This window comes from Oceanisphaera submarina (genome assembly GCF_046521305.1).
Taxonomy (GTDB): Bacteria; Pseudomonadota; Gammaproteobacteria; order Enterobacterales; family Aeromonadaceae; genus Oceanimonas; species Oceanimonas submarina.
Window position 1 is genome coordinate 56,717 of record NZ_JBKGFN010000005.1, and the last position, 55,983, is coordinate 112,699.

Genomic DNA, 55,983 nt, shown 5'->3' on the forward strand with positions numbered 1-55,983 from the left:
ACCAGGTCGCGGAGTTGGTCACGCGACAGGGCTTTACCCTGAGTCGCCGTACCCGGTCTGTGTCTGCGGTTCCTACTCAAGTCTATCTGGGCGATACCATGGGCGAGCTGCCCGTCATGCTCGCCGCAGCCGACATCGCCTTTGTCGGTGGCAGCCTGATCGAACGCGGCGGCCACAACCTGCTGGAGCCGGCCGCCCTGGGCAAGCCGGTACTCACCGGGCCTTCATTTTTCAACTTCAGTGACATCACCCACCAGCTCGTCGACGCAGGCGGTGCCCGGGTGGTCACGAACGATGGCGAACTGACGCAACAACTCACTGCCTTGCTGAATTCACCCGAACAGGTCGCACAGATGGGGACGCAGGCTCTGAACGTCGTCAGAGCCAATCAGGGGTCATTGCTCCGCACGCTTTTCGCCGTCAAGGCTCAGCTGGCTTTGTAGCCACTCAACAGGGCTTTCCAGTCTGCTTCTTTCCATAGGAAGCCGGGGTGCAGGCCCAACTCCTTGCGGAAAGAGCGTAGCAGTCGGTCCATGTTTTCCCGGGTCCAGCTGCCGGGCTGACGGAGATGACACTTGTCGAAGTCAATCAGCCAGCTTTTACCGCCGTCGTCGAGCAGAATATTGTGGCTGTTCAGATCGGCATGATAGAGGCCGGCATCGTGAAACTGGCGAATGGTCTTGCCAATGTTCTGCCATTCAGCCTTGCTCAACGCCCTTTCTTGCAAAATGGCCACCAGATCCCGGGAGTTCTCGATACGTGTCAGGATGATATCGGCACGGTAGACCAAATTGGAACGCACCATACGCGCGGCACAGGGCCGAGGGACCGGCAAACCGCGACGATAGAGTTTGGTAAGCACGGTAAACTCGGCCATGGCCCGGCTTTTGGACTCGGCCACGTGCAGAAAGGTGTCCTCCATCACCCGACCTATCATGCCGCCCCGGTAGTAATGGCGCAGCACCTTGTGGCAAATATCGTCTTCCACGAACCAGGTGGTGTTGCGCCCCACCGCCTTGCCGCGAATGGCGTTTTGTTCACGCCAGTAATCAATTTCAAAGAAGTCCCGCTGAAATGCGCCGAAACATTCCGGGTCATACCAGATAATCTCCGAGCCATGCTCTATTCGTTCCATTACCGTCCCCCCAACGAAAACACAGATTTTACATGGCCCGCCAGCCTTTGCATAATGCCGGACTCAGATCCCGGAGACTTCATTTATGGCATTGCTCGGCTCGGCCCCCGCTACTCTCTGCTTACTGCGCTTGTCCGCCATCGGCGACTGCTGTCATGCCATCGCTCTGGTACAGGCCATACAGCGTCAATGGCCTCAGACCCGTATTACCTGGATTACCGGTAAAGTCGAGGCCAACTTGCTGCAATTGTTGCCCAATGTAGAGATCATCGTGTTCGACAAAGGCGCCGGTTGGCGTGGCTATACTTCACTCTGGAAACAACTGCGTGGTCGCAGGTTTGATGTGCTGCTGCATATGCAGGCCGCCCTGCGCGCCAGCCTGGCCAGCCTGGGAGTCCGCGCCACACACCGGCTGGGCTTCGAGAAAGAACGCGCCAAAGACGGCCAATGGCTGTTCACCAATCACAAGGTGGCCGCCACCGGCGAGCATGTGGTGGAAGGCTTTATGGGCTTTGGCCAGACGCTGGGGCTGACCGACCTCACTCCTCGCTGGAACCTGTCGGTGCCCGCCGAGGCAGAGCAGTGGGCTATACCCTATGCCGGGAGACAACCTCTGTTGTTGATCTGCCCCGCCGCCAGCAAGGCCTATAAAAACTGGACTGCCGAAGGCTATGCCGCCCTCGCCGATCATGCTTACAACAAGGGCATGCAGGTGATGCTGATCGGCAGTCCGGCGCAACAAGAGCGGGATTTGGCGGAGAAAATCTGTAATTTGACGGACAAGATCGCCGAAAACCTGGTGGGTCAGACCAGCCTGCCCCAGCTGCTGGCCCTGATCAAGGTCGCCCGTCTGGTGCTGGCGCCGGATACGGGTCCGACTCACATGGCCACCCTGATGAACACCCCGGTACTGGGCCTGTATGCCCATCATAATCCACAACGTACCGGCCCCTATCACTGCCTCGACTATGTGGTCAGCGTCTATGACGAGGCCCTGCTGGCCGAAACCGGCAAGCGCGCCGAGCAAGTATCCTGGCGTACTCGGGTCAAGGATCCCACCGCCATGCAGCGGATCAGCACGACCATGGTCGAGGCCCAACTCGACCGCATCATCCACGACTTTAATTTACTGCAGGATCCCTCATGAGCTCACGTCCCACCCTGGCCGCCGTGCTGATCGTCAAGAATGAAGCGGAAAACCTGGCCGATTGCCTGGCTACTCTGGACTGGGTAGACGAAGTCGTCGTGCTGGATTCGGGAAGTACCGATACCAGCCGCGAGGTGGCCGAAGCCGCCGGAGCCCGCTTCTTCGTCAACGCCAACTGGCCCGGCTTCGGCCGTCAACGCCAGCTGGCGCAGGCCCAGGTGCACTCCGACTGGGTGCTGTGGGTCGATGCCGATGAGCGAGTGACTCCCGAACTCAGAGCCAGCATAGAAGCGGTACTGGCCAACCCCGCTGGCGACACCGTCTACTCGATTCCGCGACTGTCCTGGGTGTTCGGTCGTTTTATTCGCCACTGCGGCTGGTACCCGGACCGGGTGCTGCGGCTCTATCCCAAGGCGCTTACCGGTTATAACGACGCCCTGGTACACGAAAAGGTCGAACTGGGCCCAGATATCAAAACGGCGAAGCTAACCGGAGATTTGCTGCATTATACCTATCGGGATCTGCAGCATTATCTGGTGAAGTCGGCGGGTTATGCCGCGGCCTGGGCCGAACAGCGGGAGCAACGGGGCAAGAAAGGCTCACTGGCCCAGGGGATACTGCATGGCGTCGGCTGTTTTCTGAAGATGTATCTGCTAAGAGCCGGTTTTCTCGATGGTAAACAGGGCCTGCTGCTCAGCCTGCTCTCTGCTCACTCCACCTTCGTCAAATATGCCGATCTGTGGATCAGGACAGATACTCACGGGCCCAGGGGGTAACGGCTGCGGCCACTTCGGTCACATTTACCTGGCTCATGTCTTCTACCTTCGCGTCGGCGGGAGGATGAAAGGCCAGATGGCGCCCCTCGCTGTTGAGTGGCCGCCAGCGCAGCGGCGTGGCCGAGCGACGCAGCGGAAAGAAGCCCACCGTCGGCACGTCCAGCGCGGCGGCGATATGCAGCGGGCCGGTGCTGCCCGCCACAAAGAGATTGCCACAGGCAATTAAACGGCAGAAGTCCGGCAACGGCAAATCCTGAACCAGCACGGCGCCTTCACCCACCTCGTCCACAACCTGTCGGGCCAGGGCCTGTTCTCCGGGCCCGGCGGTCAGTACCGGCTGCGAGCTCGGAAACGAGTGCCGTAACTGGCGCACCAGCGTCGCATACTGCTCGGGAGACAGGTTATTGGCCGAACCGCCGCTGCCGGCATGCACCAGCAGCCAGGGACAGGCGGCATCGATGCCCAGCTGGTTTGCCTGCTGCTGCCTGAAGCTTGCCAGTTCCGTTGCTTCAAAACGCAGATAGGGCGGAGCCGGTTCGATAGCGGGTATGCCGTTGTGCTGCAAGAAGGCCCGCACCAGATCCAGGTTGTATTCATATTCCGGTTTGGCCGACTGGGAGCGACGCTGGGTGACCCTGTGGTTATACAGCAGCTGGGCCAGCTTGGTAGCCGGGGCCCAGCGCTGAGGGACACCCGCCTGCCACATCAGCCTGGCGTTGCGAAAATTGGAGAACAGACAGATAGCGGCATCGAAGTGGTCGGCTTTAAGCTGTTGCAACAAGGCTTGCTGAGCGGCAGGCTCCGCCGATCTGCCCGGATCCTGAATTACCCGGTCGATACTGGGGCACAATTCGGCCAGCGGCTGGGTGTAGCCCGGCACCAGGGCTGTGATCTCACAATCGAGCGATGCCTTGAGCATGGCCAGCGCCGGCCAGGCCAGCATGAAGTCGCCGATTTTATCGTTGCGCACCACCAATACCCGTTTCATATCTCTCTCCCGCTCACCGTTATGCTGCGGTATTCTACCCTAAACCGTCTGACTTTCGTTTTGTTAATAAGGAACCTACATGAGTATCAGGGTCATTTATCCCGGCACCTTCGATCCCATTACCAACGGCCACCTGGATTTGATCGAGCGCGCGTCTCAACTGTTCAACGAAGTCATTGTCGGGGTGGCCTTCAGCCCCAGCAAGCGGCCGATGTTTGAGCTGGAAGAGCGGGTCACGCTGGTGCAGGAGGTTACGCGCAGCCTGGGCAACGTCAAGGTGGTGGGATTTTCCGGACTGCTGGTGGACTTTGCCAGGACGCACCAGGCCACCGTGCTGATCCGCGGCCTGCGCGCTGTGTCCGACTTCGAATATGAATTTCAGCTCGCCAACATGAACCGGCGACTGATGCCGGAGCTGGAAAGCGTCTTCCTCACCCCGGCGGAAGAGAATTCCTTTATCTCCTCCACCCTGGTGAAGGAGGTGGCCATTCACGGCGGCGATATCAGCCAGTTTGTACCGGCCGCCGTGGCCGAGGCCATTGCCCAGAAGCTGGCTTGATTTCAACCCGCTGAAGCGTGAGAAGGAAGAAAACACCTGGCGCCGTTCCTTTCTTACTCCTCACGCTTTACGCCTCACCCTCGTATCTCACGTATTTTCAGGCTGACACAGGGGGCAAAACACTGTGCTGCGCCCCCCCATCCGTATCTCCCTCAGCTCGGCGCCACAACTCGTGCAGGGCTGACCGGCCTTGCCATACACCTGCAGTTCCTGCACGAAGTAACCGGGCTTGCCGTCGCTGCCGGTAAAATCCTTGAGGGTAGTGCCGCCCTGACCGATAGCCCGGGCCAGCACGCTCTTGATCTCTGCCACCAGCAGCAGGTAACGTGCATGGTCAATCTCGCCGGCCGCACGTCGGGGATGAATGCCGGCGGTGAACAAAGACTCGTTGGCGTAGATATTGCCCACTCCCACCACGACGTGATTGTCCATGATGAACTGCTTGATGGCGGTTTTGCGCTTGCGACTGCGCCGGTACAGATAGTCACCGTCGAAGGCATCGGTCAGCGGCTCCGGCCCCAGCCTGGCCAGCAGTGGATGCTGCTCTGCCGCCTCCCGGGTCCAGAGCAGGCAGCCGAAACGGCGCGGATCGTTGAGCCGCAGCAGCTTGCCGTTGCCCAGCTCTATGTCCACATGATCGTGCTTGCCCGCCGGGGTGCCATGAGGCAGCACCCGCAAGTTACCGGACATGCCCAGATGCAGGATGGCGGTGCCCCAGTCGGTGTCCAGCAGCAGATACTTGGCCCGACGCCGAATACCGACGATAGTCAGCCCCACCAATTCCTGGATCTCGGCCGGAATCGGCCAGCGCAGGCTGGCATTACGTACCACCACCCGCATCACCGTTTCGCCCAGCATAAAGGGGGTGATCCCCTGGCGACTGACTTCCACTTCCGGTAATTCTGGCATCACACTCTCCTCATCGATTCGGCGGCAGTATATCCAAGATGCCGGGCATAAAAAAACCCGGCCGGAGCCGGGTTTTTTGAGAACACAAAATCTTACTTGATTTTGCCTTCTTTGTAGATCACATGCTGACGAACAACGGGATCAAACTTTTTGATTTCCATTTTCTCAGGCATGTTGCGCTTGTTCTTGGTAGTGGTGTAGAAGTGACCAGTACCAGCGCTGGAGTTCAGGCGGATCTTCTCGCGAATACCTTTAGCCATTGGTTATCTCCTTAAACCTTTTCGCCACGGGCGCGCAGGTCAGCTAAGACACTGTCGATACCCTTTTTGTCGATAATACGCATACCCTTGGTGGTGATACGCAGTTTTACAAAACGCTTCTCGCTTTCAACCCAAAAACGATGAGTCTGCAGGTTGGGCAGGAAGCGACGCTTGGTAGCGTTGTTGGCGTGAGAGCGGTTGTTACCAACAGCTGGCCGCTTACCAGTTACTTGGCATACTTTAGACATGTCAGTCTTCTCCAAAACTTACTTTTGCTCGAGCAATTAATCACCCCGTTGGCCGTCTATCGGGGCAAAATAAGGCGGCAATTTATACAGCATACCGAGCTCAAGATCAACAAAAAGCCAAACGCGCGACAGTCAAAGCCAGCCACGCTCGGCAAAAGAAACGGTTTCGCCATCACCTACCACCAGATGATCCAACACACGGATATCCAGCAAGCCCAAAGCGGACTGAATACGTTCGGTGATCATGCGATCGGCCCGGCTGGGCTCGGCGACGCCGGATGGATGATTATGCACCAAAATCACCGCGGCGGCACTCCGTTTCAGCACCACCGCGACGATATCCCGCGGATAGACGGCGGCGGCGTCCAGGGTGCCGAAGAACAGCTCGTGATATTCGATGACCCTATGCTGGTTATCGAGTAACAACAGGGCAAACACTTCCCGGGTCTGATCCCTCAGTCGGGCCTGCAGAAACTGCCGGGTCAGCTCGGTGCTGGTCAAGGCGTGTTCCCGTACCAGTTTTTCATCCAGAAACCGCCGCATCAGCTCCAGGCTGGCCTGCAACTGCACAAACTTGGCCAGCCCCAGGCCGGGACCTTCGCAAAAACTCTGTTGATCCGCCAGCAGTAACTGACGTAAGGAGCCAAACTGGCGGATCAGGGTCTGGGCCAGGGTGACCGCATCCATGCCCTTGGCGCCGGTTCGCAAAAAAATCGCCAGCAACTCCGCATCCGACAGGCTGTCGGCTCCCCGGCTCAGCAGTTTTTCCCGCGGGCGCTCTCCCGCCGGCCAGTCCTTGATGCTCATTCCCCCTCCTTGTCGCCATGACCGGAATCAGTTTCTCAAGCCTAGTCCAATCCCCTGCGCGCACCGCACAAGGTGGCCATTTGTGATAATCTTGCCGCTCTGTCAGCCTGTGGAATAGAGTGATGCCATTAACAGGAAAACGCATTTTAATCGGCCTCAGCGGCGGCATTGCCGCCTACAAGAGTGCCGAGCTGGTTCGTCGGCTCAAGGAGCGCCATGCCGAGGTGCGGGTGGTGATGACCGACTCGGCCAAGTCCTTCATTACCCCGCTTACCCTGCAGGCGGTGTCGGGCGAGCCGGTATCCGATGCACTGCTGGATCCGGCGGCCGAAGCCGGCATGGGCCATATCGAGCTGGCCAAGTGGGCAGACCTGATCCTGATTGCCCCGGCCAGCGCCAACACCCTGGCCCGACTGGCCGCCGGTCTGGCCGACGATCTACTGACAACCCTTTGTCTGGCCACACCGGCCCCAGTGGCGGTGGCGCCAGCCATGAATCAGCAGATGTACCGCCACCCGGCCACTCAGGACAATCTGACCACCCTGACCCGGCGCCACACCCTGGTGTGGGGTCCGGCCCAGGGCGCCCAGGCCTGTGGCGATGTCGGACCGGGGCGCATGCTGGAGCCGATGGAACTGGTGGCGTTGATCGAGCGGTATTTTACGCCGAAAGCGCAGTCATTGGCGGGAGTCAGGCTGATGCTGACCGCCGGCCCTACCCGTGAGGCGCTGGATCCGGTACGTTTCATTTCCAATCACAGCTCCGGCAAGATGGGCTTCGCCCTGGCCGCCGCCGCCGCCGAGCTCGGCGCCGAGGTAACGCTGGTCAGCGGCCCTGTCTCATTGGCGACTCCGGCAGGAGTACGGCGGCTTGATGTGGAAAGTGCGGCCCAGATGCACGGCGTGGTGATGGATCATATCGACACCCAACAGATTTTTATCGCCTGCGCCGCCGTGGCCGACTACGCTCCCAAGACGGTGGCCAGCCACAAAATAAAGAAAACCAGCGCCGATACCATGGTCATAGAACTGACCAAGAATCCGGATATAGTCGCCAACGTGGCGGCGCTGCCAAACAAGCCCTTTACCGTCGGGTTTGCGGCCGAAACCCGGGATGTGGAAAAATACGCCCGGGACAAGCTCAGCCGTAAAAAGCTGGATATGATTGTAGCCAACAACGTGGCCAAGGCCGGCCAGGGCTTCAATGCAGACGACAACGCCCTGAGCGTATTCTGGCCCGAAGGACAGACCGATTTACCGCTGGCCGGTAAAACAGAACTGGCCAGACACCTTCTCACCTTAATTGCAGAAAAATATCATGACACCCATTGAGCTGAAAATTCTCGACCCCCGCGTGGGCACCGACTTCCCCCTGCCCGCCTATGCCACCCCGGGCTCTGCCGGCCTGGATCTGCGGGCCTGCCTGGACGCACCGCTGGAGCTGGCGCCGGGAGAAACCCAACTGCTGCCCACCGGCATCGCCATTCATATTGCGGATCCCGGACTGTGCGCCACCATACTGCCCCGCTCCGGCCTTGGCCATAAACACGGTATAGTACTGGGCAATCTGGTGGGCCTGATTGACTCTGACTACCAAGGGCAGTTAATGGTATCCTGCTGGAACCGTGGTGCGGAGCACTTTACCATTCAGCCGGGTGAACGTATCGCTCAACTGGTGATCCTGCCCGTGGTGCAAGCCCAATTTACGCTCGTTAACGAGTTTGACCAAAGCGAACGGGGAGAAGGCGGTTTTGGCTCTTCCGGTCGCCAATAACCGAGTTGATCGCGTCTATGGCCAATACCCAGAACAAAAAAAATCGTCGTGAACAAATTTTGCAGGCGCTGGCCCACATGCTGGAAACCAGCCCGGGACAACGCATTACCACCGCCAAGCTGGCGGCCGAGGTGGGCGTATCGGAAGCGGCGCTATACCGCCATTTTCCGAGCAAAGCCCGGATGTTCGAGGGGTTAATCGATTTTATCGAAGACACCCTCTTCTCCCGCATCAACCTGATACTGCAGGATGAAAAGGACAGCGCCCTGCGCCTGCGTTACATCATGCAGCTGGTGCTGGGCTTTTGCGAGCGCAACCCGGGCATTACCCGGCTGCTGAACGGTGACGCCCTGCAAGGCGAACACGAACGGCTGCTGGCGCGCATCAATCAGCTGTTCGATCGGCTGGATACCCAACTCAAGCAGGTGATGCGCGAGCGTCGTCTGTATGAAGGAGAAGGGTTCGCCGAAGACGAAAAGGTGCTGGCCAACCTGCTACTGGCCTATGTGGAAGGGCGTATCAATCAGTACGTACGCAGTCAGTTTCGCATCAAGCCCACCCATCACTTCGACAGCCACTGGCAACTGCTGCTGCCGCAGTTGGCGGCGCTGGCCATCTGAACCACATACATGGCGCCTGACCATCCGGCGCCTCCCTACGACACCAAGAGGTAAGCCGATGGAAACAGAAATTCTCAACACCGATATACTGAACCAGGCCCAAAGCTGGATTCTGAACAACCAGGAACTGCTGATCAAATATGCGGTGAATATTACCGCCGCCATGCTGACCCTGATCATCGGCTTCATGGCGGTAGGCATGCTTACCGGCGGCATGAACCGGGTGATGAAGGCGCGCAAGATAGACAACACCATCTCCGACTTCGTAACCAGCATGCTCAAATACGGCCTGCTGGCGTTCGTCATCATCGCCGCCCTCAGCCGGGTCGGGGTACAAACCGCTTCCTTCGTGGCCATTGTGGGTGCCGCCGGTCTGGCCGTGGGCCTGGCGCTGCAAGGTTCCCTGTCCAACTTTGCCGCCGGTGTACTGCTGATCGGTTTCCGTTTCTTCAAGGCCGGTGACTATGTCGAGGCCGGCGGTACCGCCGGTACCGTGCAGTCGGTACAGATCTTCACCACCATACTGATGACGCCGGACAACCGCATGATAGTCGTGCCCAACTCCAAGATCCTGAACGACAACATCATCAACTATTCCAAAGAGAAAACCCGCCGGCTCGATCTGGTGATCGGCGTATCCTACAGCGCCGATCTGAAGCTGACCAAGGAGGTGCTGACCCGCATTGTCGGCGAAGACCCCCGGGTACTGAAAGATCCCGAGTGCCGCATCGCGGTCAGCAACCTGGGTGCCTCTTCCGTGGACTTTATCGTCCGCCCCTGGGTCAAGGCCGACGACTACTGGAACCTGAAGTTCGATCTGCTGGAGCAGATAAAGAACGAACTGGACGCCAACGACATCGGCATTCCCTTCCCGCAGATGGACGTGCATCTGTTCAAGCAAGACACCGCCTGAGCCTGCCGTATCACCAATAAAAAAGCCGCTCTCAGCGGCTTTTTTATTGCACAAATTTGTCTGTCGCTTTTGCAGGAGTCGGGCAAAGAGGCAACAGAGAACGGCTCCCTCGACCGTGAAATGCCATGGACGGCATTTCCGAGTCCTCATGGGGCAGCTTGCTGCCTGCATCAAGTTTGATGATGGACCAAACATCCAGTGAATGTTTGCAGCTATCGGCAAACGCAGATGGCCTTAACCCATGGCGTGTCGTGGGAGTCGGCTGTGTTGCCTTTGGCACGCCGATCCAATATCTGATTAGATTCCGTACTGTTCCCGGTAGGCGCGCACCCGCTCCAGATGCTCGCTCATGCCCGGCTGCTCACTCAGGTACTCAATCAGATCGGCCAGGGTGATAATGGCGGTCACCTCGGCGTTATAATCCCGCTCCACTTCCTGGATAGCCGACAGCTCGCCCTTGCCCTTTTCCTGACGATCGAGGGCAATCAGCACCCCGGCCAGTTCGGCACCCTTGGCCTGAATGATATCCATCGACTCGCGAATGGCGGTGCCGGCGGTGATCACGTCGTCCACCAGCATGATGCGACCGGCAAGCTCGCTGCCCACCAGGTTGCCGCCTTCGCCGTGCGTCTTGGCTTCCTTGCGGTTGAAGCAGTAGGGCACATCCTGATCATGTACTTCCGCCAGCTGTACCGCGGTGGCACTGGCGATGGGAATGCCCTTGTAGGCCGGACCAAACAGCACGTCGTACTGAGTGTTCGCATCGACCAGAGCAGCGGCATAGAAACGCCCCAGACGAGCCAGATCACGACCGCTGTTGAACAGGCCGGCATTGAAGAAATAAGGGCTCTTGCGCCCGGATTTCAGGGTGAACTCGCCAAATTTAAGCACCTCTTTGGCCATGGCAAATTCGATAAAATCACGCTGATAGGCTTTCATTGGTTGTACTTCTCCAAATTATATTTGGTTTGGAAAATATCGGTTACCACCATGCAAGGCAGCATTAACCGAGAGGACTGGAAACGTCCTTAATCGTGGCAAGACGGTAAAAGGGCTCACTCTGCTGGCTCGCCATCAACCCATCCATGGGGGCTCAGCTGCGCCACTGACCGCCAAGGATGGCGGAAATGTCGAAAATGCAGGAGCATTTTTCGACCCTGGCACAGATGGCCAGCCGAGCGAATCCCTTACCACCCGCCAATCCACAGGCACTTTTAGCCTGCAATCGCCCGACGCTGGTGCTCCACCAGCTCGTCGATGGACTTGCGGGCCAGGGCCAGCATGGCCAGCAACTGCTCGTGGTTAAAGGGTTCGCCTTCGGCGGTGCCCTGCACTTCTATCATGTTGCCTTCGGCGGTCATCACCACATTCATATCGGTTTCGGCGGTGGAGTCTTCGGTGTATTCCAGATCCGAGACCGCCAGGCCGTCGACCATGCCCACGGAAATGGCGGCTACCAGGGTCTTGAGCGGGTTGGTCACTATCATGCCCTGTTCCTGCATCCAGGTCAGCGCATGAGCCATTGCCACACAGGCACCGGTAATGGCCGCGGTGCGGGTGCCACCATCGGCCTGGATCACGTCGCAATCCACGGTAATGGTGTATTCCCCCAGCTTGTTCAGATCCATGGCGGCGCGCAATGAACGACCGATAAGACGCTGAATTTCCATGGTACGGCCACCCTGCTTGCCCTTGGCCGCTTCGCGATGCATCCGGCTGTGAGTCGAACGTGGCAGCATGCCGTATTCCGCCGTCACCCAGCCCTGTCCCTTGCCCCGCAAGAAACGCGGCACACCTTTTTCTACCGACGCGGTACACAGCACCTTGGTATGACCAAATTCCACCAGCACAGAGCCTTCGGCATGACGGGTATAGTTGGAAGTGATGGTAACGGGTCGCATTTCATCGACCGCGCGTCCGCAGGCTCGTGTAGACATGGCATTCTCCAGTAGGAATAAAATCGCGCCGCCCGGCGGGCGAAACGTCGCCATTATAGAGAAACTGGTCGACCATTGCATGCGGCCAGCCATTGGCGGAAGCGGCGGCCTGTGTCAGACTTGACCGATTAACGTGCAACACTAAATGAGAATCACATGATCCACAGCATGACCGCCTACGCCCGGCAGGAATTCAAGCAAGACTGGGGCACCGCCGTATGGGAAATCCGTTCGGTCAACCAGCGTTATCTGGAAACCTATACCCGGCTGCCCGAGCAGTTCCGCAGCCTGGAGCCGCTGGTGCGCGAAAAACTGCGCGCCCGCCTGCAACGAGGCAAGGTGGAATGTGGCCTGCGCTTCGAGTCCAATCTGGCCAACCAGGGCCAACTGCAGATGAACAAGCCGCTGGCCGAACAGCTGATCGAAGGCGCTACCTGGGTGATGGAAAAAGCCGGTCAGGGCAGCCTGAACCCGGTCGATATTCTCCGCTGGCCGGGCGTGATGGAAGCCCAGGCTCAGGACATGGATGCACTCAGTAATCAGCTGATGGCCTGCCTGGACAAGGTCGTCGACGACTTCCTCGCCGCCCGCGCCAGCGAAGGTGACAAGCTGAAAGAACTGATCGAACAGCGCCTCACCGGCATAGAGCAGGAAGTGACCAAGGTCAAGACCGAGATGCCCGCCATCATGGCCTGGCAGCGCCAGCGCCTGCAGGACAGATTCGAGGAAGCCAAGATCGAACTGGAGCCCCAGCGCCTGGAACAGGAAATGGTGTTGCTGGCCCAGAAGGTGGACGTGGCCGAAGAGCTGGACCGCCTGGTCACCCACATCGGCGAGACCCGCAAGATCCTGAAAAAAGGAGGCGCCTGTGGTCGCCGGCTGGACTTCATGATGCAGGAGTTCAACCGCGAGTCCAACACCCTGGGCTCCAAGTCCATTAGCACCGATATCACCAACTCGGCGGTCGAGCTGAAAGTGCTGATCGAGCAGATGAGAGAACAGATCCAGAATATCGAGTGATGTTCAGCGTCTCCCCGCACTTTCTAAAAGCCCTGATATTCAGGGCTTTTTTATTCTTATCCCATGCTCACAGGAGTCTCCCTGCCACAGGTGATCTAATCAAAGGCGTCCCAGTAGGGTGACTCACCGAAGTAACCGCCGATGAAATCGATAAAGCACCTGACCTTGCTGGGTAGCAGCTTGCGGTGGGCATAGACGGCATACAGACCCATAGGTGCCGGTTCATGCTCCGGCATGATCACCGCAAGCTTGCCCGCCGCTATGGCCTCACCCACGATAAAGGTCGGCTGCAGCACTATGCCGGCACCGGCAATGGCGGCCTGAGCCAGCACCTCGCCGTTGTTGCAGACAATATCGCCGTGTCGCTCCCGGGTGGAGAAACCGGTCTCGCTTTCCATATAGCTGTAGCGCAGGTAGCGATGCCCGATCAGCGCCTCCGGTCGCGCCGGAACACCATGCCGGGCCAGATAATCCGGAGAAGCGCACCATACCAATCGGACGGGGGCCAGGCGCCGTGCTATCAGGGCGGAGCTCTTCAGATGACCGATGCGCAGGGCGATATCGACGCCTTCTTCCACTATGTCGACCTTGCGATCATTCAGTTGCAGGTCGATACCAATCGCCGGGTGAGCACGCTGAAAGGCGCACAGCAACGGGGCCAGATGTCCGGTGGAAAAGGACACGGGAGCGCTGATCCGCAACCATCCCCGGGCGCCCTCCTGCCAGTCGCCCAACCGGCTCTCCATGTCGTCGATATCGTTCAGTATCTGCTGGGCATGTTCACAATAGCGGGTGCCGGCCTCGGTCAGATGTACCCGGCGGGTGGTGCGATTAAGCAGACGCACCCCCAGCCGTTGTTCCAGACGGGATACATATTTGCTGACCAGTTGGGGAGACAGATCCAGCCTCTCGGCGGCGCGGGAAAAGGAGCCTTCAGACACAACGGCGACGAAGGCCCGCATGGCATCGATACGATCCATCGGCAGCTCCTGTGAAAGCTGAAAGGCCCATTATCAACAAATCATTACCAATCAAGCAACGTGTATCGACTTAATGCCTCTCGAAGATGGGAGTAAAGTGTATTCATGCCTGAAACGCGGCTAGCCGCCCACACAACGACACCAAAACACGAGGATACCACCATGAAAACTCCCTTTACCCATACCCTGTTTGGCTCCACCGGCGGTTATGCCGCCCTCGCCCTGCGCGTACCGGTTGGCCTGATACTGGCGGCCCACGGCGCCCAGAAGTTGTTCGGCTGGTTCGGCGGCTACGGCCTGGAAGGTACCGGACAGTGGATGGCCAGCATAGGCCTGGCACCCGGTTACCTGATGGCGCTGCTGGCCGGCAGCGCCGAATTCTTTGGCGGCCTGGCTCTGTTGCTGGGGCTGTTGACGCGCCCGGCGGCCCTGGTCTCGGCCGCGACCATGCTGGTGGCCATTTTCGCTGTCCATATCGACAATGGCCTATTCATGTCCAACAACGGCTACGAATACGCCCTGACCCTGTTTGCCGCCACCCTGGCCCTGGCGATTCAGGGAGCGGGCAGGTTCGCCCTGGATAATCTGCTACTGGCGCGTCTGAGCAAACCTCAGTCTGCCCCTCTCCAGACAATCGACTGAGCCACCCCGGTCCCGGCCACCCTACCCCGCTTTAACCCTGTGAGCATTGTCATGAAGCAGACTCCCGATATCTTCTTTCTTTCCCACGGCGGCGGCCCGCTGCCGCTGCTGGGTGATCCGGGCCACCAGGAAATGGTGACCCGCCTGCAGGCCATGGCCGGCAGACTGAGCCGCCCCTCCGCCATTCTGGTCATCAGCGCCCACTGGGAAGAAACCGTACCCACCATCACCGCCGGCGCCCATCCCGCGCTAATCTACGATTACTACGGTTTTCCGCCCGAATCCTACGAAATCCAGTACCCCTGCCCGGGCGAACCCGTCCTGGCCCGGCAGGTACAGCAGTCATTGACGAACGCCGGCATCAGGGCCCGCCTGGATGAACAACGCGGTTTCGATCACGGTGTCTTTGTGCCCCTCAAGCTGATGTACCCGGAAGCGAATATCCCCTGCGTGCAGCTGTCGCTGGTCAAGGATCTCGACGCCGCCAATCATCTGGCCATCGGTCAGGCCCTCCGGGCACTGAACCATGACACACTGCTGGTGATCGGCTCCGGGTTCTCGTTTCACAACATGAAGGCCTTCTTTACTCCCGGTACACCGGAGATCCAGGCCAAGAACCAGGCCTTCGAAGACTGGCTGGAAGAAACCTGCGCCAGCCCGGACCTCAACGAGACCGAACGCAGCCGCCGCCTGCGCGAGTGGGAAACCGCGCCCCATGCCCGCTTCTGCCACCCGCGGGAAGAGCATCTGCTACCGCTGCATGTATGTTACGGCATGGCCGGGCACGCCTGCGACGAGCACATTGCGGCGACCATATTGGGCAGACGGTCCGGCATGTTCTACTGGTCCGGCAAAGACGCCGGTTGAGTCCGGGTGGGTGCATCAGCAAGGCACCGGACAACGGCATCTCGTTCAGGGATAAGGGTGTCGTCATCGCCTGGCATACTGAATAATAACTCGGTTTTTACGATGTTTTTATCAGGTAAAAACTGATAGAGCCGAAGCTTCCGGCTGATCATAATGCAATTTGCGTGGAGGGCACTTCCGCAGCAAGCTATAGTTACCTTTGACTGGTCGTTGTATTTACAGCGGCCATTTTTTTATCTGCCGTCTTCTGGTAAGCTTTGCCGCCCTTGGTTCCAGCCCCATGCTCGGCGCTGGCAGATACCCCCGAACGGGCACGACATTATGGCGCACATCGGTACCTTATTTATTATTTCTTCCCCCAGCGGCGCAGGCAAATCCAGTCTGATCCAGGCGCTGTTGGAACGTCCCAGCGCCGACGGCAAGCTGCAGGTTTCCGTTTCGCACACCACCAGAGCCATGCGCCCGGGTGAAGTTGACGGCGTTCATTATCACTTTGTGGACCAGCCTCAGTTCAAGACGCTGATCGACCGCGGTGCCTTCTACGAGTGGGCCGAGGTGTTCGGCAACTACTACGGCACCTCTCGCGAGTGGATTGATGAGCAGTTGGCGAAAGGTATCGATATTCTGCTGGATATCGACTGGCAGGGCGCCCGCCAGATCCGCGCTCAGTCACCCAGCGCCAAATCCATCTTTATTCTGCCGCCGAGCCGGACAGAGCTGGAACGCCGGCTGAACGCCCGTCAGCAGGACAGCGCCGAGGTCATCAAGAGCCGTATGGACAAGGCGATATCGGAAATGTCCCACTACGACGAATACGACTATCTGCTGGTCAACGACCATTTCGACCATGCGTTGAACCAGCTCAGCTCCATTATCGAAGCCGAGCGTGCCAACAGTGGCAAGCAGGCGATACGTTTCCAGGACTTGCTTTCCGGACTACTGGCGGAATAAGCTAAGATCCATTAGAATTTTGCACCTTTTTTAATCATTGGAGTCCATTATGGCACGCGTTACTGTTGAAGATGCTGTTGAGCAGGTAGGCAACCGTTTTGATCTGGTTCTGGTTGCTTCCCGTCGCGCCCGCCAACTGGCCACCCAGGGCAAGGATCCGCTGGTCCCGGTAGAAAACGACAAGCCAACCGTGGTGGCCCTGCGAGAAATCGAACAAGGCCTGGTTAACCATGCGGTGATGGATGTACAGGATCGCCAGGAACAGCAGGAAATGGAAGCCGCCGAACTGGCTGCCGTTGCCGCCATCGCCGAAGGCCGCATCTAAACCCGGTGTGTGCTCCGGCTTGTGCCGGCCGGCCCGTTCCTGTCTGAGCGGGCCTTACCTCTGAATTGCGTATAAACGGCATCGACTGTCGGGGTATCACTTGTATCTATTTGAATCTCTCAAGGAGCTTGCCACCAGTTATCTGCCGGCTGAGCAGGTAGAGCAACTCAAGGTCGCCTATGTAGTGGCTCGGGACGCCCATCAGGGGCAGACCCGCTCCAGCGGCGAACCCTATATCACCCATCCGGTGGCGGTGGCTCGTATTCTGGGAGAGATGCACCTCGATCACGAAACCCTGATGGCCGCCTTGCTGCACGACGTCATCGAAGATACCCCTGTCACCAAAACCATGCTCGAACAGCAGTTCGGCACGGCGGTAGCCGAACTGGTGGAAGGCGTATCCAAGCTCGACAAGCTCAAGTTTCGAGATCGCAAGGAAGCCCAGACCGAAAATTTCCGCAAGATGGTCCTGGCCATGACCCAGGATATCCGGGTCATACTGATCAAACTGGCCGACCGCACCCACAATATGCGTACCCTGGGCGCCCTGCGCCCGGACAAACGTCGCCGCATCGCCCGGGAAACCCTCGAAATTCATGCCCCCATCGCCAACCGCCTGGGTATTCACAGCATCAAGAACGAGCTGGAAGAGCTGGGGCTGGAGGCCCTTTACCCCATGCGCACCCGGGTGCTGCGCGAATCGGTGCGCCGGGCCAGAGGCAACCGGCGCGAGATCATCCAGTCGATTTTGGAAGAGGTCAGCGGCCGGCTCGACGACTCCCGCATCGAAGCCCAGGTCAAGGGGCGGGAAAAGAACCTGTTCTCCATCTACAACAAGATGGTGAAGAAAGAGCTGCAGTTCCATGAAGTGATGGATATCTACGCCTTTCGGGTGATAGTGAAAGACATCGATACCTGCTATCGGGTGCTGGGCCAGATGCACACCCTGTACAAGCCGCGTCCGGGCCGCTTCAAGGACTATATCGCCATTCCCAAGACCAACGGGTATCAGTCGCTGCATACCTCCTTGGTGGGACCGCACGGCGTACCGGTCGAGGTGCAGATCCGCACCGAATACATGGATCAGATGGCCGACAAAGGAGTGGCCGCTCACTGGGCCTACAAGCAGGACAGCGAACGTTCCGACACCACGGCTCAGGTGCGGGCCCAGCGCTGGATGCAAAGCCTGCTCGAGCTGCAGCAGAGCGCCGGCTCTTCGTTCGAATTTATCGAAGGGGTCAAAACCGATCTGTTCCCGGATGAAATCTATGTGTTCACCCCGGAAGGCCGCATTCTGGAGTTACCCTCGGGCGCGACCCCGGTCGACTTCGCCTATGCGGTGCACACCGACATCGGCCATGCCTGCGTCGGTTCCCGGGTCGATCGTCAACCGTTTCCGCTCAGCCAGCCGCTGCACTCGGGGCAGACCATAGAAATCATCACGGCACCCAGCGCCCGCCCCAATGCGGCCTGGCTCAACTTCGTGGTCACCTCGCGTGCGCGCACCAAGATCCGCCAGTTTCTCAAGAACCTGCGCACCGAAGAGTCGGTGCTGCTGGGCAAACGCTTGCTCAACCATGCCCTGGGTGCCAAGAATCTGGACGACATACCACCCGAGCGGATCGAACAGGTACTGAAAGACACCAAGCATGGTTCGATCAACAATCTGCTGGCGGATATCGGGCTGGGTAATGCCATGAGCGTGGTGATGGCTCGCCGCCTGCTGAGCAAGCCGGACGAGATGCCGGCAGAACGCTCCAGGACCATGAAGAAGATGCCCATTCGCGGCGCCGACGACATGCTGCTCAACTTCGCCAACTGCTGTCGCCCCATTCCCGGCGACCCTATCGTCGCCCATATCAGCCCCGGCCGTGGCCTGGTGGTCCATCTGGAGTCATGCAAGAACATCCGTGGCTACAGCAAGGAACCGGACAAGTACCTGCCGGTGCAGTGGGACATGGAGCAGGACTTCGATTTCGAGTTCAAGACCGAAATCGGTATCGAGATCATCAATCACCAGGGCGCCCTGGCCGAGCTGGCCAATGTGATCGCCGCCACCGGCGCCAACATTCACAGCATCGCCACCGAAGAAAAAGATGGCCGGGTTTACGTGGTCGAGTTGCTGATCACCACCAAGAGTCGGATTCATCTGGCCAACATTATGCGCAAGATCCGGGTTACCCCCAACGTGCTCAAGGTCTATCGGCTACGGAAGTAAATGCCGCAGGCCGTACGTAAAGGACTACAGACCCCCCATTTTCTGTAGGCCCCGTGTCAACGGGGAGTTTCCACGGCCGATGGCTGGGTCTCCCGAATGAATTCGGGCCCACCAGATCAAACGGTGTTTTGTCCTCACGTCCGGCATTGTGTAATCCCCCGTCCTTTCACGCTACACTGCTACTCATCTTGTCCAATAACGAACCGCCCGGAGCCCTTTATGCTCGCTCGCCTGTTCCTGATCGGGATTTTCCTGCTTATGAATACCGCCATCGCCGCTCCCCGTCTGACCACCGAAGCCGAACTCGGCGATCTGAGTCAATCCGGGCTGGATGCTTTCTGGCAACAACAGGCGGAACAGGGCCACTTCAGCGGCGCCGATGGCCTGAAATTACCCTATGCCAGCCTGAGCCGCCCCGAGCACCAAAAAACCATAGTTCTGGTCAACGGCCGTACCGAGAGCTATCTCAAGTATCAGGAACTGGCCTACGACCTGTTCAACAACGGTTATAACGTCTATCTCTACGATCATCGCGGTCAGGGCCTGGCGCCCCGGCTGCTGCAGGATCCGCTGATGGGCTACGTGGCAGACTTTGACGATTACGTGCAGGATCTCGAACAGTTTATGCAGCAGGTGGTGTTACTGGAGCCGGTGAACAGCCTCTATCTGCTGTCCCACTCCATGGGTGGCACCATATCGGCACTCTGGCTGAGCGAAACCCAGGTCCGGCTGCAGGCGGCGACGCTGTCGTCGCCCATGATGGGCATTTACCTCGGGCCCATGCCGCGCTGGCTGGTCGACGGCCTGCTCGGCGCGCTCGATACCGGTTGTCACTGGCTGGGCCGCGAGGGCTGCTACGCTCCCGGTCAGGGCGGTGGCTATATGGAAGTGCCCTTCAAAGACAACGATCTGACCCACAGTGAAGTGCGTTACCGGCTGTTTCGCGATCTGTACCGGCAAAAGCCCGAATTACAGCTGGGCGGTGCCAGCCTGCACTGGCTGCAACAGTCGCTTGAAGCCGGCGACAACGCCATCGCCAGGGCAAGCCGCATCACCACTCCCTTGCTGGTGTTGCAGGCCGGTAACGATGTAGTGGTGGACAATCGAGCCCAGAATCGCTTCTGCCAGGCCCTTGCCCATTGCCAGGGCGGGGCACCAAAGGTCATCAAGAAGGCATCCCACGAGCTGTTTATCGAACGGGATCGTCAGCGCCAGCAGGCCCTGGAAGCCGCGTTGGCATTCTTTGAACTGTACCCCTGAGGCGCGCTACCACTCATATCATCGCCACTTACTCCATAGCAAGTATGGCCTGCCATTCTGCCTCGCTCACCGGCATTACCGACAGCCGGCAGCCCTTCTGCACCAACGGCAGCCCGCTTAACGCCGGATTGGCCTTGAGCGCAGCCAGCGGCAACAAAGGCAGTTTACGTTCAAAAGCAAGCTCCACCGCATACCAGCGGGGGGCGGCCGGGTCAGATTTGGGATCGAAGTAGGGGCTGTCCGGATCGAAAGCAAACGGATCGGGAAAACCGGCACGCTCTACCTTGCCGATACCGGCGATGCCGACCTGTTTGCAACTGGAATGATAAATGAAGACCCGGTCCCCCACCTGCACCTGATCACGCAGGAAGTTGCGGGCCTGATAGTTACGCACCCCTTCCCACAGGGTGTTGGCCCGCGCCAAATCGTCGATGGCAAAGGCATCGGGCTCGGTCTTAAACAGCCAGTAGGCCATGGTATCCCCTCGTTATTTATTTTGTGGTGCCAGGCTGGCAGCCGCCGGCCGGCTATGGCAACCTTGTTTGACCGCACATGATACATAGTCACTTTGCACGGAGAAATACACGATGTACAAACCCTGGTGGCTTGCCCTGACACTCTTGCTGACCGCCTGTGGCGGCACCCCCGAGATGCCGGCGCCCTTACCCGATCCCGTGCCGAAGGCGGAATCCGCGCCACAGCCCTTCGAGAATGAAGTGATCAGCGTACCGGTCAGCCCGGTGCAAACCGTGCCAAGCGACTGGTAAGCATGGAAAAGTACATCGGCATCATGTCCGGCACCAGCCTGGACGGCATCGACGCCGTGCTGGTCGCCACCGACGGCGAGCGGGTCACCCTGCTGGCTCGCACCAGCAGCGCCTTCGAACCCACCCTGCGCCGGCGACTGCTGGAGCTGGCCGGGGGCGGTGCCGTCACGGCACGAGAATGGGGCGAGCTGGACGCCGAACTGGGCCAGGCCTATGCCGCCGTCACCATGCAATTGCTGCACGAGTCGGGTCACAGCGCCGGGCAAATCCGTGCCATCGGCTGTCATGGTCAGACCGTCTGGCATCAGCCCGCCGGGCCCCTGCCGTTCTCGCTGCAACTGGGCGACAGTAACCGGCTGGCGGCCGACACCGGCATCATCGCCATCAACGACTTTCGCCGCAAAGACATGGTGCTGGGTGGTCAGGGCGCCCCTCTGGTGCCCGCCTTTCATCAGCGGGTGCTGGGCGGCGTTAACCATGTTCGTATTCTGGTCAATATCGGCGGTATCGCCAACATCACGGTACTGGCACCGGACCAGCCGGTGCTGGGCTTTGACGTGGGCCCCGGCAACATGCTGATGGATATCTGGACTCGCCGCCACCTCGGCCAGCCTTACGACAAAGACGCCGCCTTTGGCTTACAGGGCAAGGTCGACGCGACTCTGCTGGCCAGCCTGATGGCCGAACCCTGGCTGGCCCTGCCCGCCCCCAAGAGTACCGGCCGGGAGCTGTTCAGCGAAGGCTGGCTGGATGCCCGACTGCCGGATGACCTACATCCTGCCGACGTGCAGGCGACCCTGGCCGAGTTTACCGTCACCGCCATCGCCAACGAAGTCGACAAGTGGCCGGCGGGCGAGCTGCTGGTCTGTGGCGGCGGCGGTCATAATCCGCTGCTGATGCGGCGCCTGGCGGCCCAACTGCCCGGCTGGCGGGTCGACACCAGCAACAGCGCCGGCGTAGACATGGACGCCATGGAAGCCATGGCCTTTGCCTGGCTGGCCCACCAGACGATGCACGGCATGGCCGGAAACCTGCCGGACGTCACCGGCGCCCGTCGCCCCGCCATTCTGGGCGCCATTCATCTGCCCGGCTGACACCTTGCCCTGATACGGAGAATTTTATGGACACCAAAGATCTGCTCAAGAGTCTGGCCAGGCTCACCTCCGAGGGCCGCAATCCCGACACCCAACACATCGACCGGCAATCGACGCTGGAGATACTGGCTACCATCAACACCCAGGACAAACAGGTACCGGAAGCGGTGGCACAGGTGCTGCCCGCCATCGCCGCCGCCGTGGATATCATAGTGGCGGCCTTTCGTCGCGGTGGCCGGCTGATTTATACGGGGGCCGGCACCAGCGGCCGCCTGGGGGTACTGGATGCATCGGAGTGCCCTCCCACCTTCAGCGTGCCCGAGGGCATGGTCGTAGGGCTGATCGCCGGTGGCCCTCAGGCCATGTTCCGCGCCCAGGAGGGGGCAGAAGACAGTGCCGAGCAGGGGGCCCGGGATCTGCAAAATATCCAATTGAGTGTGGATGATGTGGTGGTGGGCATTGCCGCCAGCGGCCGCACCCCCTATGTGCTGGGCAGCCTGCATTACGCCCGCCAGCTGGGCGCGACTACGGTGGCGCTGGCCTGTAATGGCGGCTCGCTCATCGGTCAGGCCGCCGACATCGCCATCGAACCCGAGGTCGGCCCCGAGGTGATCACCGGCTCGACCCGGCTCAAGTCAGGTACGGCTCAGAAGCTGGTGCTCAACATGCTGACCACCGCCAGCATGATCCGTCTCGGCAAGGTCTATCAGAACCTGATGGTGGACTTGAACGCCAGCAACCTGAAGCTGCAGGCCCGGGCCCAGCGCATCGTGATGCAGGCCACCGAGGTGGACGAGGAGGCTGCCGCCCTGGCGCTGCAGCAGGCGGACAACGAGGTCAAACTGGCGATACTGATGCTGCTCTCGGGTCTCGACAAGGCCGAGGCCCGCGCCCGCCTGGAGCAACATCAGGGCATTCTGGGCAACGCCGTGCCACGTGATGGGTGAATAATCAGGGGGCCTGCCCCCTTACGACTCCTGGTCTTCGGCCAGTCGGGAGCGCAGTTTTTCTTCCCGGCGTCGATACCAGCCGGCCTTGAACGCCGTCCACCAGCCCTGAGACAATTCACCGCCATGGGCTTCCAGTATGGCGATAACCCGATCCAGGGTCAGGACGGCGGCATCATAGTCGATGTCCAGCCACTGTTTGCGCACAACGACCTTGGCCACACCGGGCTCGGCGTCAAACACCTCGGCCAGCAGCTCTATCTGCAGCTGGTTGAGATGATCGAGCTTCAGGTGCCGTCTGACCAGTACCACCTCGACCGGCCCTTCGCTGTGTAATGTGCTCATACGCTCCTTCCTCCCGATACTATCGCCCATGGCGACAGCCCGACTTGAGCCCGGGGTAACGGTTAATCGCCCCCCCCCCTGCAACACCGTCTAGATCTTGGTTCCTGTCTACCAAGACCGAGTCAAACGCAAGCCGAGTTCAAAAGCAAGTACCAGAACGTTGCAAAGCCCCTCCTGCTGGTTCACCATAATACGGAAACCACTTCCAAAAATAATTATCGAGAGGTCATCATGGACGCCGCTCTTACCCTCAAGGCCACCGCCACCCAGCCCGCCGTTACCCTGCCCGCCATCGGTCAGGGCTCCTGGTACATGGGGGAAGGCCTGGCCCCCCGCCGCGACGAAGTACGCGCCCTGCAGCAGGGGCTGGATCTGGGCCTGGCGCTTGTAGATACCGCCGAGATGTACGCCGACGGCGGCGCCGAAGAAGTGGTGGGCGAGGCGTTAAAGGGTCGCCGGGAGCAGGCGTTTCTGGTGTCCAAGGTATATCCGTGGAATGCGGGCAAGCGCAGTGCGATCACCGCCTGCGAAGACAGTCTGCAGCGACTGGGCACCGACTATCTGGATATGTATCTGCTGCACTGGCCCGGCAGCATACCACTGGAAGAAACCCTCGCAGCCTTCGAGCAACTGCAGGCCGACGGCAAGATAAAACGCTTCGGGGTGTCCAACTTCGATATCGACGAACTGCAGCAATGGCATGACTTGAGTGGCGACGAAAGCGCCGTCAACCAGGTATTGTATCATCTGGGTTCTCGTGGCATAGAGCACTCTCTGCGCCCCTGGCAACGACAGCGGCAGATGCCGGTGATGGCCTACTGCCCGCTGGCGCAGGGTGGCCGCCTGCGCCGGGAACTGTTCGCTCATCCCGAGCTGCAGACCCTCGCCGCCGAGCTCAGGGTAACCGTGGCCCAACTGCTGCTGGCCTGGACCGTTCGCCCGGTCGCCGGCCGGCGCGATGTGATCGCCATCCCCAAGGCGGTACAGCCGGAGCACGTACGCCAGAATGCCGAGGCCCTGAGCATCCATCTGACCGACGAGGCGCTGGCCCGACTGGACGCCGCCTTCCCGGCACCGGCCCGCAGGACGCCGCTGGATATCGTATAGCCCCCTAGGGTACGCTCCCATTTCGTCGCTCCCCAGCGGTCGGTAATCAAGGCAGCAGGTACAACGCATAGTGGTGCTATGGGTCAGCTGCTAACGCAAAGTACCGGCTGCTGGGAGCCGACCCCAAGGGCTGTCTCTGTGGCTCCGTATTGCCGCGTTGCTTACCGTTGATTTGGACCCCCGAATGCACTGTGTGCGCCTTGCCCTACTGAGCCACAATGACGGCGCAACAGATGTGCAAGATCGGAACACACCCTAGCCCCGGAGCGGCCGGGGCGGCTTTTCACTCGACCAGTGGCTAATGGATTCGGCCTTTGACCACTGCTATGCTGCCCTTTCCTCTTCAGTGGCCATTCCGGCCCGTTGACCGCATAAGGAAGCAGTGTGGACTACCAGCAAAACATGCCCGATGCCGAGGGCTATTTCGGTGAATTCGGCGGTGCCGAGATCCCCCCCGAACTCCAGCAGGCCATGGACGACATCAGTCAGGCCTATCACGACATCTGCCAGCGCGAGGATTTTCGGCAGGAGCTGCAACGGCTGCTGACCCATTTCGTGGGCCGGCCCAGCCCGGTGTATCACTGCGAGCGCCTGAGCGAACAGCTGGGCGGCGCGCAGATTTACCTGAAGCGGGAAGATCTCAACCATACCGGCGCCCACAAGATCAACCACTGCCTGGGCGAGGCCCTGCTGGCCCGTTTTATGGGCAAGAAAAAGGTGATCGCCGAAACCGGCGCCGGCCAGCACGGCGTGGCCCTGGCCACCTCCTGTGCCCTGGTGGGCATTCCCTGTGAAATTCACATGGGTCAGGTAGACATCGAAAAAGAGCATCCCAACGTGATGCGCATGAAGATTTTGGGCTGTACCCTGGTGCCGGTCACCCGCGGCACCGCCACCCTGAAAGACGCCGTGGACAGCGCCTTTGAGGAATACCTGAAAAACCCCACCGACTATATCTACGCCATCGGCTCTGTGGTGGGTCCTCACCCTTTCCCCATGATGGTGCGGGATTTTCAGAAGGTGATCGGCCAGGAAGCCCGGGGCCAGATACAAGCGCTGACCGGTGAGCTGCCGGACGTGATCATGGCCTGCGTGGGTGGCGGCTCCAATGCCATGGGGCTGTTCGACGCCTTCCTCAACGACGACTCGGTGCGCATCATGGGCGTGGAGCCCGGTGGAAAAGGCCTCGACACCCCGGATCATGCCGCCACCATGACTCTGGGCACCCCGGGCGTGATCCACGGCTTCCGCTGCCATGTGCTACAGGATGCCGCCGGCGAGCCGCTGCCGGTACACTCCATCGCCTCCGGCCTGGACTACCCGGGCGTGGGGCCCCAGCACAGCTACCTGAAGGAAATGGGCCGGGTGGAATACACCAGCATCACCGACGAGGAATGCCTGGATGCCTTTATGACTCTGTCCCGTACCGAGGGGATTATTCCGGCGTTGGAAAGCGCCCACGCCGTGGCCCAGGCCATCAAGCTGGCGCCGACCCTGGACCAGGACAAGGTGATCCTGGTCAACCTCAGCGGCCGTGGCGACAAGGATCTGGACTTCGTCTGCCGCAAACTGGGGCTGAGTTAAGCCTGAAAGGGCCGGTGAGCGCCGGCCCGATCACACCACCTGGCCGGCGCTCCAGCCGGCGCTCCAGGCCCACTGGAAATTGTAGCCCCCGAGCCAGCCGGTCACGTCCACCACCTCGCCGATAAAGTAGAGGTTGGGAACCTTGTTGGCCATCATGGTCTTGGACGACAGCTCGTCGGTGTCGACCCCACCCAGGGTTACCTCGGCGGTGCGGTAGCCTTCGGTGCCGCCGGGCTTCAGCGGCCAGGCGGACAGCAACTGTTCGATGATCGCCAGCTCTTTCGGGACATACTGCTTGAGCGGCTTGTTGGTGATCTTTTCCCGCTCCAGCAGAATTTCTACCAGCCGTTTGGGCAGGTAACGACTCAACCAGGTTTTCAGCTCCTGATTGGGGCTGTCGAGCACGCCCTCGGCCAGACGACCGGCCGGCAACAGCTCGAAGTGCACCTGCTCGCCGGCTTGCCAGTAAGACGAAATCTGCAGCACAGAAGGGCCGGACACCCCCCTGTGAGTAAACAGCATGCTTTCGGCAAAGCGGGTACCGTCTTCACTTTCGGCCACCACCGGCAGGGAAACGCCGGCCAGCGGTTCCAGAGTTTCCTTGTCTTCCGGCTGCAGGGTAAAGGGCACCAGACCGGCGCGAGTGGGCAGCACCTTGAGTCCGAACTGCTCCGCCAGCTTGTAACCGAAGGGCGAGGCGCCAATCTTGGGCATCGACAGGCCGCCGCTGGCCACCACCAACGACTGGCAGCTGTCTTCCTGACCGGCTGCCGCCACCATAAAGCCGTCACCCAGTCGATCGACGTCGAGGATCTCCGCGCGCAGGCGAATGGTCACACCGGCGCCTTCGCATTCCTTGACCAGCATATCGACGATCTCCTGTGCCGAGTCGTCACAGAACAGCTGTCCCAGGGTTTTTTCGTGATAGGCGATGCCATGCTTTTCCACCAGGGCGATGAAGTCCCACTGGGTGTAGCGGGCCAGGGCCGACTTGACGAAGTGCGGGTTACCACACAGATAGGCCGACGGCTCCACGAAGTAGTTGGTGAAGTTGCAGCGTCCTCCGCCCGACATCAGGATTTTGCGACCGATGCGCTTGCCGTGATCCAGCAGCAGCACCCGGCGGCCCCGCTTGCCCGCTTCGGCGGCACACATCAGGCCGGCGGCACCGGCACCGATCACAATTACATCCCAGGCTTTCATCGCACTCCACACTCTCGATAACATCAAAGGCGCTATTCTAGCGGCCACGCCGCCGCTCGGCTATGCCGAGACCGGCGACAGGGTTATAATCCGGGCCATGAGCGACTTCGCCGAACCATTCCGACAACTAAGCACCCTGCTGCACCGTACCCGCGGTGACTGGCAGCACACCCCCTTCGCCTGCCGCGAACTACCCTGGCCCGAACTCGCACCGGTACTGATGCCGCTGGATGAAGCCCAACTCGATGCCCTGGACGAAGATGACGCCGCCGCCCTGGCGTTTTTTGCGCCGCTGCGACCCGACACCGTCGCCGCCCATCACTATCGGCTGCCCGAACTGAAGCGCTCAACCGACTACGCCACACCCCGCTGGAGCAACGGCATTCCCGGGCGGAAATGGGCGCAGATCAAGGATTTTGCCGCCAATATATCGGCAGAACACCCGATACTGGAATGGTGTGCCGGCAAGGGCCATCTCGGCCGCCTGCTGGCACAACAGGGAATGCCCTCGGTCACCAGCCTGGAATGGAATGCCGATTTGTGCCGGCAGGGGGAGCAGGTTGCCGGGCAGCTAAAGCTCGACCATCACTTTGTCTGTGCCGATGCCCTGAGTGCCGACGCGGCTCGTTTGTTTCGGCCCGGACAAGAGGCACTGGCGCTACATGCCTGCGGCGAGCTGCACCTGCGTTTTCTGCGCCATGCCGCCGCCGCCGGTACGCATCGCCTGGCCCTGTCACCCTGCTGTTATCACCTGATTGACGGCGACCATTATCGGCCATTGTCGACCGCCGGTCGGCAGCGGGATCTGCATCTGGACCGTCAAAGCCTGCGGCTACCGCTGCAACAACAGGTGACCGGCGGTGAGCGAGTGCGCCGCCTGCGTCATGTAGAGCTGAGCTGGCGGCTGGCCTTCGACGAGCTGCAGCAACAGCTGACCGGCAATGCCCGCTATCTGCCGCTGCCTTCTTTTCCCAAACAACTGCTGAGCGGTGATTTTGCCGACTTTGCGCGCTGGGCCTGCGAGCAGAAATCATTGCCCGTTCCGGACGGTATCGACAGCGAGCACTGGCTGAAGCTCGCCGACGCGCGCCGCCTGCTGGTGAAACGCATCGAGCTGGTGCGTCACCGTTACCGCTATCTGCTCGAACTGTGGCTGTTGCTGGACCGGGCGGTGTATCTCGAAGAGCAGGGTTATCACGTTAGCCTCGGCACCTTTACCGCCGAGAGCAATACACCGCGCCGCTATCTGCTGCTGGCCAGCCGGAGCTGACGGCACATCCGTGGCCACCCTTGGAGCCATGATCTTGAAAACGGACAGGAGAGCCCGTGAAAACATCCTTACGCGTCATTCCCCCCAGCGCCTTCGAACTGGTGATGATGGTCTTGTCCATTATCTCTTTGATCACCATAGTGTTGCACCAGTTTGGCCCCTTCAATCAAACGGAAAAAGAGCTGCTGCTGAATATCGATACCGGTATCTGCCTGGTGCTGCTCAGCCATTTTTTCTATGGCCTCTTTACCGCCCGCAACAAGAAGCGTTTTCTGAGTACCCACTGGATCGACTTTATCGCCTCCATTCCGGCGATAGACATATTGCGCTATGGCCGGATTTTTCAGGTATTGCGGGTACTGCGGATGCTGCGGGTGGCGAATCAGGTGATTCGCCACCTGTTGAAGAACAGCGAAAGCACTGTGCTGGCGTCCATGCTCTTGATCCTGATGGTGGTGGTGAGCGGCAGCGCCATTGCCATATTGATGACCGAGGCCGGTAACCCCGGTTCCAATATCAACACCGCCGAAGATGCCATCTGGTGGGCCCTGGTCACCATCTCTACCGTGGGCTACGGCGACTACTACCCGGTCACCACCTCGGGTCGCCTTATTTCGGCGATCGTGATTTTTACCGGAGTGTCGCTGTTTGCCGGTATCTCGGGTCTGGTGGCATCTACCCTGCTGACACCGAAAGGCGAGCAGCAGCAAGATGCGAACAAACAGCAAGGTGCCAACGAAAAACAGAACCAGCGGGAAGTAAAAAACCAACTGTCCACGCTGCAGCAAGAAGTGTCTTCTCTGCGCGAAGAAATCGGCTTGCTCAGGGCCTTGCTGCAAAACCGGGAACAATAGCGCCACGCGTCAAGCGACGGTTCTGCTTGTCTCCCGGTCAACATCTGTCCTATGCTGCGAGGGGCGTGATATTGCCATCCAGCTCACGGTTTATCTGCTAATGGATTGATAGACTTGTAAAAAAGGAGAGATGCCATGACAGAACCCTATCAGTATCAACACATACTGGCGGCGGTCGACATGACCGAAAAAAATCGCAAGGTCATCGCCAAGGCGGTGGACAGGGCCAAGGCCAACAAGGCCAAACTATCCGTCATTCATGTGGACGTGGATCTCAAGGATCTCTACACCGAAATGATCGACATCGATATCGACAATATCCAGGATCAGGTGGTGGCCGACGCCAAGCAACGGCTGGAAGAATACCTGGCCGATATCGACTATCCGATCGAGAAAAAGCTGGTTATCTGCGGCGATCTGGCGCTGAAAGTGAACGAAGCTGTCGAACAGCACCAGGTCGATCTGTTGGTCTGTGGTCACGAGCAAAGCTTCTGGAGCCTGCTCACTTCTTCTGCCCGCCAGCTGATGAACACGGTCCCCTGCGACATGCTGGTGGTCCCCCTGCCCAAAAACTGATGTTCAGGGCGACTGGCGCAGCCGGTCGCCTACCTCCCCCAACAATTGACGAAGCCAGATCAACGCCGGGTCAAACTCGGTCAGCGGATGCTGCGCCAACACATAGGTACTGCGCAAAGACTCGCTCAGTCGATGTTGCTGCAGCGGATAATAATGACAGAAATCCCGGGCAATCAGCTCCGGCACCATGGCCAGATAACGGCCGGTGGCCAGCAGCTTGGGCAAGGCCTCGAAGCTCGGCACCCAGACTGCGATATGCCGCTCCAGTCCCTTTTTCCTCAGCCAGCTTTCAATCAGGGTCTGATTGTGACCCCAGGTCGAGGTGGAGATGTGGCTCCAGCCGATCAGCTGCTCGGCAGAAATCCGGTCCGACAGTCCGCTGCCTTCGGCCGACAGGCACATCATGGGGTTGTCGAACCAGGGGGCAACCAGCAGCCGGGGTGAAAGATGGTCGCCATCGGCAAAGGCCACCACCAGATCCAGGCCGCCGCGTGACAGGCTGTCTTCGTAGTCGGAATGCACCAGCTCGGTCACCGCCAGTCGACAGCCCGGCGCCCGTTGATGCAGCAGTTCCACCAGCTGAGGCACCACTCCATGCTCGATGGAAGACGGCACCGCCAGCCGAAAGGTGCGCCGCGACGAGGACGGATCAAATCCCGCCGACTGACGCACCCCCTGTTCCAGCAGCATCAGCGCCTGCCGAACCGGCGCCGCCAGCGCCCGGGCCCTGTGGGTGGGCCTCATTTCCTTGCGGGTCATCACGAACAGGGGATCGTCCAGCGTCTGACGCAACCGGGCCAGGGCATGACTGACCGTAGACTGGGACAGATTCAGCTGCTCTGCGGCCCGGGTGACGCTGCGGCTTTGCATCAGTACATCGAACACCCGCAACAGGTTCAGATCCAGACGTTGATACAGGTTATCCATCGATATTCACCATAGGTTTATGATGATAATTCATTTTTGACATAGCTGATCTGACCATAGAATGGCGCCCACAAACAAGTTTATCGTCGGCGTGGTGAAGTATTTCATCCGACAGTCGGGTCAAACAAGGTTCTGGGCATGGTGGCATCATGGGGGGTACTACCTGTCTATCGTCGCTGACGGATTATTCGAGGTAATTCGGCAAGCGACGCTACAAACGGAATGTTCAAGACCTGACGGCGTAGGTAATCACGCTGACAACCTATTACGGGCAAGGGCCCAACAGTTCTGCGTGTGGTGTTAAACCACCTTGTTTAGGGACGTCATGCTCTCCTTTATGACAAACCTGATATTGGTCCCGGGCCGGTGCATTGCGCCGGCTTTTTTTATGGGCCCCATTCTGGATTACGCCTGCGCTTTACGCCATCATGACGCCCCGTCTTGACCAATGTCGAAGTTTTCACCATGTCTTATCTGGTATCCGTTACCCTGTTGTGGGCCTTCTCTTTCAGCCTGATCGGCGTCTATCTGGCCGGTAGTGTCGATAGCTACTTTTCGGTACTCAGCCGCATTCTGATGGCAACCCTGCTGTTCATGCCACTGATGTCCTGGCGCCAGCCACCGCGGCTGGCCCTGGGGCTGATGGCCTGTGGCGCCCTGCAGCTGGGCCTCATGTATCTGTTTTACTACCAGTCGTTTCTGCTGCTGACGGTGCCGGAAGTCCTGATCTTTACCGTGCTGACCCCTATCTACGTCACCCTGATCTACGATCTGCTGCACCGCCGCTTCAACCCCGGTTACCTGCTGACCGCCACCCTGGCGGTCGTGGGTGCCCTGGTAATCCGCTTCGATGGTATCACCGACCGCTATCTGCTCGGTTTTGCGGTGGTACAAGGTGCCAACCTCTGCTTTGCCCTGGGTCAGGTCGGCTACAAGGTACTGATGGAGCGCTATCCCACCCATACTCCCCAACATCGGCTGTTCGGCTATTTCTATCTTGGCGCGCTGGCGGTAGTGGTGCCTGCCTGGCTGTTGCTGGGAAGCGACAAGTATCCGACCACCAACCTGCAATGGGGCATACTGCTGTGGCTGGGTTTCGGCGCCTCCGGTCTGGGGTATTTCCTGTGGAACAAGGGCGCGACCCTGGTCAATGCCGGCGCCCTTGCCATCATGAACAACGCCCTGGTGCCCGCCGGCCTGCTGGTCAACCTGCTGATCTGGAACCGGGATGCCGACCTGCTGCGGCTCGGCCTGGGCGGACTCATACTCATCGCCTCGCTCTGGCTCAACGAAGCCTGGATCAAGCCCGCCACCATAGCCCGGGCCTGATGACGCCGGGCTCACAAAATCGACATTTGCTGCTTTTCCGGCATGGCTTTCCGTCCCAGTCTCCTTACACTGGATGACAGGAAACCGTGCCAGGAGAAAAAAGAGATGTTCAAAGCTCTGCTACTAGAAGAATCAGGTAAAAACACCCACGCCAGCCTGCAGCGACTCAACGAAACTCAGCTCACCACCGGTGACGTGCTGGTCAAGGTGGACTATTCCACCCTCAACTACAAAGACGCCCTGGCCATCACCGGCAAGGGCAAGATAGTGCGCCAGTGGCCCATGGTGCCCGGTATCGACTACGCTGGTACCGTGCTGGCCTCTGATCATCCGGACCACCGTATCGGCGACGAGGTCATCCTCACCGGCTGGGGTGTGGGTGAGCAACACTGGGGCGGCCTGGCGGAAAAAGCCTGCGCCAAGGGTGACTGGCTGATCCCCCTGCCTGCCGGCATGAGCCCCAAGCGCGCCATGGCCATCGGCACCGCCGGCTTTACCGCCATGCTCAGCCTGATGGCACTGGAACACGCCGGCATCAAGCCGGAACAGGGCCCCATTCTGGTCACCGGTGCCACCGGGGGGGTGGGCTCGGTAGCGGTACGACTGCTGGCCAAGGCCGGTTTCGAGGTGCATGCGGCTACCGGTCGCCCCCAGCATGCCGACTGGCTGCGCGAACTTGGCGCCAGCGAGATTGTGGACCGCGCCGACCTCGACAAAGAGCCGGCGGCACTGGAGTCCCAGCATTGGGCCGGCGCCATCGACTCGGTTGGCGGTCGCACCCTGGCCAGGATCCTCAGCCAGACCAAGATGGACGGTGCCGTCGCCGCCTGCGGCCTGGCCGGTGGCGTGGCTCTCAACACCACCGTCATGCCCTTTATCCTGCGCGGTGTGCAGCTTATCGGTATCAACTCTGTATATATGGCCAAGGAAAAACGCATCGAAGCCTGGCAGCGTCTGCAGAAAAGTCTGCCGCTGGACTTTGAGGATCAGGCCCAGGAATTTACCCTGGAGCAGAGCATACAAGTCGCCCAGGACATGCTGGCCGGCAAGCTCAAGGGTCGGGTAGTGATTCAGCCTTAAACCGCTGACTCGCCCGCCGGCGCTCTGTTGCTGTCGGCGGGCTTTCTTCGTCTTATACCAACCGCATTTATAAGTTGAGCCCATGCATTTCCGTATTCATGCCGAACGAAGGGCCCGTATCTGCACACATCCGCTTTAGAGATCCCGCTTTTTCTTCCTCACCAACATGTTATAAGATAACAAAATCATTCTCTGCGGACGGACGTATGACCACTCCCGTTATTACCCACCTCGTCATGGGGTTTCTCGGCACCGGCAAAACCACATTGCTGCGCCACCTGCTGGCCAACAAGCCCGAGCACGAACGCTGGGCCATTCTGGTCAACGAATTCGGGGAGGTCGGCATAGACGGCGCCCTGCTCACCGATCAGGGTGCCATGATCAAGGAAGTACCGGGCGGCTGCCTGTGCTGCGTATCCGGCCTGCCCTTTCAGATTGGGCTCAACGCCCTGTTGCACAAGGCCAAACCGGACCGACTCTTCATCGAACCCAGCGGCCTGGGCCACCCCAGCAGAATTTTAAGCACCCTGACCGCCGAGCATTACCGGGATGTGCTGCAGCTCGGCGCCACCTTCTGCGTGGTGGATCCGCGCCAATGGGCCGACCAACGCTATCAGGAGCACGAGACCTATCGCGATCAGCTGGCGCTGGCCGACATCATGGTGGCCAACAAGACCGAACTCTGCGAGCCGGAGCAACTCGAGGCTCTGCGTCTCAGTATCGACCGACATCAGCCGCCCCAGCAGTTGGTGGTGGTGACTCAGGGGCGACTGGACATTAGCTGGCTGCAACGGCCACACAATGCCGAACGCAGGGCCGCCAGCCCACAGGCCCACGCCAGCAATGCCACCCGCCCGCTGATTGCCGACTCCGGCCCCCGGCTCAGCCGCAGCCAGCCCTGGCGCCGCTACAGCAACCACGGTCAGGATCATTATTCCATTGGCTGGCGTTTTCTCGACGAGGTGTGCTTCGACTTACCGGCGATAGAAAGCTTCTGTCGCGAGCTGAAAGTGGCCCGGCTCAAGGCGGTGTTGCGGGTGAAAGATGGCTGGCGCGCCTTCAACAAGGTGGATGATCAGCTCAGTGTCTACCGCATCGCCCCCCAGAAGGAAGGCCGGTTGGAGTTGATCGATCCCCAGCCGCTGATGGCTCATCCACTGCATAAACAACTGATGCAGACGATAAACTCGCTGCCGTCGTCATAAAAGGGTCACGAAATTGTCTTAATCTGCCGACCACGAATATAAGGACGTATTGGGGTCTGGTTGATGAAAGTGTCGCTGTTTTCGTTATTGTCATCGTTATTGCTGATCGCACTGGCACTGGCGCTGGCCGGAGCCTTCTATGTGGGAGATCAGCGTCTGCAGCAGGGCGAACAGAGCAGGTCCGGGCTGGAGCAGCTGCGCCGTGATGCCAACATCGACTTGTATCGCACCATTTCCGCCTATCTGACCCGGGGCGATACCAGCCAGCTGACCGCAGCCGAACAGCTGCTGCAAACCATGGCCACTACCCTGGCCAGCTATCCCGGCACCGCGCCAGCCCAGGCGGCCGTGAATCGCCTGTACCAACAATTAACCAACGATTTTCGCGCGGCGGGCAAGCTTTCCGGCAACAGCCAGCACCTGCTGCAGCATGCCGAGCAGGAGCTGGCCGACCAGCTCAAGGCCCTGGCACGTTATGCCGACACCGACCATCCCCTGGCCGACCGTTACCAGTCGCTTGCCGCCGAAATGCTGGCCGCCCTGCCCCGTCTGAGCCATCTGCGCCAGAGTTACATCGCGAACGGCACACCGCAGCTGAAAGCGGCACTCGACTTCCAACTGACCGAACTGGCAAAACTGGGGGCACAACTCGAGGCGCTGCCACTGCTCGGCATCTACCGGACACCAGAAGCCGACGAGTTCGCCCTGCGCAAACCCAAACCGGTCGAACAGGGCGAGGCCCCCAGGCGGGAAGTGCTCAGCCTGCTTAACCGTTACCCCAAGGAACTCGCCAACACCAACGAAAACCTGGCTCTAGGGTCTCAGGCTGCCACGGCACTCACCGCCGGTCTGGCCGACATAGAACAGCAACTGGACCAACTGGTACTGCAACAGGAAATCGGCCGTCAGCAAGGCTACCGCCAGCTGACCCTGACACTGCTGGGTCTCTGTGTCGCCTTGCTGTTCTTTGCCCTGCTCAGCTACCTGTTTCAGCGTCAGCTGGTGGTGCGCCGCCTCATTCAGCTGCGCAACGCTTTTCGCCAGCTACTGCAAGACGGCCAGCTCGCCCCCCTGCCCGTGACCCACCCCCACAGCGAACTCGGACAGATTGCCACCAGCTTCAATGGCCTGCTCGATCGACTGCAACGGCAACAGCAGAACCGGGCCGAGCAGCTGCTGCATGTATCCCGGGCGCTGGAGCACATGGTCGAAGAGGTACTGGATATTCAGAATCACGCCCATTGCACCGATCAGACCATGAACGGCGGCGTCGACATGGTCAACGAGCTGAATCATCTGGCTCAACAGATGCGCCAGGCCACGGACGATATCGCCCTCACCGCCCGCGATAACCTACAGGCGATGGGCGTCAGCAGGGAACAGGTAGAGCAGTTGGTGCACACCGCCGGTCAAAGTCAGGCCGCCGCCCTCACCGGCCGGCAGGCACTGACCAGCCTGACCCGCTCGGTAGACGATGCCGCCACCATTATCGGTGTGATCCAGCAGATTGCCGAGCAAACCAATCTGCTGGCGCTCAACGCTGCCATCGAAGCGGCCCGGGCCGGCGAACAGGGCCGCGGCTTTGCGGTGGTCGCCGACGAAGTACGCAAGCTGTCCGGCAACACCCAGGGCTCACTCACCGAAATCGGCAACATCATGGAACGACTGCGGCTGGCCAGCGACGAACTCAACCAGACCATCAGCAAGATGATGGAAGCCGCCGCTGCCCAGCATGACCAGGCCCAGACCCTGATGGCCTTGACAGAGCAGGTAAGAACGACTTCCCAGGCCACTACCTCGATGGCCGAGCAGGGGGCCGGCCACGCAGACAGTCAGGCAGAAGAGCTGGGGCGCTTCATGGGGTTGATGGACGATCTCAAGCAGCAGTCCACCCAGGTATCGGAACGGGCCGGTCAGGTGGTGCAGCGCATCCGCGGTCAGGCCAACACCATCACCGAACTGCTGCAGCAAACCTGAACCACTACAGTCGATTGACAGGGAGTTTCAGGAACACCTTGCCCTGCTCGTCCGCCGGCGGCATCTTCCCGGCACGGATATTGACCTGAATGGCCGGCAGAAGCAGCCGGGGCATGCTCAGGGTGTCGTCCCGCTCATGCCGCATCCGGACAAAACTCGCCTCATCTATGCCATCGCGCACATGAATGTTGTGCCGACGCTGCTCGGCCACGGTGGTGCCATGGCGGTGCTCCCGGCCGGCCTTGGGGTAGTCATGACAGACATGAATGTCGGTGCTTTCCGGCAGCGCCAGCAGGCATTGAACAGATTGATAGAGCCGGCTCGCGCTGCCACCGGGAAAGTCGCAGCGGGCCGTGCCCACATCGGGCATGAAGAGGGTATCCCCCACAAACGCCGCCTGCTCGTTAATCAGGTAGGTCATATCCACCGGCGTATGGCCGGGAGTATGCATCACCCGGATATGCAGCTCACCGACCTCCAGGATGTCGCCGTCGGCAAGCAGGCGATCGAACTGACTGCCGTCGGACAGAAATTCGGGCTCCAGCTCGAATACGTCGCGGAAAATGGCCTGTACTTCGGTGATCCGCTCGCCGATGGCAGTCTTTCCTCCCAGCCGCTGCCGCAAAAAGGACGCCGCCGACAGATGGTCCGCGTGGACGTGGGTTTCCAGAATCCAGGGCACGATCAGTCGCTGCTCATGCACAAAGTCCAGCAGCCGCTGCGCCGACTCGGTACGGGTGCGACCGGAGGCATAGTCGAAGCCCAGCACGGGATCGATCACCACCGCCTGCCCACCCAACCGGTCATACACCACATAACTGAAGGTTTCGCTGTCCGGATTAAGAAACGCCTTTACCAGGGGTGCCTTGTGTTTCGTCATTGCATCTTCCTTTGGTATAGCTGCTCATGAAATCAGCATAATTCAACGAAAGGAATGCGCACGGTCCGGTTTACAGCGCCTGCTTGATATAGAGGTCGAAACGGTTGTTCTTGGTCTCTATCTGGGCCGAGGGTTTGACCTCGTCGAGAAAACCCGCATAGCCGGGCCGCTTCACCACCACCCGCGCCCGGGCCAGTTGCAGCGCCAGTGGCAGCAGGGCGTCGGCGTCTTCGTCCGGGCCGACCAGCGAATGGAACACCCGCATCTCTTTCTTGACCAGCGCCGCCTTCTTCTTGTGCGGAAACATGGGGTCCAGGTACACCACATCCGGCTGCCGCTCTATGTCCGCCAGAGTCTGGCCGAAGGACAACAACCGCAGCCGTTCGCCAATCCAGTCACCGATATCCGGATCCTGCGCCGCCCGGCGCAGGCCGTCGGCCAGCAAGGCGTGTACCACCGGATGGCGCTCGCACAGGGTCACCTCGCAACCCAGCGAGGCCAGCACGAAGGCATCTCGGCCCAGACCGGCGGTGCCGTCCACCACGGTCGGCGTGTGACCGTGCTTGAGCCCCACGGCTCTGGCGATGCTCTGACCACGGCCGCCACCAAACTTGCGCCGGTGCGCCACTGCCCCTTCCGCCAGATCCACATACACACCGCCCAGTTTCGGCTCGTCCAGTTTACGCAGCTCCAACCGCCCTTCGGTCAGCACCAGGGCGAAAGGTGCGGCGGCACTTACCCCCTGCATGGCCAGCGTCAGTCGCTCGGCCTCGCCGATCAGGCTGGCGTCTTCCAGTTCAATCTGCAGCGGGTACTGAATGTCCGGCATAGGATTCCAAAAAAGGTAACAGTTCACGAAGCGCCAGCGGCCTGGCAATCAGATAGCCCTGCAGGTAGTCACAGGGCAGGGCCGCAAGATACTCGGCCTGAGCCCGGCTTTCCACCCCTTCTATCACCACCGACATGCCCAGCTCGCCGATAATACGCAAAATACCTTCCAGCAGCAGCGCATCCCTGTGATTGCCGGGCAGGTGGTCGATAAAGCTCTTGTCGATTTTGACCAGATCGATAGGAAAGGCGCGCAGGTAATTGAGCGACGAATAGCCGGTACCAAAATCATCGATGGCGATGCGGCAACCGGCCTGGCGCAACGCCTGAATCCGCGCCAGGTGCTGTTCGCTACCCTGCATGAACAGCGTTTCGGTGATCTCGAAAATAATATGCCGGGCCGAGAGCCCATGCTGCTCGATCACCGACAGCCATTCGCCGCCGTCCAGCCCCAGACTCTGAAACTCCAGGCTGGAACGATTCACCGCCATCTCCAGCCGATAGCCGGCCCGTTGCAGCCGACACAGGTCGGCACAGGCCCGCTTCAGCACCCAGTCACCCAGCGCCTGTACCATGCCGCACTCCTCCGCCATCGGTACAAATTCCGCCGGTGAAATAGGGCCCAGTGAAGAATGCCGCCAGCGCACCAGCGCTTCCAGCTTGGTGATCCCGCCGCTGACGGTATCGACGATAGGCTGATAATGCAGGCTCAGACCATCATTCTTGATGGCCTCCACCAGCTCATGTCGTAGCAATAAACGGCGGTTTTGGCAGTGCGTAAAGCGACCATCGTACAAGGCCAGCGGCAGCTTCTTCTGCTTGGCCTCAAACAACGCCATTTCTGCCTGCTGTTGCAGGGTTTCCCCATCTGCCACTGTGCCTGACCACAGGGCGATGCCCAGAGTCGCCCCCACATACAGGCGCTGAGACGACAAATACAACGGCCGTCGGAGCGCATTCAGCAAGTGCTGGCCAAAAATGCGGGCCTGGCGAGGCAGCGCTATGCCCGGCACCAGCAGGGCAAACTCATCACTGCCGATACGGGCAATGAAATCCTGTTCACGCAGCCGGCCCTGCAGCTTCACGGCCACCTCACGCAATACCTGGTCACCCACCCTGTGATTCATCGCATTGTTGATCATCTGAAAATGATTCAGATCGAGCACCATCAGCACAAAGGGGTCCCGCCGCTGACAATGGCTTTCCAGGCGATGAATAAAACAGCTTCTGCCGGGCAAGCCGGTCACAACATCGACCGGGGCCCGTTCAAACAACCGGGCCGGCATCGGATACAACGATGCCTCCCCGGTCGTTGGATCCGGGGAGGCATCTGTAGAAAAGGCGGCCGTAGCCACTTCGTTTCTCAGGTTCGGTTTCAGGCGCTGATCCCTGAGTGTCGCAACAGGGCATCGATTTTCGGTTCCCGACCGCGGAACTGCTTGAACAGCTCCATCGGCTCCTTGGACCCCCCCTGCTCCAGAATGGCATGCAGGAAGTCGCGTCCGGTCTTGGCCGAGAAGATCCCTTCTTCCTCGAAACGGGAGAAGGCATCGCTCGACAGCACCTCGGCCCACTTGTAGCTGTAGTAACCCGCCGCATAGCCACCGGCAAAAATATGGGCAAAGCTGTGCTGAAAGCGATTGAACGCCGGCGGCGGCAGTACCGATACGGTCTCGCGTACCTGGTTCAGAATTTGCTGCACCCGGCCCGGCTGACTGCCGTCGGCCGCCATGTGCAGGCGAAAATCGAACAGGGCAAATTCCAGCTGCCGCAGCATCATCAGCGCCGAGTGGAAGTTGCGCGCCGCCAGCATTCTTTCCAGCAAATCCGCCGGCAGCGGTTCACCGGTTTCATGATGACCGGAAATAAAGGCCAGCGCCTCGGGCTGCCAGCACCAGTTTTCCAGGAACTGACTGGGCAGTTCCACCGCATCCCAGGGCACACCGTTGATGCCGGCCACCCCGGCCACGTCCACCTTGGTCAGCATGTGGTGAATGCCGTGACCAAATTCGTGGAACAGGGTCTCGACTTCGTTGTGGGTAAAGAGCGCCGGGGTGTCGCCCACCGGGCCGTTGAAGTTGCAGGTAAGGTAGGCCACCGGCTTTTGCAGGCTGCCGTCTTCCCGATAGCGCCGGCCGATACAGTCGTCCATCCAGGCGCCGCCGCGTTTGTTGGCGCGGGCGTACAGGTCCAGATAGAAGCTGCCGCGCAGCTCGCCGTCGTCACCGAAAATGTCGAAGAAGCGCACGTCCGGATGCCACTCTTCCACCCCGAAACGCTCTACTACCTTGATGCCGAACAGCCGTTTCACGGTTTCGAACAGGCCCTGTATGACCTTGTGCGCGGGGAAGTAGGGCCGCAGCTCTTCGTCCGAAATGGTGTATTTATGCTGCTTGAGCTTTTCGCCGTAATAGGTGACGTCCCAGGCGTCAAGCTGCTCTACGCCATGATGCTCACGGGCAAAGTCGGCCAGCTCGGCCAGCTCGGCCTGACCCTGGGGATAAGAACGCTCGGCCAGTTGGTCGAGGAAGTCCAGCACCTGCTGTTCGTTTTCGGCCATCTTAGTGGTCAGAGAGAGCTGGGCATAATTTTCATAACCCAGCAGGGTAGCCAGCTCCTGCTTCAGCGCCAGGGTTTCCTCGATGATGGCGGTGTTGTCGAACTCGCCGGAATTGGGGCCCTGATCCGACGCCCGGGTGCAGTAGGCTCGATACAGCTCTTCACGCAGGGCGGCATCGTCCGCATACATCATCACCGGCAGATAAGAGGGAATGTCCAGGGTGAAAAGCCAGCCATCCAGCTCGCGGGCCTCGGCCTGAGCCCTGGCCGCCGCCAGCGCCGACTCTGGCAGACCGGCCAGCTGGTTTTTATCGGTAATCTGCCTGGTCCAGGCCTGGGTGGCATCCAGCACCCGGTTGGAGAAGCTGGATGCCAGATCCGACAGCCGGGACTTGATGGCGCCAAAGCGTTGTTTTTGTGACGCTTCCAGCGCGATACCGGACAGGCGAAAGTCACGCAGGGTGTTATTGACTTCTTTTTGCTGGGCCAGACTCAGTTTCTTGAAGCTGTCCCGCTCCGCCAGGCTCTGATAAGCCTCGAACAGGCCCTCGTGCTGGCCCATCCAGGTGTGATATTCGGACAGCAGCGGCAGACAGGACTCATAAGCCTGGCGCAGTTCGTCGCTGTTCAGCACGCTGTTGAGGTGGCTGACCGGTGACCAGATGCGACCGAGGCGATCATTCACCTCTTCCAGCGGCGCTACCAGGTTGTCCCAGGTGAAATCTTCGCCGCAGGCCAGCACGGTTTCGACCCGCTTCTTGCAGTCGGCAATGGCGTGTTCTACCGCCGGCTTTACCTGTTCCGGTTTGATCTGGCTGAACGGCGGCAGGCCGTCCATGGTCAGTAGCGGATTCGTCATGTCCTGTACCTCTTTATCGTTTTGGCCGTCGATTTGCCAACAGGCAATCGAGGGAATACCCCTAACATGGTGATAGTGGCGACAATGTTCAAGCTTTTCATGCATTCAGCGCCCTATCGGGCATCGAACCGGCTATTAAGTGACCGCCTCCCGTGATGAAACTTGGTGTACAATCGGCCGACAGCATTAATCGAACCCACTCATCCAGGGAGCAGACATATGGCACAGCATTTCGACTATATCGCCATCGGCGGCGGCAGCGGCGGTATCGCCTCCGCCAACCGTGCCGCCATGCACGGTAAAAAAGTAGCCTTGATTGAAGCCAAAGACCTGGGCGGCACCTGCGTCAACGTGGGCTGTGTGCCCAAGAAAGTGATGTGGCACGGCGCCCAGATTGCCGATGCGGTCAAACTTTATGCCGCCGATTACGGCTTCGATGTCGAGCTCAAAGGCCACGACTGGGCCAGGCTGGTCGAGAGCCGTCAGGCCTATATCGGTCGCATTCACCAGTCTTACGATCGGGTGCTGGGCAACAACAAGATCACCGTGCTCAAGGGCTTCGGCCGTTTCAAGGACGCCCACACCATAGAGGTGAACGGCGAAGAAGTCACCGCCGATCACATTTTGATCGCCACCGGTGGCGAGCCCATAGTGCCGCACATTCCCGGTGCCGAGCACGGCATCGACTCCAACGGCTTCTTCGAGCTGAACGAGCAACCCAGGCGCGTTGCCGTAGTCGGTGCCGGCTACATCGCCGTGGAGCTGGCCGGGGTGATGAACGCCCTGGGATCGGAAACCCACCTGCTGGTGCGCAAACACGCCCCGTTGCGTAACTTCGATCCGCTGCTCACCGACACCCTGGTCGAGGTGATGAACACCGAAGGCCCGCAACTGCACACCCATTCCGTGCCCAAGAGCGTAGAAAAACAGGCCGATGGCAGCCTGCTGCTGAACCTGGAGAACGGTGAGCAACTCGAAGTCGACTGCCTGATCTGGGCCATCGGCCGTCGTCCGCTGACCCAGGGTCTGAATCTCGGCGCCGCCGGCGTAACGGTGGATGAGCGTGGCTACATCAAGGTGGACGAGTTCCAGAACACCAGCGCCAAAGGCGTGTATGCCGTGGGTGACAACATCGGCTATGTAGAGTTGACCCCGGTAGCGGTAAAGGCCGGTCGCCAGCTGTCCGAACGGCTGTTCAACAACAAGCCCGACGCCAAGATGGACTATGACCTGATCCCGACCGTGGTCTTCAGCCATCCGCCCATCGGTACCCTGGGGCTGACCGAGCCCGAAGCCCGCGAGAAGCACGGCGACGACCAGGTGCAGGTATACACTTCGTCCTTTACCGCCATGTACACCGCCGTCACCAGCCACCGCCAGCCCTGCAAGATGAAGCTGGTGTGTGTGGGCGAGGATGAGAAGGTGGTGGGCATTCACGGCATCGGCTTCGGCATGGATGAAATTCTGCAAGGCTTCGCCGTCGCGGTGAAAATGGGCGCGACCAAGGCCGACTTCGACGCCTGCGTGGCCATACACCCGACCGGCGCCGAAGAATTCGTCACCATGAGGTAAGAAGTTGATATATAATGAAAAAGGCCGAGCCATTGCTCGGCCTTTTGGTTTGCTTTTATAACCAATGGCTCCATGCCGATGAGAGAGGCAGCTGGGATCACCTCAGCCGACCATCACATACCATGGCCAACAAATAATCCTGCCATGTTGGCATTCCCGCCATCCCTGGCGGTCAGATGGCATGTGTGAGCGTCACAGGGAACCTGCTTGAAGCGTATCGAAGAGGTTACCCAGCTGGCTCTCAGTACGCCATCAGGCTTTTTTGCTACACCACCGGCGTCCTCCTCGTGGCCTATACTTCAACCGCACTCAGCATCTGTCGAGGAGGATTTGTTATGCCGGCCCAACGATTACAGCAATACCTGGATCAACAGGGGGTCAAATATCGGATCATTACCCACTCTCCGGCGTTTACCGCACAGGATGTGGCCGAGGTTGCCCATGTGCCGGGCAGGGTGATGGCCAAGGTGGTGATGATGTCGCTGGATGGTCAGATGACCATGATAGTGGTGCCCGCGCCCAAGAGAGTCCATCCCGACAGCCTGGCCCAGGCGCTGTCGGCGCAGGAGGTGGCCTTTCTGCACGAGAACGACTTTCGCGAGACATTTCCCGACTGCGACGTCGGTGCCCTGCCCCCCTTCGGTAACCTGTATGAAATGCCGGTGTATATCGACAACGAATTCGCACATCAGGAAGAGATCGTCTTCAGTGCCGGCAGCTACCGTGAGCTGTTCAGCCTGTCCGTGAAAGACTATCTGAGACTGGTTCAGCCCAAACAGTTTGCCGAGTAGCCCAGGCGTATGCCGCAGCCAACAAAAAGGCCGAGCAACAGCTCGGCCTTTTTGTTTAGATTTTTTCTTACCGCTTACGGCTTAAAGCTGGTTTTAGTGGTGGTGACCACCTTCACCGTGGGCGTGGCCGTGGGCCAGTTCTTCTTCGGTGGCGGCACGTACGCTGACCACTTCCAGATCAAAATTCAGCGTTAAACCGGCCAAGGGGTGGTTCATATCCACGTCGGCCATAAACTTGCCAACCTTGGCTACCGTCACCTGACGCTCGCCCTGCTCGGTGTGCACCGTGGCCATCATGCCCGCTTTCCACTTCTTCGCACCCTGCAGATGCTTGACCGGTACACGCTGGATCATGTCGTCTCTGCGCTCGCCGTAACCTTCTTCCGGGGTCAGGGTGACGCTGAAGCTTTCGCCTTCTTCTTTACCGGTCAGCGCTTTTTCCAGGCCTTCCATCATGCCGTTATGGCCATGCAAATAGGCCAGCGGCGTGTTGCCGACGTTGGTGTCCAGTACCTGGCCGTCTTCACTTTTCAGGGTGTAGTTGAACTGTACTACGGTGTTGTCTGCAACTTGCATCTGATGTCCTGTCTGTATCGGGAAAATAACCGGCACAAATAATAACAGATGGTGCAGCCCGATTCAGTGCCAACAAGTACTCCTGCCATATGTTGGCATTCCCGCCATCCCTGCACGGTCAGATGTCATGTGCTGAGCGTCACAGGGGTGTGCTTGACGCGGATCGATGGAGCCGACTCTTTGTTCGAGACTGATATAACCATCAGCCCCCAAATTGAGCGCTGCCGGGAAACTCAGGAATACACTGCCTGCCTCCGCCCCCAAATTGAAAGCTGCCGGGAAACTCAGGAATACACTGCCTGCCTCCGCCCCCAAATTGAGAGCTGCCGGGAAACTCAGGAATACACTGCCTGCCTCCGCCCCCAAATTGAGAGCTGTCGGGGATTGGGATACACTGCCCATTAAACCAGCCCGCCGAGAATCAGTGTCGCATGTCAAAATCACAGGACAGTATCCGCATCATCAAGAAGTACCCCAACCGACGCCTGTACGACAGCCACACCAGCAGCCACGTCACCCTGGTCGATATTCGTCGGCTGGTGCAGGAAGAAGAACCCTTTCAGGTGATAGACGCCAAAAGCGGCGACGACATCACCCGCAGTATTCTGCTGCAGATCATTCAGGAAGCGGAAAGCGACGGCGATCCGATATTTTCCAGCGACATGCTGAAAAATATCATCCGTTTCTACGGGCCCTTTCAAGGGGTGCTTGGCAGCTACCTGGAAGAAAGCATTCAGTCGGTGATCGACATCCAGACCCAAACCGGCACCCAGTCGTCACAGGCCTGGACCGAGTTCATGCACAGCCAGGTGCCCATGATGCAGGACATGATGCGTCAGTACGTGGAGCAATCCCGCAGCCTCTATCTCAACACCCAGAACATGTTTGGTCTGTTCGGCGGCTTCAACAGCAGCGACAACAAGGGCGATACAGGTAAAAAAGACGAAAAAAAAGACGATAAGGAATAGTTCTTATCGTCTTGAACGAGATAACCGCTGTTATTTATCGTTATCGTTACTTAGTTGGCTTTGGCTGAACCACGTGCGTTTTTCGCATTGTTGTTGGCATTGCTTGCGTGCTGCGCGGCGGCATTGGTCGCGGCGCTAATTCCTTTCTCGGCAGCTTCTGCTACCTGTTTGGCGGCCTTTTCGGACTGCTCTGCTGCCTGTTTGACCGCCTTGTCGGTGATCTCGGCGGCTTCTTTGGCCGCTTTTTGTGCCTGATCATAGGCTTCGTTGGCACTGTTTACCGCCGTCTTCAGCGCAGCAACCGCAGATTCGCTACCAGCGGGGGCATTGCCGGCCAGTTGCTCAATCACTTCATTTAACTGCTGGCTGCCGGCGGCAATCTGCTGCTCGGTAAACTGACCAAGCTGCTGCTGGCTATCGGTCAGCAGGGCCAGTACTTCGCGATTGAAGGCCAGGTGACGATCCAGAATGGCGGTGGGGCTGAAGAAAGCGCTTTGCAGCTCACACAGATCCTTGATGTCACGTACCGCCAGCAGCTTGCCGGCATAATCAAACTGAGCGGCACCCAGTTCGGCCACTGAATCCTGCTGCAACTTACCCAGCTTGGTAGCGCTGGCAACCAGGTTGTTGGTCAGACCCTGTACCAGGTTCAGGTTGGTTTGCTGGATGTTTTGCAGTTTTTCAAAATCGAACAATGACATTATTTATCTCCTGAAGAATGGGGTGGCTCTAGGCCCGGTACGCCAGCAAGAAAAACATCATCACTCCACTTTCTTGGCCTCGGCGCACATCACCAATACTGCACCGCACAAAAATGTTTTACAAGATCTTTTTTGTGCGCCGCAAAATTAACGCAAGTACCCTGTCAATTCCACTGACAACGCCAGAGTATCACCGTGACAGATGACCGCAGCATGACAGGGGGTTTCGACAGGCTAGACCAGTCAGACGAATCTATCCATTCGATTAAGTTGCAACATGATGACGGCCGGCAAACATCGCTTGTCAGCACCTGGCGCGCACAAGCCGCCAAAAGCAGACTAGACTGAAAAAGCTTGGCTCACGGCTTTCTGTGGCATTGCACAAGATTGGCATGACCATGATTACAGCAAATAACAAAGAAATTGTTCACACAGCTGTAATCAAAACTGTACCAGATGTTTGTTTGGTAATATTATTGTTACCACCCGTGCGCCGGTGGCATTTTCACTCCCGGCTTATTATGGCCACGCGGCCGCAGATAGAACTTGGGCTCCATTGTGTTCAGATATCGGTGGCTCAGCAATAAACTCCTTTAAAAACAAAAAATAACTACCTGGTAACCAGGTGCGATAACAGGAAAATCCGTTCCAACAATTTCCATATTGTAAAAATCATTTCCAAAAACATGTTGATCGTCACAGTTTTTTTTGTATCATCAAGCTAAGGGTTACGTGGTTGTTAACCGCCCTCACCAGGCGGAACTACGTGCCGCATATCATGGACAACCAACAACGGTGCCGAGAGCACCTCAGATGAATGGATACCGATTATGGCTAAAATGAAAGCAATCGAGGCAGTCGCCAAAATCCTTGAGCTGGAAGGTGTAACTAAAGCCTTTGGCGTTCCCGGCGCCGCGATCAACCCCTTCTACGCAGCACTGCGTGGCCTGGGCACTATCGACCACGTACTGGCCCGCCACGTTGAAGGCGCGTCTCACATGGCCGAAGGCTATACCCGAGCCAACCCGGGCAACATCGGTCTGTGTATCGGTACTTCCGGCCCTGCCGGCACCGACATGATCACCGGCCTGTACTCCGCTTCTGCCGACTCTATTCCCATTCTGTGCATCACCGGCCAGGCGCCGCGTGCTCGTATGCACAAGGAAGACTTCCAGGCCGTAGACATCGAGTCTATCGCCAAGCCGGTATGTAAGTGGGCCGTCACTGTAATGGAGCCGGCTCAGCTGCCAGGTACCTTCCAGCAGGCATTCCACATCATGCGCTCCGGCCGTCCCGGTCCCGTGCTGATCGACATGCCGTTCGACGTACAGATGGCCGAAATCGAATTCGATGCCGAAGCCTACCAGCCGATGACGCCCTACAAGCCGGCCGCGACTCGCATTCAGGTAGAAAAAGCGCTGACCATGCTGAACGAAGCCGACAAGCCGCTGCTGGTTTCCGGTGGTGGTGTTATCAACGCCAACGCCGATGCCCAGCTGACCGAGTTTGCCGAGCTGGTTAACGTACCCGTTATCCCGACGCTGATGGGCTGGGGTACCATTCCCGACGATCACGAGCTGATGGCGGGTATGTGTGGTCTGCAGACTTCACACCGCTACGGTAACGCCAACGTACTGGCTTCCGATTTCGTACTGGGCATCGGTAACCGTTGGGCCAACCGTCACACCGGTTCCGTTGACGTTTACACCAAGGGCCGCAAGTTCGTCCACGTAGACATAGAGCCGACTCAGATTGGTCGTGTATTCGGTCCGGATCTGGGCATCGTATCCGACGCCGGCGCCGCTCTGGATCTGTTCCTGGAAGTTGCCAAGGAATGGAAAGCCGCAGGCAAGCTGAAAGATCGCAGCGCCTGGGTTGCCGAGTGTCAGGAGCGCAAGCGCACCCTGCAGCGCAAGACCCACTACGAAAACACCCCGGTCAAGCCGCAGCGTGTTTACGAAGAAATGAACAAGGCCTTCGGTCGCGACACCACCTATGTGTCCACCATAGGTCTGTCTCAAATCGCCGCCGCCCAGTTCCTGCACGTGTACAAGGCACGTAACTGGATCAACTGTGGCCAGGCCGGCCCCCTGGGTTGGACCATTCCTGCCGCTCTGGGTGTGGTTGCTGCAGAACCCGGCCGCCAGGTTGTTGCCCTGTCAGGCGACTACGACTTCCAGTTCATGATCGAAGAACTGGCCGTTGGCGCCCAGTTCAAACTGCCGTACATCCATGTACTGGTCAACAACTCCTACCTGGGGTTGATCCGTCAGGCACAGCGTGGCTTCGACATGGACTTCTGTGTTCAGCTGTCGTTCGAAAACATCAACGCGCCGGAGCTGGGCGAGTACGGTGTTGACCACAAGGCCGTAGTTGAAGGTCTGGGTTGTAAGGCCATCCGCGTATTCAAGCCGGAAGAAATTGCTCCTGCCCTGGAAGAAGCCAAGAAACTGATGGCCGAATTCTCGGTACCGGTAGTGGTTGAAGTTATCCTCGAGCGCGTAACCAACATCTCCATGGGTGTTGAAATCGACGCCATCAACGAGTTTGAAGAACTGGCCGAAAAGGGTGCCGATGCACCGACCGCCATCTCCCTGCTCGACTGATAGTGATATAAAGCCCGGCCGCCCAGGCCGGGTTTGTTCTTGCCCCCAACTGAACAAAGGACATCGCAATGCCGAAATTAGCTGCCAACCTGTCGATGCTGTTTACCGAAGTCGACTTTCTGGATCGTTTCGACGCCGCCGCCAAAGCCGGCTTCAAGGGTGTTGAATACCTGTTTCCCTATGACTTCTCTGCGGAAGAGATCAAGGCCAGGCTGGATACCAACGACCTGACCCAGGTGCTGTTCAACCTGCCTGCCGGTGACTGGAACGCTGGTGAGCGCGGTATCGCCTGTCACCCGGATCGGGTAGAAGAATTCAAGGCCGGTGTCGACAAGGCCATTGCCTACGCCAAGGTACTGGGCAACACCCAGATCAACTGCCTGGCCGGTATTCAGCCTGTCGGCGTGTCTTATGACGACGCCGAAGCGACCTTCGTTGCCAACCTGAAGTTTGCTGCCGACAAGCTGGAAGCCGCGGGCATCAAGCTGATTGCCGAAGCGATCAACACCCGTGACATCCCCGGCTTCTTCCTGAACAACAGCCGTCAGGCGCTGGATATCATCGAGAAAGTCGGTTCCGACAACCTGGCCTTCCAGTATGACATCTACCATATGCAGATCATGGAAGGGGACATCATCCCGACCATCGAGAAGAACCTCGGCATCATCAACCACATTCAGCTGGCCGACAACCCGGGTCGTCACGAGCCGGGCACAGGCGAGCTGAACTACCACAACATCTTCGCCTTCCTGGACAAGGTTGGTTATGAAGGTTGGGTAGGCGCCGAATACAAACCGGCCACCACCACCGAAGAAGGTCTGGGCTGGTTGAAGACCCACGGCGTAGTCTGAGTCTCGAATATCTAATTTCTCCTGGCGTCGGTATTGCCGGCGCCGCAAGACAAGAGGAAAAGAACATGAAAATTGGTTTTATCGGTACCGGTATCATGGGCAAGCCCATGGCGCAGAACTTGCAAAAAGCGGGTCATACCCTGTATTTCTCCGAGCATTACAACAAGGCTCCGGCCGATCTGCTGGGTGACAACGGCATTGCGCTGGCCACTCCGGCTGCCGTTGCTCAGGAAGCAGAAGTCATCATCACCATGGTGCCCAACACTCCTCAGGTTGAAGAAGTACTGTTCGGTGCCAACGGCGTTGCCGAAGGCCTGGCCGCCGGCAAGATCGTGGTCGACATGTCTTCCATCTCGCCGATCGCCACCAAAGAAATCGCCAAGCGTGTGAACGAAACCGGCGCCGACTTCCTGGATGCTCCGGTATCCGGTGGTGAAGTGGGTGCCATCAACGCCACTCTGACCATCATGGTTGGTGGCGAGCAGTCCGTGTTCGACAAGATCAAGCCGCTGTTCGACGCCATGGGCAAGAACATCACCCTGGTCGGTGGTAACGGCGACGGCCAGACCACCAAGGTTGCCAACCAGATCATCGTAGCGCTGAACATCGAAGCCGTTGCCGAAGCTCTGGTATTCGCCTCCAAGGCCGGTGCCGATCCTGCCAAGGTGCGTGAAGCACTGATGGGCGGTTTTGCTTCTTCCAAGATCCTGGAAGTACACGGCGAGCGTATGGTCAAGGGCACCTTCGACCCGGGCTTCCGTATTGCATTGCACCAGAAAGATCTGAACCTGGCTCTGACCGGCGCGCGCGAACTGGGTGTATCTCTGCCCAACACCGCCGGTGCTCAGGAACTGTTCAATACCTGTAACGCGCTGGGCGGTGCCGGTTGGGATCACTCTGGTATGGTCAAGGCGCTGGAACACCTGGCCAACCACAACATTCGGGGCGAGTAAGCCTGTTACCGGTTCGCGACGTTTAGGCTTCAGTCGCGAACCGGTCTGAATCGGGGCAGGCATCGGCAAGCGCAGACTTTCACTCAGGGGGCTTTGTGTTAGATCCTGACTGCCGGTTGTGCTGCCCCACCTATTACATCAGCATTAAACAAAGACAGCTGTTTTTTCAGGAGTATTTGCAATGGATATCCACCCCAAGGAGTTGTTACAGCAGTTATTCAACAGCGCCGTTGCCGCCGCCCTGCCCAAGGGTAACCTGGCCGAATACCTGCCCAAGAATACTCGTCAAAAAGCCGTTGTCATCGGTGCCGGCAAAGCCGCCGCATCCATGGCCGCCGAACTGGACGCCATCTGGGAAGGCGAACTGTCCGGTATGGTCGTGACCCGCTACGATCACGGTGCACCGTGTGAGCGCATCGAAATCATCGAAGCCGCCCACCCGGTACCGGACGATGCCGGTGAGCGCGTCGGTCGCCGCATGCTGGAGCTGGTCTCCGCCCTCGGCGAGGACGATCTGGTTATCTGCCTGCTGTCCGGCGGCGGTTCCTCGTTGCTGAGCCTGCCGGCGCCGGGCATGACCCTGTCCGACAAGCAGTCCATCAACAAGGCACTGCTCAAGTCCGGCGCCGCCATCGATGAAATGAACTGCGTGCGCAAGCATCTGTCCGGCATCAAGGGTGGCCGCCTGGCTGCGGCGACCTACCCGGCCCGTTTGATTGCCCTCGGCATCTCCGATGTACCCGGCGACGAACCGACCGTGATCGCCTCCGGCCCCACGGTGGCGGACCCAACCACTTCCGCTCAGGCCCTGTCCATCCTCGACAGCTACGGCATCGAAGTGGGCGAGCACGTACGCAGCTGGTTGCAGAATCCGGAGTCCGAAACCGTCAAGCCCGGCGACGAGCGCCTGAGCAAGGCAGAGTTCCACATGATTGCCACCCCGCAGGATGCGCTGGACGCCGCCGCCGCCAAGGCTCGCGAGCTCAATATTACCCCGCTGGTACTGGGTGACTGCATCGAAGGCGAGTCACGCGAAGTGGCCAAGGTTCACGCCGCCATCGCCAAACAGATCCAGAAGTGTGGCCAGCCGATTCCGGCGCCCTGCGTGATTTTGTCCGGCGGTGAAACCACGGTGACCATCAAGGGCAACGGCCGCGGCGGACGCAACAGCGAATTCACCCTGAGCCTGTTCAACGAACTGAAAGGTCAGGCCGGCATTTACGCCCTGGCGGCCGACACCGACGGCATCGACGGCGTGGAAGACAACGCCGGCGCCATGATCACTCCCGAGCTGTTCGCCCAGGCGGAAGCGGCCGGACTGAAAGCAGAAGACTATCTGGCCAACAACGACAGCTACTCTTTCTTCCATCAGCTGAACGCCCTGGTAGAAACCGGCCCGACCCGCACCAACGTCAACGACTTCCGCGCCATTCTGGTGCTGCCAAAGTAAGACGATAGCACCGGGCGAGACATTTCATATCCGAGGCCAGCCACCGTGCTGGCCTCACTTTTGGTATCGGGCGGCTTCACATTCGGCGAACCTTGCCAACACAAAACACACTTTTTTCTCGAAGCATCCCCCCCTTTCCACTATAATCACGCGCTTTAAATTTCCCGAGCTGCGGCCGGGCGGTTAAACCGAGCAAGAGGGTATGACTCAGGTGATAAAGACGCCGTACTATCTCATCGACAAAAGCAAGCTGCTGCGCAATATGGAGAAGATCGCCTATGTGCGCGAGCACTCCGGTGCCAAGGCATTGCTGGCTCTGAAGTGTTTTGCCACCTGGTCGGTCTTCGATCTGATGAGCCAATACATGGACGGCACCACCTCGTCCTCCCTCAACGAAGTCAAACTCGGCAAACTCAAGTTTGGCGGTGAAACCCACGCCTACAGCGTGGCCTACGCCGACGAGGAAATAGAGGAAGTACTGGCCCACTCCGACAAGATCATTTTCAACTCTGTCGGTCAGCTCGAGCGTTTTGCCGACGCCTCCGCCCGTCATGCACGCGGCCTGCGCCTGAACCCCGGCGTATCCAGCTCCGAATTCCTGATCGCCGATCCTTCCCGTCCCTTCAGCCGTCTGGGCGAATGGGATGCGGACAAGGTAGCCACCGTCATCGACCGGATTTCCGGCTTCATGATCCACAACAACTGCGAGAACAGCGACTTTACCCTGTTCGACCAGATGCTGGGCGAAATCGAAGACAAGTTCGGCAGCCTGCTGGAACAACCCCAAATCGGCTGGGTCAGCCTCGGCGGCGGCATTCACTTTACCGGTGACGATTATCCGCTGGACAAGTTCTGCGCCCGCCTCAAGGCGTTTGCCGCACGCTACGGTGTGCAGGTTTTTCTTGAGCCCGGCGAGGCCTCCATCACCATGAGCACCTCGCTCGAGGTGACCGTGCTCGACACCCTCTATAACGGCAAGCAACTGGCCATAGTAGACAGCTCCATCGAAGCCCACATGCTCGATTTGCTGATCTACCGCGAGTCGGCCAAGATGGCGCCCAACGAGGGTGAACTAGAATACATGGTGTGCGGCAAATCCTGCCTGGCCGGCGATATCTTCGGTGAATTCAGATTCGAGCGCGAGCTCAAGGTCGGTGACCGTCTGTCCTTCATCGACGCCGCCGGTTATACCATGGTCAAGAAAAACTGGTTCAATGGCGTCAAGATGCCCGCCATTGCCGTGCGTGAGCTTGATGGCAGCGTGACGCTGGTCAAGGAGTTCACGTTCGACGACTTTGTAAACAGCCTCTCCTGAGGCATGGAGTAACCCCAACAAAGCCTTTCCAAGGAGGCTCCAGAGGAAAAAAATGAAGAAAAACGTTCTGATTATTGGTGCCGGTGGTGTATCCCAGGTCGTCGCACACAAGTGCGCTCAACATAACGATGTTCTGGGTAACATCCATATCGCCTCGCGTACTGTCGAAAAATGCCAGCAAATCGTCGACAGCGTGCGAGAAAAGGGCAGCCTCAAGGCTGCCGGTGAATTGCAAGCCCATGCCCTGGATGCGCTCGATATCGAAGCCACCAAGGCGTTGATTGACAAGACACAGTCGCAACTGGTGATCAATGTCGGATCGGCTTTCATCAATATGTCGGTGCTGCAGGCCTGTATCGAGACCGGCGCCGCCTACCTCGACACCGCCATTCACGAAGACCCGACCAAGATCTGTGAAAATCCGCCCTGGTACGCCAACTACGAGTGGAAACGCAAGGCCATCTGTGAAGAGAAGGGCATCACCGCCATTCTGGGTGCCGGCTTCGACCCGGGAGTGGTCAACGCCTACGCCGCCGTGGCAGTGAACGAATACTTCGACAGCGTCGACTCCATCGACATCATCGACATCAACGCCGGCAGCCACGGTCGTTACTTCGCCACCAACTTCGATCCGGAAATCAACTTCCGCGAGTTCACCGGTCGTGTCTGGTCCTGGCAGAACAGCGAGTGGGTGCAGAACCAGATGTTCGAAGTGAAGCGCACCGACGATCTGCCGGTGGTGGGCAACCAGACCAGCTACATGACCGGTCATGACGAAGTGCACTCCCTGTCCCAGAATCTGGGCGTACCCAACGTGCGCTTCTGGATGGGTTTTGGCGAGCACTATATCAACGTGTTCACCATACTGAAGAACCTGGGTCTGCTGTCCGAACAGCCGGTGAAAACCGCCGAAGGTCTGGAAGTGGTACCGCTGAAGGTGGTCAAGGCCGTACTGCCCGATCCTTCTTCCCTGGCCCCGGACTACACCGGCAAGACCTGCATCGGTGATCAGGTCAAGGGTAAAAAAGACGGCAAGGACAAGGAAGTGTTCATCTACAACGTGGCCGACCACGCCGAGGCTTACGCCGAAGTGGGCAGCCAGGGCATTTCCTACACCGCCGGTGTGCCGCCTGTAGCCGCCGCCATCCTGATCGCCACCGGCGAGTGGGATGTGAAGAAGATGGCCAACGTGGAAGAGCTGCCCCACCGTCCCTTCATCAACCTGCTCAACGAGATGGGTCTGCCGACCCGGATCAAGGACGAGCAGGGCGATCGTCCGCTGAGCTTCTAAGCTTAGTCAGCGAATGAAAAAGGCCAGTCTTCGGACTGGCCTTTTTTGTTGGCCATGCGAAGCAGCAGTGCGGATTGGCCGACGAGGGACACAGCAAAACAAGCGGTAAAGACTGCACCAACCGCACGCCGCTAGGCTTTCGGTGCCTTACCGCCAATGGCATGGGTGACTTCCCGGGCGGCGTCCATCACCAGGATGCTGAGCTGTGCAAGTCGCTCCCGTTTTACCCGTACCGCCGGGCCGGAAATGGAAATGGCGGCGACCGCTTCACCGTATTCGTTATAAATATTGGCGGCGATACAGCGCAAACCCTCGAACTGCTCTTCATCATCCAGCGAATAACCCTGTCGATGGATTTTGCCCAGCTCCTGCTCAAACTGCTCGTAACCGGTAATGGTATGCTCGGTAAAGGCGGTCATTTCGGTTTGCCCGATCAACGCCATTGCCTCGCTCCGCGGTATCACCGATAGCAGGGCCTTGCCCACGCCGGAGGCGTGCAGCGGCGAGCTGCTGCCCAGTGACACCACCATGCGCATGGTCTGGGGGGATTCCACCTGCCCTACATAGACGACTCGGTCCTGCTCCAGTATCGCCAGGTTGGAGGTTTCTCCCGTTTCCGCCACCAGCCGCTTCATGAAAGGGCGGGACTGGGCAATGACATCACGCTTCTTGAGGTAGGCGTTACCGATCGAAAAGGCATGTACACCAATACTCCACAGACCCTGGGTTTCATCCACATCCACAAAGTCGTGGCTGCGCAGGCTGTTGAGCAGGCGGTGGGCGGTGGAAGGCGCCAACCCCAGGCTGCCGGCCACTTCGGTCAGCGACATGCCCATATCGGACGCCGCCAGCCGCTCCAGCAGCAAGAGGGCACGAGAAAGAGACTGCACCTGAGTGGCACTACTGGATTTAGTGGTTTTCGGTTTTTTGTGTTTTATTTCTTCGGTCATGAATAAACCATGATCTGTAGAGACTTGGCTGCCATTGTATGGTTATTCGGTTGCCAAGTCCTGCTTGTGTTTGACTGCAGTGAGGGGCGAAGCGTGAAGTATGAGGCGTGAAGAGCAAAACATCCGGGCTTTTATTCCAGACAGAAAAAAGCCAGCTACGAGAGCTGGCTTTTTGAAGTGGTCGGCGTTGCAGGATTCGAACCTGCGACCCTCTGGTCCCAAACCAGATGCGC

The 55,983-nt window shown here is 59.1% G+C and carries 55 protein-coding genes, 1 tRNA gene and 2 pseudogenes (2 of these 58 only partly in view); 36 read left to right on the forward strand and 22 right to left on the reverse strand.

Features of this window, described 5'->3' with window-relative positions; all coding sequences use genetic code 11:
* Positions 1-443 carry the final stretch of a lipid IV(A) 3-deoxy-D-manno-octulosonic acid transferase gene (gene waaA, locus ACLEIV_RS06785; RefSeq protein ID WP_410455893.1) on the forward strand. 823 nt of this gene lie to the left of the window's left edge, so 443 of the gene's 1,266 nt are visible here — the last part of the coding sequence; its start codon lies beyond the left edge, outside the window; the stop codon is at positions 441-443.
* On the opposite strand, the gene ACLEIV_RS06790 is transcribed toward waaA, so the two are convergent.
* Positions 428-1,135, reverse strand: coding sequence for a 3-deoxy-D-manno-octulosonic acid kinase (locus ACLEIV_RS06790; RefSeq protein WP_410455894.1), 708 nt, complete (start codon positions 1,133-1,135; stop codon positions 428-430). The two genes, waaA and ACLEIV_RS06790, sit on opposite strands and share 16 nt — an antisense overlap.
* A gap of 85 nt (positions 1,136-1,220) precedes the next feature.
* Between ACLEIV_RS06790 and ACLEIV_RS06795 the strand changes: the two genes are divergently transcribed.
* The gene (locus tag ACLEIV_RS06795; protein WP_410455895.1) at positions 1,221-2,282 is read left to right on the forward strand and encodes a glycosyltransferase family 9 protein; all 1,062 of its coding nucleotides are present in this window, start codon (positions 1,221-1,223) and stop codon (positions 2,280-2,282) included.
* Positions 2,279-3,058 carry a glycosyltransferase family 2 protein gene (locus ACLEIV_RS06800; RefSeq protein WP_410455896.1) on the forward strand — a complete coding sequence of 260 codons (780 nt, stop codon included), beginning with the start codon at positions 2,279-2,281 and terminating at the stop codon, positions 3,056-3,058. Before ACLEIV_RS06795 ends, ACLEIV_RS06800 begins: the two co-directional genes overlap by 4 nt.
* On the opposite strand, the gene ACLEIV_RS06805 is transcribed toward ACLEIV_RS06800, so the two are convergent.
* On the reverse strand, positions 3,027-4,046 hold the full coding sequence (locus tag ACLEIV_RS06805) for a glycosyltransferase family 9 protein (RefSeq protein WP_410455897.1): 1,020 nt from the start codon (positions 4,044-4,046) through the stop codon (positions 3,027-3,029). The two genes, ACLEIV_RS06800 and ACLEIV_RS06805, sit on opposite strands and share 32 nt — an antisense overlap.
* A 79-nt stretch (positions 4,047-4,125) precedes the next feature.
* Here ACLEIV_RS06805 and coaD point away from each other — a divergent pair, with 79 nt between their 5' ends.
* The gene (gene coaD, locus ACLEIV_RS06810) at positions 4,126-4,605 is read left to right on the forward strand and encodes a pantetheine-phosphate adenylyltransferase (protein WP_410455898.1); all 480 of its coding nucleotides are present in this window, start codon (positions 4,126-4,128) and stop codon (positions 4,603-4,605) included.
* A gap of 87 nt (positions 4,606-4,692) precedes the next feature.
* Here the strand turns inward: coaD and mutM are convergent, their stop codons facing one another.
* The 4 genes from mutM to radC form a co-directional block, all read right to left on the reverse strand.
* Complete coding sequence (mutM, locus tag ACLEIV_RS06815; protein WP_410455899.1) at positions 4,693-5,514, reverse strand: bifunctional DNA-formamidopyrimidine glycosylase/DNA-(apurinic or apyrimidinic site) lyase; 822 nt, start codon at positions 5,512-5,514, stop codon at positions 4,693-4,695.
* Between the two features lie 92 nt (positions 5,515-5,606).
* Positions 5,607-5,774 (reverse strand): 50S ribosomal protein L33, encoded by a 168-nt coding sequence (rpmG, locus tag ACLEIV_RS06820; RefSeq protein WP_071472289.1) that lies wholly within the window; start codon positions 5,772-5,774, stop codon positions 5,607-5,609.
* Between the two features lie 11 nt (positions 5,775-5,785).
* Positions 5,786-6,022, reverse strand: coding sequence for a 50S ribosomal protein L28 (gene rpmB / locus ACLEIV_RS06825; RefSeq protein WP_014291125.1), 237 nt, complete (start codon positions 6,020-6,022; stop codon positions 5,786-5,788).
* A 132-nt stretch (positions 6,023-6,154) separates the two neighbouring features.
* Positions 6,155-6,829: a RadC family protein gene (gene radC, locus ACLEIV_RS06830; RefSeq protein WP_410455900.1), complete on the reverse strand. Its 675-nt coding sequence runs from the start codon at positions 6,827-6,829 to the stop codon at positions 6,155-6,157.
* Between the two features lie 122 nt (positions 6,830-6,951).
* Here radC and coaBC point away from each other — a divergent pair, with 122 nt between their 5' ends.
* Genes coaBC through mscS form a run of 4 tightly spaced genes read left to right on the forward strand, consistent with a single transcriptional unit; the run spans position 6,952 to position 10,135 of the window.
* Positions 6,952-8,160, forward strand: a complete 1,209-nt coding sequence (gene coaBC / locus ACLEIV_RS06835) for a bifunctional phosphopantothenoylcysteine decarboxylase/phosphopantothenate--cysteine ligase CoaBC (protein ID WP_410455901.1) — start codon at positions 6,952-6,954, stop codon at positions 8,158-8,160.
* Positions 8,144-8,602 carry a dUTP diphosphatase gene (gene dut, locus ACLEIV_RS06840; RefSeq protein ID WP_410456032.1) on the forward strand — a complete coding sequence of 153 codons (459 nt, stop codon included), beginning with the start codon at positions 8,144-8,146 and terminating at the stop codon, positions 8,600-8,602. The genes coaBC and dut overlap by 17 nt, the downstream gene beginning before the upstream one ends.
* Before the next feature lie 17 nt (positions 8,603-8,619).
* The gene (gene slmA, locus ACLEIV_RS06845) at positions 8,620-9,222 is read left to right on the forward strand and encodes a nucleoid occlusion factor SlmA (RefSeq protein ID WP_410455902.1); all 603 of its coding nucleotides are present in this window, start codon (positions 8,620-8,622) and stop codon (positions 9,220-9,222) included.
* A gap of 58 nt (positions 9,223-9,280) precedes the next feature.
* Positions 9,281-10,135, forward strand: a complete 855-nt coding sequence (gene mscS / locus ACLEIV_RS06850; protein WP_410455903.1) for a small-conductance mechanosensitive channel MscS — start codon at positions 9,281-9,283, stop codon at positions 10,133-10,135.
* Positions 10,136-10,432: 297 nt separating this feature from the next.
* On the opposite strand, the gene pyrE is transcribed toward mscS, so the two are convergent.
* Positions 10,433-11,074 (reverse strand): orotate phosphoribosyltransferase, encoded by a 642-nt coding sequence (pyrE, locus tag ACLEIV_RS06855; RefSeq protein ID WP_410455904.1) that lies wholly within the window; start codon positions 11,072-11,074, stop codon positions 10,433-10,435.
* Between the two features lie 275 nt (positions 11,075-11,349).
* A complete protein-coding gene (rph, locus tag ACLEIV_RS06860) occupies positions 11,350-12,072 on the reverse strand; it encodes a ribonuclease PH (protein ID WP_410455905.1) in 723 nt (240 codons plus the stop codon).
* Between the two features lie 156 nt (positions 12,073-12,228).
* On the opposite strand from rph, the gene ACLEIV_RS06865 reads away from it, so the two are divergent.
* The gene (locus ACLEIV_RS06865; RefSeq protein ID WP_410455906.1) at positions 12,229-13,092 is read left to right on the forward strand and encodes a YicC/YloC family endoribonuclease; all 864 of its coding nucleotides are present in this window, start codon (positions 12,229-12,231) and stop codon (positions 13,090-13,092) included.
* Positions 13,093-13,187: 95 nt separating this feature from the next.
* Here the strand turns inward: ACLEIV_RS06865 and ACLEIV_RS06870 are convergent, their stop codons facing one another.
* Positions 13,188-14,072 (reverse strand): LysR family transcriptional regulator, encoded by an 885-nt coding sequence (locus ACLEIV_RS06870; protein ID WP_410455907.1) that lies wholly within the window; start codon positions 14,070-14,072, stop codon positions 13,188-13,190.
* Between the two features lie 162 nt (positions 14,073-14,234).
* On the opposite strand from ACLEIV_RS06870, the gene ACLEIV_RS06875 reads away from it, so the two are divergent.
* The 6 genes from ACLEIV_RS06875 to ACLEIV_RS06900 all read left to right on the forward strand — a co-directional run bounded on the left by ACLEIV_RS06875 (position 14,235) and on the right by ACLEIV_RS06900 (position 20,335).
* The gene (locus ACLEIV_RS06875) at positions 14,235-14,714 is read left to right on the forward strand and encodes a DoxX family protein (protein ID WP_410455908.1); all 480 of its coding nucleotides are present in this window, start codon (positions 14,235-14,237) and stop codon (positions 14,712-14,714) included.
* 51 nt (positions 14,715-14,765) lie between these two features.
* Positions 14,766-15,581, forward strand: coding sequence for a DODA-type extradiol aromatic ring-opening family dioxygenase (locus ACLEIV_RS06880; RefSeq protein ID WP_410455909.1), 816 nt, complete (start codon positions 14,766-14,768; stop codon positions 15,579-15,581).
* Between the two features lie 321 nt (positions 15,582-15,902).
* Positions 15,903-16,532, forward strand: coding sequence for a guanylate kinase (gmk, locus tag ACLEIV_RS06885; protein WP_410455910.1), 630 nt, complete (start codon positions 15,903-15,905; stop codon positions 16,530-16,532).
* A gap of 49 nt (positions 16,533-16,581) precedes the next feature.
* Positions 16,582-16,857 (forward strand): DNA-directed RNA polymerase subunit omega, encoded by a 276-nt coding sequence (gene rpoZ, locus ACLEIV_RS06890; RefSeq protein WP_410455911.1) that lies wholly within the window; start codon positions 16,582-16,584, stop codon positions 16,855-16,857.
* A 100-nt stretch (positions 16,858-16,957) separates the two neighbouring features.
* Positions 16,958-19,075: a bifunctional GTP diphosphokinase/guanosine-3',5'-bis pyrophosphate 3'-pyrophosphohydrolase gene (spoT, locus tag ACLEIV_RS06895; protein ID WP_410455912.1), complete on the forward strand. Its 2,118-nt coding sequence runs from the start codon at positions 16,958-16,960 to the stop codon at positions 19,073-19,075.
* A 219-nt stretch (positions 19,076-19,294) separates the two neighbouring features.
* Positions 19,295-20,335: an alpha/beta fold hydrolase gene (locus tag ACLEIV_RS06900; RefSeq protein ID WP_410455913.1), complete on the forward strand. Its 1,041-nt coding sequence runs from the start codon at positions 19,295-19,297 to the stop codon at positions 20,333-20,335.
* Positions 20,336-20,363: 28 nt separating this feature from the next.
* On the opposite strand, the gene ACLEIV_RS06905 is transcribed toward ACLEIV_RS06900, so the two are convergent.
* Positions 20,364-20,810 (reverse strand): EVE domain-containing protein, encoded by a 447-nt coding sequence (locus tag ACLEIV_RS06905; RefSeq protein ID WP_410455914.1) that lies wholly within the window; start codon positions 20,808-20,810, stop codon positions 20,364-20,366.
* Positions 20,811-20,922: 112 nt separating this feature from the next.
* Here ACLEIV_RS06905 and ACLEIV_RS06910 point away from each other — a divergent pair, with 112 nt between their 5' ends.
* The 3 genes from ACLEIV_RS06910 to murQ are packed head-to-tail and all read left to right on the forward strand — an operon-like array spanning position 20,923 to position 23,143.
* On the forward strand, positions 20,923-21,102 hold the full coding sequence (locus ACLEIV_RS06910; protein ID WP_410455915.1) for a hypothetical protein: 180 nt from the start codon (positions 20,923-20,925) through the stop codon (positions 21,100-21,102).
* A 2-nt stretch (positions 21,103-21,104) separates the two neighbouring features.
* Positions 21,105-22,196, forward strand: a complete 1,092-nt coding sequence (locus ACLEIV_RS06915; RefSeq protein ID WP_410455916.1) for an anhydro-N-acetylmuramic acid kinase — start codon at positions 21,105-21,107, stop codon at positions 22,194-22,196.
* A 26-nt stretch (positions 22,197-22,222) separates the two neighbouring features.
* Positions 22,223-23,143, forward strand: a complete 921-nt coding sequence (gene murQ / locus ACLEIV_RS06920) for an N-acetylmuramic acid 6-phosphate etherase (RefSeq protein WP_410455917.1) — start codon at positions 22,223-22,225, stop codon at positions 23,141-23,143.
* A 21-nt stretch (positions 23,144-23,164) separates the two neighbouring features.
* Here the strand turns inward: murQ and ACLEIV_RS06925 are convergent, their stop codons facing one another.
* Positions 23,165-23,488: a hypothetical protein gene (locus ACLEIV_RS06925; RefSeq protein WP_410455918.1), complete on the reverse strand. Its 324-nt coding sequence runs from the start codon at positions 23,486-23,488 to the stop codon at positions 23,165-23,167.
* 231 nt (positions 23,489-23,719) lie between these two features.
* Here ACLEIV_RS06925 and ACLEIV_RS06930 point away from each other — a divergent pair, with 231 nt between their 5' ends.
* Together ACLEIV_RS06930 and trpB are read left to right on the forward strand one after the other, a co-directional pair.
* The gene (locus ACLEIV_RS06930) at positions 23,720-24,595 is read left to right on the forward strand and encodes an aldo/keto reductase (RefSeq protein WP_410455919.1); all 876 of its coding nucleotides are present in this window, start codon (positions 23,720-23,722) and stop codon (positions 24,593-24,595) included.
* 384 nt (positions 24,596-24,979) lie between these two features.
* A complete protein-coding gene (gene trpB, locus ACLEIV_RS06935) occupies positions 24,980-26,179 on the forward strand; it encodes a tryptophan synthase subunit beta (RefSeq protein WP_477529384.1) in 1,200 nt (399 codons plus the stop codon).
* 30 nt (positions 26,180-26,209) lie between these two features.
* Here trpB and ACLEIV_RS06940 read toward each other — a convergent pair whose 3' ends face one another.
* The gene (locus ACLEIV_RS06940; RefSeq protein ID WP_410455920.1) at positions 26,210-27,382 is read right to left on the reverse strand and encodes a BaiN/RdsA family NAD(P)/FAD-dependent oxidoreductase; all 1,173 of its coding nucleotides are present in this window, start codon (positions 27,380-27,382) and stop codon (positions 26,210-26,212) included.
* 97 nt (positions 27,383-27,479) lie between these two features.
* Between ACLEIV_RS06940 and ACLEIV_RS06945 the strand changes: the two genes are divergently transcribed.
* From ACLEIV_RS06945 to ACLEIV_RS06955, 3 genes are all read left to right on the forward strand, one after another.
* Positions 27,480-28,652 (forward strand): methyltransferase, encoded by a 1,173-nt coding sequence (locus ACLEIV_RS06945; protein ID WP_410455921.1) that lies wholly within the window; start codon positions 27,480-27,482, stop codon positions 28,650-28,652.
* Between the two features lie 56 nt (positions 28,653-28,708).
* Complete coding sequence (locus ACLEIV_RS06950) at positions 28,709-29,506, forward strand: ion transporter (RefSeq protein WP_410455922.1); 798 nt, start codon at positions 28,709-28,711, stop codon at positions 29,504-29,506.
* Between the two features lie 135 nt (positions 29,507-29,641).
* A complete protein-coding gene (locus ACLEIV_RS06955) occupies positions 29,642-30,082 on the forward strand; it encodes a universal stress protein (RefSeq protein WP_410455923.1) in 441 nt (146 codons plus the stop codon).
* 3 nt (positions 30,083-30,085) lie between these two features.
* On the opposite strand, the gene ACLEIV_RS06960 is transcribed toward ACLEIV_RS06955, so the two are convergent.
* Positions 30,086-31,009 (reverse strand): LysR family transcriptional regulator, encoded by a 924-nt coding sequence (locus tag ACLEIV_RS06960; RefSeq protein WP_410455924.1) that lies wholly within the window; start codon positions 31,007-31,009, stop codon positions 30,086-30,088.
* Positions 31,010-31,474: 465 nt separating this feature from the next.
* Between ACLEIV_RS06960 and ACLEIV_RS06965 the strand changes: the two genes are divergently transcribed.
* The 4 genes from ACLEIV_RS06965 to ACLEIV_RS06980 all read left to right on the forward strand — a co-directional run bounded on the left by ACLEIV_RS06965 (position 31,475) and on the right by ACLEIV_RS06980 (position 36,600).
* Positions 31,475-32,338 carry a carboxylate/amino acid/amine transporter gene (locus ACLEIV_RS06965; RefSeq protein WP_410455925.1) on the forward strand — a complete coding sequence of 288 codons (864 nt, stop codon included), beginning with the start codon at positions 31,475-31,477 and terminating at the stop codon, positions 32,336-32,338.
* A gap of 105 nt (positions 32,339-32,443) precedes the next feature.
* Entirely contained in the window at positions 32,444-33,418 is a 975-nt protein-coding gene (gene acuI / locus ACLEIV_RS06970) for an acrylyl-CoA reductase (NADPH) (RefSeq protein ID WP_410455926.1), read from the forward strand.
* A gap of 206 nt (positions 33,419-33,624) precedes the next feature.
* Positions 33,625-34,623 carry a CobW family GTP-binding protein gene (locus ACLEIV_RS06975; RefSeq protein ID WP_410455927.1) on the forward strand — a complete coding sequence of 333 codons (999 nt, stop codon included), beginning with the start codon at positions 33,625-33,627 and terminating at the stop codon, positions 34,621-34,623.
* A 63-nt stretch (positions 34,624-34,686) separates the two neighbouring features.
* A complete protein-coding gene (locus ACLEIV_RS06980) occupies positions 34,687-36,600 on the forward strand; it encodes a methyl-accepting chemotaxis protein (protein ID WP_410455928.1) in 1,914 nt (637 codons plus the stop codon).
* Between the two features lie 4 nt (positions 36,601-36,604).
* On the opposite strand, the gene ACLEIV_RS06985 is transcribed toward ACLEIV_RS06980, so the two are convergent.
* From ACLEIV_RS06985 to prlC, 4 genes are all read right to left on the reverse strand, one after another.
* Entirely contained in the window at positions 36,605-37,480 is an 876-nt protein-coding gene (locus tag ACLEIV_RS06985) for an MBL fold metallo-hydrolase (RefSeq protein ID WP_410455929.1), read from the reverse strand.
* 70 nt (positions 37,481-37,550) lie between these two features.
* Positions 37,551-38,309 carry a class I SAM-dependent methyltransferase gene (locus ACLEIV_RS06990; RefSeq protein WP_410455930.1) on the reverse strand — a complete coding sequence of 253 codons (759 nt, stop codon included), beginning with the start codon at positions 38,307-38,309 and terminating at the stop codon, positions 37,551-37,553.
* Positions 38,278-39,594 (reverse strand): putative bifunctional diguanylate cyclase/phosphodiesterase, encoded by a 1,317-nt coding sequence (locus tag ACLEIV_RS06995; RefSeq protein ID WP_410456034.1) that lies wholly within the window; start codon positions 39,592-39,594, stop codon positions 38,278-38,280. The genes ACLEIV_RS06990 and ACLEIV_RS06995 overlap by 32 nt, the downstream gene beginning before the upstream one ends.
* Positions 39,595-39,683: 89 nt before the next feature.
* Positions 39,684-41,726 carry an oligopeptidase A gene (gene prlC, locus ACLEIV_RS07000; protein WP_410455931.1) on the reverse strand — a complete coding sequence of 681 codons (2,043 nt, stop codon included), beginning with the start codon at positions 41,724-41,726 and terminating at the stop codon, positions 39,684-39,686.
* A 219-nt stretch (positions 41,727-41,945) separates the two neighbouring features.
* On the opposite strand from prlC, the gene gorA reads away from it, so the two are divergent.
* Together gorA and ACLEIV_RS07010 are read left to right on the forward strand one after the other, a co-directional pair.
* Complete coding sequence (gorA, locus tag ACLEIV_RS07005) at positions 41,946-43,298, forward strand: glutathione-disulfide reductase (protein ID WP_410455932.1); 1,353 nt, start codon at positions 41,946-41,948, stop codon at positions 43,296-43,298.
* Positions 43,299-43,633: 335 nt separating this feature from the next.
* Entirely contained in the window at positions 43,634-44,089 is a 456-nt protein-coding gene (locus ACLEIV_RS07010; RefSeq protein WP_410455933.1) for an aminoacyl-tRNA deacylase, read from the forward strand.
* Positions 44,090-44,185: 96 nt separating this feature from the next.
* Here the strand turns inward: ACLEIV_RS07010 and ACLEIV_RS16870 are convergent.
* Both ACLEIV_RS16870 and ACLEIV_RS16875 read right to left on the reverse strand, forming a co-directional pair.
* A pseudogene (locus ACLEIV_RS16870) lies at positions 44,186-44,347 on the reverse strand (FKBP-type peptidyl-prolyl cis-trans isomerase); the annotation flags it as partial.
* 111 nt (positions 44,348-44,458) lie between these two features.
* A pseudogene (locus ACLEIV_RS16875) lies at positions 44,459-44,665 on the reverse strand (FKBP-type peptidyl-prolyl cis-trans isomerase); the annotation flags it as partial.
* 431 nt (positions 44,666-45,096) lie between these two features.
* Between ACLEIV_RS16875 and phaR the strand changes: the two are divergent.
* Entirely contained in the window at positions 45,097-45,633 is a 537-nt protein-coding gene (gene phaR, locus ACLEIV_RS07020; RefSeq protein WP_410455935.1) for a polyhydroxyalkanoate synthesis repressor PhaR, read from the forward strand.
* 50 nt (positions 45,634-45,683) lie between these two features.
* Here the strand turns inward: phaR and phaP are convergent, their stop codons facing one another.
* The gene (phaP, locus tag ACLEIV_RS07025; RefSeq protein WP_410455936.1) at positions 45,684-46,334 is read right to left on the reverse strand and encodes a TIGR01841 family phasin; all 651 of its coding nucleotides are present in this window, start codon (positions 46,332-46,334) and stop codon (positions 45,684-45,686) included.
* Positions 46,335-47,164: 830 nt separating this feature from the next.
* Between phaP and gcl the strand changes: the two genes are divergently transcribed.
* The 6 genes from gcl to ACLEIV_RS07055 all read left to right on the forward strand — a co-directional run bounded on the left by gcl (position 47,165) and on the right by ACLEIV_RS07055 (position 54,800).
* Positions 47,165-48,940: a glyoxylate carboligase gene (gcl, locus tag ACLEIV_RS07030; RefSeq protein ID WP_410455937.1), complete on the forward strand. Its 1,776-nt coding sequence runs from the start codon at positions 47,165-47,167 to the stop codon at positions 48,938-48,940.
* 68 nt (positions 48,941-49,008) lie between these two features.
* Entirely contained in the window at positions 49,009-49,791 is a 783-nt protein-coding gene (gene hyi, locus ACLEIV_RS07035) for a hydroxypyruvate isomerase (RefSeq protein WP_410455938.1), read from the forward strand.
* Complete coding sequence (locus ACLEIV_RS07040) at positions 49,713-50,744, forward strand: 2-hydroxy-3-oxopropionate reductase (protein WP_477529385.1); 1,032 nt, start codon at positions 49,713-49,715, stop codon at positions 50,742-50,744. Before hyi ends, ACLEIV_RS07040 begins: the two co-directional genes overlap by 79 nt.
* A gap of 181 nt (positions 50,745-50,925) precedes the next feature.
* Positions 50,926-52,194: a glycerate kinase type-2 family protein gene (locus ACLEIV_RS07045; RefSeq protein ID WP_410455939.1), complete on the forward strand. Its 1,269-nt coding sequence runs from the start codon at positions 50,926-50,928 to the stop codon at positions 52,192-52,194.
* 202 nt (positions 52,195-52,396) lie between these two features.
* The gene (locus tag ACLEIV_RS07050) at positions 52,397-53,509 is read left to right on the forward strand and encodes a carboxynorspermidine decarboxylase (protein WP_410455940.1); all 1,113 of its coding nucleotides are present in this window, start codon (positions 52,397-52,399) and stop codon (positions 53,507-53,509) included.
* 52 nt (positions 53,510-53,561) lie between these two features.
* The gene (locus ACLEIV_RS07055; protein WP_410455941.1) at positions 53,562-54,800 is read left to right on the forward strand and encodes a saccharopine dehydrogenase family protein; all 1,239 of its coding nucleotides are present in this window, start codon (positions 53,562-53,564) and stop codon (positions 54,798-54,800) included.
* A 131-nt stretch (positions 54,801-54,931) separates the two neighbouring features.
* Here ACLEIV_RS07055 and ACLEIV_RS07060 read toward each other — a convergent pair whose 3' ends face one another.
* Positions 54,932-55,750 (reverse strand): IclR family transcriptional regulator, encoded by an 819-nt coding sequence (locus ACLEIV_RS07060; RefSeq protein WP_410455942.1) that lies wholly within the window; start codon positions 55,748-55,750, stop codon positions 54,932-54,934.
* A gap of 178 nt (positions 55,751-55,928) precedes the next feature.
* Positions 55,929-55,983 (reverse strand) — tRNA-Pro (locus tag ACLEIV_RS07065); it runs 22 nt beyond the window's last position.

Coding starts and splice junctions, on each gene's coding strand:
- ACLEIV_RS06790 (WP_410455894.1), bottom strand. CDS start 1,135: ATGGAACGAATAGAGCATGGCTCGGAGATTATCTGGTATGACCCGGAA.
- ACLEIV_RS06795 (WP_410455895.1), top strand. CDS start 1,221: ATGGCATTGCTCGGCTCGGCCCCCGCTACTCTCTGCTTACTGCGCTTG.
- ACLEIV_RS06800 (WP_410455896.1), top strand. CDS start 2,279: ATGAGCTCACGTCCCACCCTGGCCGCCGTGCTGATCGTCAAGAATGAA.
- ACLEIV_RS06805 (WP_410455897.1), bottom strand. CDS start 4,046: ATGAAACGGGTATTGGTGGTGCGCAACGATAAAATCGGCGACTTCATG.
- coaD (WP_410455898.1), top strand. CDS start 4,126: ATGAGTATCAGGGTCATTTATCCCGGCACCTTCGATCCCATTACCAAC.
- mutM (WP_410455899.1), bottom strand. CDS start 5,514: ATGCCAGAATTACCGGAAGTGGAAGTCAGTCGCCAGGGGATCACCCCC.
- rpmG (WP_071472289.1), bottom strand. CDS start 5,774: ATGGCTAAAGGTATTCGCGAGAAGATCCGCCTGAACTCCAGCGCTGGT.
- rpmB (WP_014291125.1), bottom strand. CDS start 6,022: ATGTCTAAAGTATGCCAAGTAACTGGTAAGCGGCCAGCTGTTGGTAAC.
- radC (WP_410455900.1), bottom strand. CDS start 6,829: ATGAGCATCAAGGACTGGCCGGCGGGAGAGCGCCCGCGGGAAAAACTG.
- coaBC (WP_410455901.1), top strand. CDS start 6,952: ATGCCATTAACAGGAAAACGCATTTTAATCGGCCTCAGCGGCGGCATT.
- slmA (WP_410455902.1), top strand. CDS start 8,620: ATGGCCAATACCCAGAACAAAAAAAATCGTCGTGAACAAATTTTGCAG.
- mscS (WP_410455903.1), top strand. CDS start 9,281: ATGGAAACAGAAATTCTCAACACCGATATACTGAACCAGGCCCAAAGC.
- pyrE (WP_410455904.1), bottom strand. CDS start 11,074: ATGAAAGCCTATCAGCGTGATTTTATCGAATTTGCCATGGCCAAAGAG.
- rph (WP_410455905.1), bottom strand. CDS start 12,072: ATGTCTACACGAGCCTGCGGACGCGCGGTCGATGAAATGCGACCCGTT.
- ACLEIV_RS06865 (WP_410455906.1), top strand. CDS start 12,229: ATGATCCACAGCATGACCGCCTACGCCCGGCAGGAATTCAAGCAAGAC.
- ACLEIV_RS06870 (WP_410455907.1), bottom strand. CDS start 14,072: ATGGATCGTATCGATGCCATGCGGGCCTTCGTCGCCGTTGTGTCTGAA.
- ACLEIV_RS06875 (WP_410455908.1), top strand. CDS start 14,235: ATGAAAACTCCCTTTACCCATACCCTGTTTGGCTCCACCGGCGGTTAT.
- ACLEIV_RS06880 (WP_410455909.1), top strand. CDS start 14,766: ATGAAGCAGACTCCCGATATCTTCTTTCTTTCCCACGGCGGCGGCCCG.
- gmk (WP_410455910.1), top strand. CDS start 15,903: ATGGCGCACATCGGTACCTTATTTATTATTTCTTCCCCCAGCGGCGCA.
- rpoZ (WP_410455911.1), top strand. CDS start 16,582: ATGGCACGCGTTACTGTTGAAGATGCTGTTGAGCAGGTAGGCAACCGT.
- ACLEIV_RS06900 (WP_410455913.1), top strand. CDS start 19,295: ATGCTCGCTCGCCTGTTCCTGATCGGGATTTTCCTGCTTATGAATACC.
- ACLEIV_RS06905 (WP_410455914.1), bottom strand. CDS start 20,810: ATGGCCTACTGGCTGTTTAAGACCGAGCCCGATGCCTTTGCCATCGAC.
- ACLEIV_RS06910 (WP_410455915.1), top strand. CDS start 20,923: ATGTACAAACCCTGGTGGCTTGCCCTGACACTCTTGCTGACCGCCTGT.
- ACLEIV_RS06915 (WP_410455916.1), top strand. CDS start 21,105: ATGGAAAAGTACATCGGCATCATGTCCGGCACCAGCCTGGACGGCATC.
- murQ (WP_410455917.1), top strand. CDS start 22,223: ATGGACACCAAAGATCTGCTCAAGAGTCTGGCCAGGCTCACCTCCGAG.
- ACLEIV_RS06925 (WP_410455918.1), bottom strand. CDS start 23,488: ATGAGCACATTACACAGCGAAGGGCCGGTCGAGGTGGTACTGGTCAGA.
- ACLEIV_RS06930 (WP_410455919.1), top strand. CDS start 23,720: ATGGACGCCGCTCTTACCCTCAAGGCCACCGCCACCCAGCCCGCCGTT.
- ACLEIV_RS06940 (WP_410455920.1), bottom strand. CDS start 27,382: ATGAAAGCCTGGGATGTAATTGTGATCGGTGCCGGTGCCGCCGGCCTG.
- ACLEIV_RS06945 (WP_410455921.1), top strand. CDS start 27,480: ATGAGCGACTTCGCCGAACCATTCCGACAACTAAGCACCCTGCTGCAC.
- ACLEIV_RS06955 (WP_410455923.1), top strand. CDS start 29,642: ATGACAGAACCCTATCAGTATCAACACATACTGGCGGCGGTCGACATG.
- ACLEIV_RS06960 (WP_410455924.1), bottom strand. CDS start 31,009: ATGGATAACCTGTATCAACGTCTGGATCTGAACCTGTTGCGGGTGTTC.
- ACLEIV_RS06965 (WP_410455925.1), top strand. CDS start 31,475: ATGTCTTATCTGGTATCCGTTACCCTGTTGTGGGCCTTCTCTTTCAGC.
- acuI (WP_410455926.1), top strand. CDS start 32,444: ATGTTCAAAGCTCTGCTACTAGAAGAATCAGGTAAAAACACCCACGCC.
- ACLEIV_RS06975 (WP_410455927.1), top strand. CDS start 33,625: ATGACCACTCCCGTTATTACCCACCTCGTCATGGGGTTTCTCGGCACC.
- ACLEIV_RS06980 (WP_410455928.1), top strand. CDS start 34,687: ATGAAAGTGTCGCTGTTTTCGTTATTGTCATCGTTATTGCTGATCGCA.
- ACLEIV_RS06985 (WP_410455929.1), bottom strand. CDS start 37,480: ATGACGAAACACAAGGCACCCCTGGTAAAGGCGTTTCTTAATCCGGAC.
- ACLEIV_RS06990 (WP_410455930.1), bottom strand. CDS start 38,309: ATGCCGGACATTCAGTACCCGCTGCAGATTGAACTGGAAGACGCCAGC.
- ACLEIV_RS06995 (WP_410456034.1), bottom strand. CDS start 39,594: ATGCCGGCCCGGTTGTTTGAACGGGCCCCGGTCGATGTTGTGACCGGC.
- prlC (WP_410455931.1), bottom strand. CDS start 41,726: ATGACGAATCCGCTACTGACCATGGACGGCCTGCCGCCGTTCAGCCAG.
- gorA (WP_410455932.1), top strand. CDS start 41,946: ATGGCACAGCATTTCGACTATATCGCCATCGGCGGCGGCAGCGGCGGT.
- ACLEIV_RS07010 (WP_410455933.1), top strand. CDS start 43,634: ATGCCGGCCCAACGATTACAGCAATACCTGGATCAACAGGGGGTCAAA.
- phaR (WP_410455935.1), top strand. CDS start 45,097: ATGTCAAAATCACAGGACAGTATCCGCATCATCAAGAAGTACCCCAAC.
- phaP (WP_410455936.1), bottom strand. CDS start 46,334: ATGTCATTGTTCGATTTTGAAAAACTGCAAAACATCCAGCAAACCAAC.
- gcl (WP_410455937.1), top strand. CDS start 47,165: ATGGCTAAAATGAAAGCAATCGAGGCAGTCGCCAAAATCCTTGAGCTG.
- hyi (WP_410455938.1), top strand. CDS start 49,009: ATGCCGAAATTAGCTGCCAACCTGTCGATGCTGTTTACCGAAGTCGAC.
- ACLEIV_RS07045 (WP_410455939.1), top strand. CDS start 50,926: ATGGATATCCACCCCAAGGAGTTGTTACAGCAGTTATTCAACAGCGCC.
- ACLEIV_RS07050 (WP_410455940.1), top strand. CDS start 52,397: ATGACTCAGGTGATAAAGACGCCGTACTATCTCATCGACAAAAGCAAG.
- ACLEIV_RS07055 (WP_410455941.1), top strand. CDS start 53,562: ATGAAGAAAAACGTTCTGATTATTGGTGCCGGTGGTGTATCCCAGGTC.
- ACLEIV_RS07060 (WP_410455942.1), bottom strand. CDS start 55,750: ATGACCGAAGAAATAAAACACAAAAAACCGAAAACCACTAAATCCAGT.